At 61.8% G+C, this 57671-nt stretch carries 53 protein-coding genes and 1 tRNA gene (2 of these 54 cut by a window edge); 33 read left to right on the top strand and 21 right to left on the bottom strand.

Annotation, left to right across the window (positions count from 1 at the left end; all coding sequences use genetic code 11):
• From O0880_RS19400 to O0880_RS19455, 12 genes are all read left to right on the top strand, one after another.
• Positions 1–720, top strand: partial view of a M20/M25/M40 family metallo-hydrolase gene (locus tag O0880_RS19400; protein WP_289888211.1) — the 3' portion only. The gene continues 516 nt to the left of window position 1, outside the view; only the last 720 of its 1236 coding nucleotides appear in the window; the start codon falls outside the window, past its left edge; it ends in the stop codon at positions 718–720.
• A gap of 74 nt (positions 721–794) precedes the next feature.
• Positions 795–1721 (top strand): LysR family transcriptional regulator, encoded by a 927-nt coding sequence (locus O0880_RS19405; protein ID WP_071325197.1) that lies wholly within the window; start codon positions 795–797, stop codon positions 1719–1721.
• 144 nt (positions 1722–1865) lie between these two features.
• The gene (locus tag O0880_RS19410; protein ID WP_289888213.1) at positions 1866–2540 is read left to right on the top strand and encodes a DUF4286 family protein; all 675 of its coding nucleotides are present in this window, start codon (positions 1866–1868) and stop codon (positions 2538–2540) included.
• 108 nt (positions 2541–2648) lie between these two features.
• Complete coding sequence (locus O0880_RS19415; RefSeq protein WP_289888216.1) at positions 2649–3995, top strand: MFS transporter; 1347 nt, start codon at positions 2649–2651, stop codon at positions 3993–3995.
• 4 nt (positions 3996–3999) lie between these two features.
• On the top strand, positions 4000–4677 hold the full coding sequence (locus O0880_RS19420; protein ID WP_289888220.1) for a DUF2848 domain-containing protein: 678 nt from the start codon (positions 4000–4002) through the stop codon (positions 4675–4677).
• A gap of 4 nt (positions 4678–4681) precedes the next feature.
• Entirely contained in the window at positions 4682–6025 is a 1344-nt protein-coding gene (locus O0880_RS19425; RefSeq protein ID WP_289888221.1) for an amidase, read from the top strand.
• 94 nt (positions 6026–6119) lie between these two features.
• A complete protein-coding gene (locus O0880_RS19430) occupies positions 6120–7463 on the top strand; it encodes a paraquat-inducible protein A (protein WP_083412002.1) in 1344 nt (447 codons plus the stop codon).
• The gene (locus O0880_RS19435; RefSeq protein ID WP_289888223.1) at positions 7456–9087 is read left to right on the top strand and encodes an MlaD family protein; all 1632 of its coding nucleotides are present in this window, start codon (positions 7456–7458) and stop codon (positions 9085–9087) included. Before O0880_RS19430 ends, O0880_RS19435 begins: the two co-directional genes overlap by 8 nt.
• 23 nt (positions 9088–9110) lie before the next feature.
• Positions 9111–9680 (top strand): PqiC family protein, encoded by a 570-nt coding sequence (locus O0880_RS19440; RefSeq protein WP_289888224.1) that lies wholly within the window; start codon positions 9111–9113, stop codon positions 9678–9680.
• Positions 9681–9734: 54 nt separating this feature from the next.
• The gene (locus tag O0880_RS19445) at positions 9735–10127 is read left to right on the top strand and encodes a DUF2946 domain-containing protein (RefSeq protein ID WP_071325191.1); all 393 of its coding nucleotides are present in this window, start codon (positions 9735–9737) and stop codon (positions 10125–10127) included.
• Between the two features lie 77 nt (positions 10128–10204).
• Positions 10205–12316, top strand: coding sequence for a TonB-dependent receptor (locus O0880_RS19450; RefSeq protein ID WP_289888227.1), 2112 nt, complete (start codon positions 10205–10207; stop codon positions 12314–12316).
• Between the two features lie 8 nt (positions 12317–12324).
• Positions 12325–13656: a PepSY-associated TM helix domain-containing protein gene (locus O0880_RS19455; protein WP_289888228.1), complete on the top strand. Its 1332-nt coding sequence runs from the start codon at positions 12325–12327 to the stop codon at positions 13654–13656.
• Here O0880_RS19455 and O0880_RS19460 read toward each other — a convergent pair.
• Entirely contained in the window at positions 13628–15031 is a 1404-nt protein-coding gene (locus O0880_RS19460) for a hypothetical protein (RefSeq protein WP_289888229.1), read from the bottom strand. The genes O0880_RS19455 and O0880_RS19460 overlap by 29 nt on opposite strands.
• A complete protein-coding gene (locus tag O0880_RS19465) occupies positions 15028–15249 on the bottom strand; it encodes a hypothetical protein (protein WP_289888230.1) in 222 nt (73 codons plus the stop codon). Before O0880_RS19465 ends, O0880_RS19460 begins: the two co-directional genes overlap by 4 nt.
• 369 nt (positions 15250–15618) lie before the next feature.
• On the opposite strand from O0880_RS19465, the gene O0880_RS19470 reads away from it, so the two are divergent.
• Positions 15619–16779, top strand: coding sequence for a hypothetical protein (locus tag O0880_RS19470; RefSeq protein WP_289888232.1), 1161 nt, complete (start codon positions 15619–15621; stop codon positions 16777–16779).
• Positions 16780–16855: 76 nt separating this feature from the next.
• Complete coding sequence (locus O0880_RS19475) at positions 16856–17242, top strand: hypothetical protein (RefSeq protein WP_289888233.1); 387 nt, start codon at positions 16856–16858, stop codon at positions 17240–17242.
• Between the two features lie 12 nt (positions 17243–17254).
• On the opposite strand, the gene O0880_RS19480 is transcribed toward O0880_RS19475, so the two are convergent.
• Entirely contained in the window at positions 17255–18169 is a 915-nt protein-coding gene (locus O0880_RS19480) for a LysR family transcriptional regulator (protein ID WP_289888236.1), read from the bottom strand.
• A 102-nt stretch (positions 18170–18271) separates the two neighbouring features.
• On the opposite strand from O0880_RS19480, the gene O0880_RS19485 reads away from it, so the two are divergent.
• From O0880_RS19485 to O0880_RS19500, 4 genes are all read left to right on the top strand, one after another.
• Positions 18272–19381 carry a muconate/chloromuconate family cycloisomerase gene (locus tag O0880_RS19485; protein ID WP_289888237.1) on the top strand — a complete coding sequence of 370 codons (1110 nt, stop codon included), beginning with the start codon at positions 18272–18274 and terminating at the stop codon, positions 19379–19381.
• A gap of 10 nt (positions 19382–19391) precedes the next feature.
• Positions 19392–19682, top strand: a complete 291-nt coding sequence (gene catC / locus O0880_RS19490; RefSeq protein WP_071325184.1) for a muconolactone Delta-isomerase — start codon at positions 19392–19394, stop codon at positions 19680–19682.
• A 33-nt stretch (positions 19683–19715) separates the two neighbouring features.
• Positions 19716–20507, top strand: coding sequence for a 3-oxoadipate enol-lactonase (gene pcaD / locus O0880_RS19495; protein ID WP_289888239.1), 792 nt, complete (start codon positions 19716–19718; stop codon positions 20505–20507).
• Between the two features lie 131 nt (positions 20508–20638).
• Positions 20639–22042: a sodium:solute symporter family protein gene (locus O0880_RS19500; RefSeq protein WP_289888241.1), complete on the top strand. Its 1404-nt coding sequence runs from the start codon at positions 20639–20641 to the stop codon at positions 22040–22042.
• A 13-nt stretch (positions 22043–22055) separates the two neighbouring features.
• Here O0880_RS19500 and O0880_RS19505 read toward each other — a convergent pair whose 3' ends face one another.
• The 9 genes from O0880_RS19505 to tssF form a co-directional block, all read right to left on the bottom strand.
• Positions 22056–23450, bottom strand: a complete 1395-nt coding sequence (locus O0880_RS19505; RefSeq protein WP_071326683.1) for a GntP family permease — start codon at positions 23448–23450, stop codon at positions 22056–22058.
• Positions 23451–23590: 140 nt separating this feature from the next.
• Entirely contained in the window at positions 23591–23869 is a 279-nt protein-coding gene (locus O0880_RS19510; RefSeq protein ID WP_152256561.1) for a PAAR domain-containing protein, read from the bottom strand.
• Between the two features lie 18 nt (positions 23870–23887).
• Positions 23888–24817 carry a tetratricopeptide repeat protein gene (locus O0880_RS19515; protein ID WP_289888244.1) on the bottom strand — a complete coding sequence of 310 codons (930 nt, stop codon included), beginning with the start codon at positions 24815–24817 and terminating at the stop codon, positions 23888–23890.
• 133 nt (positions 24818–24950) lie between these two features.
• On the bottom strand, positions 24951–25244 hold the full coding sequence (locus O0880_RS19520) for a DUF6396 domain-containing protein (protein WP_289888246.1): 294 nt from the start codon (positions 25242–25244) through the stop codon (positions 24951–24953).
• Between the two features lie 30 nt (positions 25245–25274).
• Positions 25275–25883 (bottom strand): hypothetical protein, encoded by a 609-nt coding sequence (locus O0880_RS19525; protein WP_289888247.1) that lies wholly within the window; start codon positions 25881–25883, stop codon positions 25275–25277.
• A 101-nt stretch (positions 25884–25984) separates the two neighbouring features.
• Positions 25985–27925, bottom strand: a complete 1941-nt coding sequence (locus O0880_RS19530; RefSeq protein ID WP_289888249.1) for a phospholipase D-like domain-containing protein — start codon at positions 27923–27925, stop codon at positions 25985–25987.
• A 31-nt stretch (positions 27926–27956) separates the two neighbouring features.
• A complete protein-coding gene (gene tssI, locus O0880_RS19535) occupies positions 27957–30788 on the bottom strand; it encodes a type VI secretion system Vgr family protein (protein WP_289888251.1) in 2832 nt (943 codons plus the stop codon).
• On the bottom strand, positions 30785–31870 hold the full coding sequence (gene tssG / locus O0880_RS19540) for a type VI secretion system baseplate subunit TssG (protein WP_289888252.1): 1086 nt from the start codon (positions 31868–31870) through the stop codon (positions 30785–30787). The genes tssI and tssG overlap by 4 nt, the downstream gene beginning before the upstream one ends.
• Positions 31834–33660: a type VI secretion system baseplate subunit TssF gene (gene tssF / locus O0880_RS19545; protein ID WP_289888253.1), complete on the bottom strand. Its 1827-nt coding sequence runs from the start codon at positions 33658–33660 to the stop codon at positions 31834–31836. Before tssF ends, tssG begins: the two co-directional genes overlap by 37 nt.
• Before the next feature lie 241 nt (positions 33661–33901).
• Here tssF and tssK point away from each other — a divergent pair, with 241 nt between their 5' ends.
• The 3 genes from tssK (at position 33902) to O0880_RS19560 (ending at position 38349) form a co-directional block, all read left to right on the top strand.
• A complete protein-coding gene (gene tssK, locus O0880_RS19550; protein ID WP_289888255.1) occupies positions 33902–35254 on the top strand; it encodes a type VI secretion system baseplate subunit TssK in 1353 nt (450 codons plus the stop codon).
• 96 nt (positions 35255–35350) lie between these two features.
• Entirely contained in the window at positions 35351–37318 is a 1968-nt protein-coding gene (locus tag O0880_RS19555; RefSeq protein ID WP_289888257.1) for a phospholipase D-like domain-containing protein, read from the top strand.
• 2 nt (positions 37319–37320) lie between these two features.
• Positions 37321–38349 carry a tetratricopeptide repeat protein gene (locus tag O0880_RS19560; protein WP_289888258.1) on the top strand — a complete coding sequence of 343 codons (1029 nt, stop codon included), beginning with the start codon at positions 37321–37323 and terminating at the stop codon, positions 38347–38349.
• A gap of 405 nt (positions 38350–38754) precedes the next feature.
• Here O0880_RS19560 and O0880_RS19565 read toward each other — a convergent pair.
• Both O0880_RS19565 and O0880_RS19570 read right to left on the bottom strand, forming a co-directional pair.
• Positions 38755–38831, bottom strand: a tRNA-Pro gene (locus O0880_RS19565).
• A gap of 54 nt (positions 38832–38885) precedes the next feature.
• Positions 38886–40979: an AsmA family protein gene (locus O0880_RS19570; protein ID WP_289888259.1), complete on the bottom strand. Its 2094-nt coding sequence runs from the start codon at positions 40977–40979 to the stop codon at positions 38886–38888.
• Positions 40980–41115: 136 nt separating this feature from the next.
• Between O0880_RS19570 and O0880_RS19575 the strand changes: the two genes are divergently transcribed.
• The 3 genes from O0880_RS19575 to arsH are packed head-to-tail and all read left to right on the top strand — an operon-like array spanning position 41116 to position 42647.
• Positions 41116–41472, top strand: coding sequence for a helix-turn-helix transcriptional regulator (locus tag O0880_RS19575; protein WP_198043796.1), 357 nt, complete (start codon positions 41116–41118; stop codon positions 41470–41472).
• A 14-nt stretch (positions 41473–41486) separates the two neighbouring features.
• The gene (gene arsC, locus O0880_RS19580) at positions 41487–41909 is read left to right on the top strand and encodes an arsenate reductase (glutaredoxin) (protein ID WP_071325176.1); all 423 of its coding nucleotides are present in this window, start codon (positions 41487–41489) and stop codon (positions 41907–41909) included.
• Between the two features lie 9 nt (positions 41910–41918).
• A complete protein-coding gene (gene arsH / locus O0880_RS19585) occupies positions 41919–42647 on the top strand; it encodes an arsenical resistance protein ArsH (RefSeq protein ID WP_071325175.1) in 729 nt (242 codons plus the stop codon).
• A gap of 86 nt (positions 42648–42733) precedes the next feature.
• Here arsH and ispB read toward each other — a convergent pair whose 3' ends face one another.
• Positions 42734–43723, bottom strand: coding sequence for an octaprenyl diphosphate synthase (ispB, locus tag O0880_RS19590; RefSeq protein ID WP_071325174.1), 990 nt, complete (start codon positions 43721–43723; stop codon positions 42734–42736).
• A gap of 304 nt (positions 43724–44027) precedes the next feature.
• Here ispB and rplU point away from each other — a divergent pair, with 304 nt between their 5' ends.
• The 5 genes from rplU (at position 44028) to proB (ending at position 47439) form a co-directional block, all read left to right on the top strand.
• The gene (gene rplU / locus O0880_RS19595; protein ID WP_038500602.1) at positions 44028–44339 is read left to right on the top strand and encodes a 50S ribosomal protein L21; all 312 of its coding nucleotides are present in this window, start codon (positions 44028–44030) and stop codon (positions 44337–44339) included.
• A gap of 40 nt (positions 44340–44379) precedes the next feature.
• Positions 44380–44652, top strand: a complete 273-nt coding sequence (rpmA, locus tag O0880_RS19600; protein ID WP_070219281.1) for a 50S ribosomal protein L27 — start codon at positions 44380–44382, stop codon at positions 44650–44652.
• Positions 44653–44761: 109 nt separating this feature from the next.
• The gene (obgE, locus tag O0880_RS19605; protein WP_071325171.1) at positions 44762–45871 is read left to right on the top strand and encodes a GTPase ObgE; all 1110 of its coding nucleotides are present in this window, start codon (positions 44762–44764) and stop codon (positions 45869–45871) included.
• A gap of 11 nt (positions 45872–45882) precedes the next feature.
• Positions 45883–46293: a hypothetical protein gene (locus tag O0880_RS19610; RefSeq protein WP_071325170.1), complete on the top strand. Its 411-nt coding sequence runs from the start codon at positions 45883–45885 to the stop codon at positions 46291–46293.
• 27 nt (positions 46294–46320) lie between these two features.
• Entirely contained in the window at positions 46321–47439 is a 1119-nt protein-coding gene (gene proB, locus O0880_RS19615; protein WP_071325169.1) for a glutamate 5-kinase, read from the top strand.
• A gap of 58 nt (positions 47440–47497) precedes the next feature.
• Here proB and nth read toward each other — a convergent pair whose 3' ends face one another.
• Together nth and rsxB are read right to left on the bottom strand one after the other, a co-directional pair.
• On the bottom strand, positions 47498–48145 hold the full coding sequence (gene nth, locus O0880_RS19620; RefSeq protein WP_289888264.1) for an endonuclease III: 648 nt from the start codon (positions 48143–48145) through the stop codon (positions 47498–47500).
• Positions 48142–48873: an electron transport complex subunit RsxB gene (gene rsxB / locus O0880_RS19625; protein WP_289888265.1), complete on the bottom strand. Its 732-nt coding sequence runs from the start codon at positions 48871–48873 to the stop codon at positions 48142–48144. Before rsxB ends, nth begins: the two co-directional genes overlap by 4 nt.
• A gap of 274 nt (positions 48874–49147) precedes the next feature.
• Here rsxB and O0880_RS19630 point away from each other — a divergent pair, with 274 nt between their 5' ends.
• From O0880_RS19630 to O0880_RS19640, 3 genes are all read left to right on the top strand, one after another.
• A complete protein-coding gene (locus tag O0880_RS19630) occupies positions 49148–49969 on the top strand; it encodes an ABC transporter substrate-binding protein (protein ID WP_289888266.1) in 822 nt (273 codons plus the stop codon).
• A gap of 122 nt (positions 49970–50091) precedes the next feature.
• A complete protein-coding gene (locus tag O0880_RS19635) occupies positions 50092–52656 on the top strand; it encodes a TonB-dependent receptor (protein WP_289888267.1) in 2565 nt (854 codons plus the stop codon).
• Between the two features lie 124 nt (positions 52657–52780).
• Positions 52781–53470 (top strand): DOPA 4,5-dioxygenase family protein, encoded by a 690-nt coding sequence (locus O0880_RS19640; RefSeq protein ID WP_289888268.1) that lies wholly within the window; start codon positions 52781–52783, stop codon positions 53468–53470.
• A gap of 54 nt (positions 53471–53524) precedes the next feature.
• On the opposite strand, the gene phaZ is transcribed toward O0880_RS19640, so the two are convergent.
• The 4 genes from phaZ to O0880_RS19660 form a co-directional block, all read right to left on the bottom strand.
• Positions 53525–54745, bottom strand: a complete 1221-nt coding sequence (phaZ, locus tag O0880_RS19645; RefSeq protein ID WP_071325164.1) for a polyhydroxyalkanoate depolymerase — start codon at positions 54743–54745, stop codon at positions 53525–53527.
• A gap of 274 nt (positions 54746–55019) precedes the next feature.
• Complete coding sequence (gene fdxA / locus O0880_RS19650; protein WP_010395176.1) at positions 55020–55343, bottom strand: ferredoxin FdxA; 324 nt, start codon at positions 55341–55343, stop codon at positions 55020–55022.
• Between the two features lie 331 nt (positions 55344–55674).
• On the bottom strand, positions 55675–55962 hold the full coding sequence (locus O0880_RS19655; protein ID WP_071325163.1) for a protealysin inhibitor emfourin: 288 nt from the start codon (positions 55960–55962) through the stop codon (positions 55675–55677).
• A gap of 94 nt (positions 55963–56056) precedes the next feature.
• Positions 56057–57454, bottom strand: coding sequence for a hypothetical protein (locus O0880_RS19660; RefSeq protein ID WP_289888275.1), 1398 nt, complete (start codon positions 57452–57454; stop codon positions 56057–56059).
• A 199-nt stretch (positions 57455–57653) separates the two neighbouring features.
• Between O0880_RS19660 and O0880_RS19665 the strand changes: the two genes are divergently transcribed.
• Positions 57654–57671: the beginning of a polyhydroxyalkanoic acid system family protein gene (locus O0880_RS19665; protein WP_071325161.1), read on the top strand. 267 nt of this gene lie beyond the right edge of the window; the window shows 18 of its 285 coding nt (coding positions 1–18); the start codon lies at positions 57654–57656; its stop codon lies beyond the right edge, outside the window.

Here is a 57671-nt window from a genome sequence, read left to right on the forward strand (position 1 = left end):
GAGCAGCAGCTGACCAAGCCCGATTTCGTCATCGCGGCCGGTTTCAGCTACGGCATCGTCACCGCGCACAATGCCTGCCTGCAGCTGGAAATCACCGTGCACGGCAAGGCCGGCCACGGTTCCATGCCGGAGACGGGCCATGACGCGCTGCAGGCGGCCAGCAAGATCCTCAACGCCATTTATGGCCAGCTGCCGGAGCTGAAAAAGATCAAATCCAGGGTGGCGGGCATCGACTCGCCCACCATGCTGGTGGGACGCATCGACGGCGGCACGAATACCAATGTGGTGCCGGGCAAGGTGGTCATGAAGATGGACCGCCGCATGATCCCGGAAGAAGACCCGGTGGCGGTGGAGGCGCAGGTGCGCGCGCTGATCGAAGACGCCGTGCGCGGCGAGCCGGGCATCCGCATCGAGATCCGCCGCCTGCTGCTGTCGCATGCGCTACGTCCCTTGCCCGGCTCCGAGCAGCTGGTGGGCAGCCTGCAAAGGAATGCGCAAGCCATTCTCGGCGAAACCATTCCCGCCGTCGGCACGCCGCTGTATGCGGATGCGCGCCTGTATGGCGAGCGGGGCATACCGGCCGTGCTGTATGGCGCCGGCCCGCGCACGGTGCCCGAATCGAATGCGAAGAAGGCCGACGAGCGCCTGGCGCTGGACGACTTGCGCAAGGCCAGCAAGATCGTTGCCCTGACCTTGCTCGACTTCCTGGCGCAGAAATAGGGCCGGGGACTTTGGCTTACAATGGGGAGGATACTCACACTGTGAAGAAGAGCCCCATTGATTGAAGAGCCAAATTGAATACCCGTTTTCTCGAAGCGTTCGTCTGGGCCGCGCGGCTGGGCAGCTTCCGCACGGCCGCCGACAAGCTGCACATCACGCAGGCGGCCATCTCCAACCGCATTGCCTCGCTGGAGCAGGATTTCGGCACGCGGCTGTTCGACCGCGACGCGCGTGAAATCCGCCTGACCTTCGCCGGGCGCAACCTGCTCGTCTATGCCGAGCGCATGCTGGAACTGTGCCGCGACATGTATGCGGCCAATTCCTCGCCCGCGCTGATCACGGGCGAAGTGCGCATCGGCGTCATTGAAACCATCGTGCATACCTGGCTGATCCCGTTCCTGCAGCGCGTGCAGGAGCGCTATCCCGGCATCGAGATCCAGCTGACGTCCGAATCGACGCGCCGCCTGCACGAACAGCTGCAGCAGGGCGAACTCGATATCGCGCTGCAGACTGACATGCTGACGGGAGACCATATCCGCAGCACGGGCAGCGGCGCCATCGCCATGGGCTGGGCGGGCCGAAAGGCCGACTGGCCGGACACGGGTACGCCGTTCACGGTGGCGCAACTGGCGCAGCACCCGATCATCACCATGAACCGCGGTTCGCAGCCGCATTCCGCGTTAAAAGCGCTGTGCCAGGACGAGGGCGTGCAGCTGGGGCGGGTCCACTGCGTCAGCTCGATTTCCGCCATCGTGCGCCTGGTGAAGGCGGGCTTCGGCATCGCCGTGCTGCCGCTGGCGCCCCTGCGCGAGGAAATCGAGCAGGGCAACATCGCCCTGATCCCCTGCGCCAGCGCCCTGGCGCCGCAGCGTATCGTCATCAGCTACAGCGAGGACATCACCACGGAAGCGATTCAATTGGTGGCCATGCTGGCGTGCGAGGAGGCGGCCAGGTTCACGCTGGGCCTGGGCGAGGAATATGGCGCCGGCGCGCGGACGTGACAATTAACGTGACAATTAAGTTGCTGTAATCGCCGCGACCCACAAGAAAAACTTATCAGTCGCGTTCAGAATAACCCGTTTGCCAAGCCGTTGCAGGCCACCTATTCTGGGTTTGCATCCACTTACTACGCAAACGGAACCATCATGACGACGTCCACCACCACCTTGCCCGGCATCCTGTTTGTCTGGACCAGCGCCGACCCGGAACACGAACTCGATTTCAACCGCTGGTACGACCGCGAACACGTGGAAGAGCGCGTGCGCATTCCCGGTTTTGTCAGCGGCACGCGCTACCAGAGCGTGCGCGGTCCCCGCAAGTACCTGGGCCTGTACCGCACCGTCTCGCTGGACGCGTTTCAGACTGCCGATTATTTCAAGGCCTTCGACCAGCAGACGCCATGGTCGGTGACGAATCTGCAGCGCATGGTCGACCCGATGCGCCGGGTCTGCGCCATCGAGGCGGAAACGGGCATGGGTACGGGCGCCTGGCTGGCCGTGCTGCGCCTTGGTGCGCCAGCCATCGGCCAGGACGCGCAGGCGGTGGCCGGCATGGCCGCGCTGGGCGCGACATTGCTGCAGATCGACGGCGTGATCGCCACGCGGCTGCTGACGCCCGATGCCAGCCTGTCCGGCCCCCTGCCGGCAGAGCGGAAGGAAGGCCGCGTGCTCGACCCGATCTTCCTGATCGACGCGTCGTCGGAGGCGGCAGCCCTGGCGGCCGTTGATGCGGCCAGCGCAGGGCTGGGACTGAATCCGGCGGATGCGGCCATCCTGCAGCTGTCCTGGCAATTGCGCGAAGCCGACCTGCACGCTGCCTGACACGGGCCCGCGCATCTTGCCGGCACTGATAACACGAGACACGGGCCACGGCGCAGGGCAAAGCATCCTGCGCCGGGCCTGCAATAAAACTGACGAGAGAGGTAGGCAATGACCACACACACCACCACGCACACCGCGGCGCAGGGCAGCAAGCATGCCGGCGCGCATGCCGCTGCAGCGGGCGAGAAACCCAAGACGGGCCGCCTGGCCACGGCCAGCATGGTCGGCACGACCCTGGAATGGTATGACTTCACCGTCTACAACACCATGGCCGCGCTGATCTTCAACCACCTGTTCTTTCCCTCGTTCGATCCGCTGACGGGCACCATCCTGGCCTTTTCCACGTATGCGGTCGGCTATATCTCGCGTCCCATCGGCGGCGTAATCTTCGGCCATCTGGGCGACAAGCTGGGACGGCGCTGGGTGCTGGTGGTGACCCTGATGCTGATGGGCGTGACGACAGGGCTGATGGGACTCTTGCCCACCTATGCGACGGCCGGCATCTGGAGCCCGATCCTGCTGGTGGCGCTGCGCTTCGTGCAGGGCATCGCGCTGGGCGGCGAATGGGCCGGCGCCGTGCTGATCTCCGTCGAACACGGGGCAGCGGACAAGCGGGGCCGCAATGCCTCGTGGACGCAGGTGGGACCGTCGTTTGGCACCTTGCTGGCAACCGGCTGCATCGGCCTGATCACCTATCTGCTGCCGCATGAAGCGTTCATGGACTGGGGCTGGCGCATGCCGTTCATCGCCAGCCTGCTGCTGGTGGCCTTCGGCATGTGGATACGCAGCGGCATCGATGAAACCCCGCTGTTCAAGGAGCTCGACCAGCAGGACGCGAAGGCGGAAGCGCCGATCGGCGACGTGCTGCGCATCTACTGGCGCCGTTTGCTGATCGCCGGCGGCGTGCGCATCGGTTCGGACGTGCTGTACGCGCTGGTGGTGGTGTTCACCCTGACGTACGTGACGACGGTGCTGCACCTGTCGTCGACCCTGGCCCTCACCGCCATCATGATCGGCACGGCCTGCAATGCGCTGGCGGTGCCTGTCTTTGGCGCGCTGTCGGACAGGATCGGTCGCCGTCCCGTGTATGCGCTGGGCGCCGTGCTCGGTCTCGTGTGGGCGTTTGCCTTCTTCACCCTGCTCGATACGGCCAGCCCGGGGGCCATCGTCACGGCCGTCGTCGTGGGCCTGGTCATCCACGCCATCATGTACGGCCCGCAAGCGGCCTTCGTCATCGAGCAGTTTCCCACCAAGGTGCGCTATGCGGGTTCCTCGCTGGCCTATACCCTGGCCGGCGTCATCGGCGGCGGCTTCGCGCCCCTCGTCATCGCCAGCCTGTACCGCTCGTACAACAGCACCATGGCCGTCTCGCTGTACGTGGCGGCGGCCTTGCTGATCACCGGCGCGGCAGTTTTCGCGGCGCGCGAAACGGGCCGCGGCCCTCTTGAGGAATAAAATCATGACAACATTGAGTTTTCAACTGGCCGGCCACGGCCCCGTCACCTTCGACATCGATCAACTGATCATCGCCGGCTGGACGGGGCGCGACACGGCCATGGTCGAGCACCATATCGCCGAACTGGAAGCCATCGGCGTGGCGCGGCCGAAAAGCGTGCCGACGTTTTACCGGGTCGCGGCGGCGCTGCTGTCCAGCGATGCCGGCATCGAAGTGCCGGGCAGCGATTCCTCGGGCGAAGCGGAATTCGTGCTGTTTTCCACCGCTTATGGCTTGCTGGTGGGGATAGGTTCCGACCACACGGAGCGCAAGGTGGAAAGCTACGGCGTGACGGTGTCGAAGCAGATGTGCGGCAAGCCCGTGGGCGACACCCTGTGGCGCTATGCGGACGTGGCAGGGCATTGGGACCAGCTGCAGATGCGCTCCTGGCGCGAGCGCGATGGCGTGCCGGCGCTGTACCAGGATGGCCCAGTGACGCGCATGCTGTCGCCGGAAGACCTGATCCTGCGTTACACGGGGCAAGGCAGCCTGCCGCTGGGCAGCGCCATGTTCTGCGGCACGCAGCCGATCATCGGCGAGATGGGCCACGGCGACGCCTTCGAGCTGGAGCTGTATGATCCAGCCTTGCAGCGCCGCCTGCAGCACCGCTATGCCGTGCAAACCCTGCCCGTGGAAGGATAAGACAATGAGCAAGACCATCCGTGAACTGGCGGCCGACCTGGCTGCCGGTCGCATCACCAGCGTGGAACTGACGCAGCGCATGCTGGCGCGCGCCGAGGCGCACCGCGCGCAGGGCGGCCATGCGTATGTCAGCCTCGATGGCGAGCAGGCGCTGGCCGAGGCGCGTGCCAGCGATGCGGCGCGCGCCGCTGGCCTGGTGCGTTCGCCGCTGGCCGGCGTGCCCATCTCGATCAAGGACCTGTTCGACGTGCGGGGGCAGACCAGCAGCGCCGCCTCGCAGGCGCTGGCCGATGCGCCACCGGCCGACGCCGATGCGCCAGCCGTGGCGCGCCTGCGCGCGGCAGGTGCCATCCTGCTGGGACGTACCAACATGAGCGAATTCGCCTTTTCCGGCCTGGGCCTGAATCCCCATTACGGCACGCCGCGCCATCCGCACGACCGCGCGCGCGTGGCCGGCGGCTCCACCTCGGGCGGCGCCGTCACGGTGGCGCTGGAAATGGCGGCAGGGGCCCTGGGCACGGACACGGGCGGCTCGATCCGCATCCCGTCCGCCTTTTGCGGCTTGACGGGTTTCAAGCCGACGGCGGCGACCGTGCCGCTGGCCGGCACGGTGCCCCTGTCGCGTTCGCTCGATTCGGCCGGTCCCATCGCGCGCAGCGTCGATTGCTGCGCGATTTTGTACGCGGCGCTGTCGGGCCAGGAGATCGCCGATGGCGCGCCCGCACTGAAGGGACTGCGCTTCGGCTTTACCCTGGACTACGTGGGTGCCAATGTCGAACCGCAGGTGCAGCAGGCGTTTGAGCGCGCGCTGGATGCATTGCGCGCGGCAGGCGCGCAGGTAGAACAGTTCGATTTCCCCGAACTGCTGGAGCTGCCGACGATCAATGGCGGCGGAGGACTGGTGGCGGCCGAAGCCTGGCACTGGCACCGCGCGCTGCTTGAGGCGCAAGGCGCGCAGTATGACCAGCGCGTGGCGGCGCGCATCCGCCGCGGCCAGCAGCAGGGAGTGGCAGACTACATCGACTTGCTCGATGCGCGCGCGCGCCTGATCGCCATCGCCAGACGGCGCCTGGCGCCCTATGACGCCTGGCTGATGCCCAGCGTGGCCATCGTGGCGCCGGAAGTGGCGCCGCTCGAAGCCGATGACGCCACCTTCTTCGCCACGAATGGCCTGGTGCTGCGCAACGCCAGCGCGATCAACTTCCTCGATGGCTGCGCGCTGTCGCTGCCGTGTCACGAGGAAGGCACGCTGCCCGTGGGGCTGGGCATCTGCGGCCTGGCTGGCGCGGATGAACGGGTGCTGCAGATTGGCCGCGCGGTCGAGGCATTGTTGAGGGGGCACCAATAAATAGTGCTGCAGTGCAGGAAAATGCCAACTATGTAATATGATAGCTGGCATTGACATGAGATAGTCGCGCTCGCGCGCCGGCAAACTTCACACTGTGCACCGATACGACCTGATTAGCTGTCATGACTGCGGCGTGCTGTACCGCAAACGTCCGCTGCGTCCACGCGAAAAGGCGCGCTGCATCCGTTGCCGCTCGGTGCTGTACCGGGGCGCCCATGCGCGGGGCGCGCCGGCCGAATTGACCAAGGTGGTGGCGCTGACCCTGGGCGCCGCCCTGGTCTTCCTGATCGCCCAGTTCTTTTCCATCGTCGAACTCGACGTCAACGGCCTGACTTCCAGCGCCACCTTGCTCGGTTCCATCCGCGTGCTGTGGTCCGAACAGATGCACATCGTGGCGACGATGGTCTTCCTGTTTACCATCCTCTTTCCCGCCATCGAACTCGGCTCCCTGCTGTATGTGGCGCTGGGCCTGCGCCTGGGCGTGAGGGTTCCCGGCTTCAACCGCGTGCTGCGCGCCGTGCAGACGGCGCGCGAGTGGGGCATGACGGAAGTGCTGATGATCGGCATCCTGATCACCGTCGTCAAGATGACGAGCCTGGCCACCGTGGTGCCGCAACCTGGCCTGTTCGCGTTTGGCGCGCTGACGCTGATGCTGGCCATCGTCGTTTCGTTCGACCCGAAGGCGCTGTGGAACCTGGGCGACGACCTGACGCGGCAAGCACTGCCCGGCATCCGCTACAAGGCCTTTGCGCCCGGCGAGAAGGTCGTGCCCTGCCATGCGTGCGGCCTGGTGGCGCCGCCTTTGGTCAAGGGCAAACACCTGGAGTGCGCGCGCTGCGGCTCGGCCCTGCACGTGCGCAAGCCAAACAGCATCAGCCGCACCTGGGCCCTGCTGATCGCCGCCATGATCCTGTACATTCCCGCCAATCTGCTGCCCGTGATGGTCACGCAATCGCTGTTTGGCGCACAGGACGATACCATCATGAGCGGCGTCGTTCTCTTCTGGACCAGCGGCTCGAAAGGCCTGGCCATCATCATTTTCATTGCCAGCGTGGTCGTGCCGATGTTGAAACTGGGCGTGCTGGCGCTGCTGGCCTGGACGGCGCAGCGGCGCTCGCGCTGGCGGCCGCGCCAGCGCACCATCCTGTACCGCATGGTTGAATTCATCGGCCGCTGGTCCATGCTCGATATCTTTGTCGTCACCCTGACGGTGGCGCTGGTGCGCTTCAAGTCGCTGGCCGTGATCACGGCCGGCCCTGGCGCGCTGGCCTTTGGCGCGGTGGTGGTGCTGACCATGCTGGCGGCGATGCAGTTCGACCCGCGCCTGATCTGGGACCCCGTCGATGACAGGGCGGCCGAGGATGAAGAGCGTGCCAGGCTTGCGCCAAATAGCAAAAATACCGGAAACAATACAGTGATTGGAGAACAGCATGTCTGACAAAGAAGCGGGCGACCTTGCCGAAACCGGTGCGCGGCCACTGCCCGAACCCGATGTGGATCCGGCCAGCCGCTGGCTGCCGTCGCTGGTGTGGCTCATTCCGTTGCTGGCCGCGCTGATCGGCGCGGGCCTGGCCGCCAAGTCCATCCTCGACCAGGGCCCCACGGTGACGGTCAGCTTCACCAGCGCCGAAGGCCTGGAGCCGGGCAAGACCAAGGTCAAGTACAAGGATGTCGACATCGGCCAGGTGCGCGCCATTACCCTCGATGACGACCTGACCAAGGTGCAGGTGACGATCGACATGAGCAAGGAAGCGCGCCGCTTCGCCACGGCCGATTCGCGCTTCTGGGTGGTGCGCCCGCAGATCGGCGCCAGCGGCGTGACGGGCCTGGGCACCTTGCTGTCGGGCGCGTATATCGGCGTCGACACGGGCAAGTCGGAAGCGAAGAAAGACAGATTCGTCGGCATGGAAAATCCGCCTGCCGTGGCCGGCGACCAGAAGGGCAAGCTGTACACCCTGCATGCGGACAGCCTCGGTTCCGTCGACGTGGGCTCGCCCCTGTTCTTCCACCGCCTGCGCGTGGGCAAGGTGGTCAGCTTCGCGCTGGACAAGGACGGCAACGGCATCACCATGTCGGTCTTCGTCAATGCCCCGTACGATCAATTCGTCGGCAAGAATGCGCGCTGGTGGCATGCCAGCGGCGTCGACGTGCGCCTCGATTCCAACGGCTTCAAATTGAACACGCAATCCCTGGCCGCCATGCTGGTGGGCGGCATCGCCTTCGAGGCGGAAAACGGCCGCAAGCCGGAAGAGCCGGCGCCGGCCGGCACCAGCTACCGCCTGGCGGCCGACGAGGCCAGCGCCATGCGCGAACCCGATGGCGAGGCCATTACCACCGTGTTCTATTTCGACCAGTCCCTGCGCGGCTTGCAGCCCGGCGCCACGGTGGACTTCCGCGGCATCGTGCTGGGCGAAGTGCGTTCGGTCGGCATCGAATTCGATCCCGTGAAGAAGAACTTCCGCATGCCGGTGACGGTCAACCTGTATCCGGCGCGCCTGGGCATGCGCTTCAAGGCGGCCGTCGACGATGCGGAAGGCTCGGCCGGCCACCAGCTGATGGAGCGCATGGTCAGCCGCGGCCTGCGCGCCCAGCTGCGCACGGGCAACCTGCTGACCAGCCAGCTGTATATCGCGCTGGACTTCTTCCCGAAAGCGCCGAAGGTGGCGCTGGACCTGAACAAATATCCGCTGGAAGTGCCGACCGTGCCGAATACCCTGGATGAATTGCAGACGCAGATCGCCAGCATCGCGCGCAAACTGGACCAGGTGCCGTACGCCGAGATCGGCAACAACCTGAACGCCACCATCAAGCAGGCCAACACCCTGTTCAGGCAGCTCGATGGCCAGGTGGTGCCGGAAATGCGCGACACCCTGACGGCGGCGAAGCAGACCTTCGGCACGGCCGAGCAGGTGCTGCAAAAGGATTCGCCGCTGCAGTCCGACGTGCGCCAGGCCTTGCAGCAGCTGACGCAGACCCTGCAATCGCTGAATGCCCTGTCGGATTACCTGGAACGTCATCCCGAGTCCCTGATCCGCGGTAAAAAAGGAGATGAGAAAAAATGAAGCAGCCAATTCTTGCGCTTTTGATGACAGCCATCCTGCTGGGTGGTTGTTCCACGCCGCAGCCCGAGCATTTCTATACCCTGAGCGGCGGCGCCGACGCGCAGCCGGCCAAGCCCGTGAAATACTATGTCGAGGTGCTGGCCGTCAGCGTGCCGCAGCAGGTGAGCCGCAACCAGTTCGTCGTGACGGCGCCCTCGGGCCGCATCGAATTGCTCGAGCAGCAGCGCTGGGCCGGGCCGCTGGCCGGCGAAATCGGCCAGTCCCTGTCGACGGCCGTGACGAACGAGCTGGGCGCCATCGACGTGTTCCGCACGCCACACCCGGACAACCTGCCCGTGTACCGCATCAGCACCAATGTGCAGCGCTTCGAGTCGGTGATGGGGCAGTACGCGCTGATCGACGCCGTGTGGAGCGTGCGCCAGCTGGCTGGCAACAAGGTAGTGACTTGCCGCACGGTGGCGAATGAAAAAGTGGCTGCCGGCTACGATGAACTGGTGACGGGCCACCGCCGCGCCGTGGCGCGTATCGCCACCGACATGGCGGGCGTGGTGCGCGCCCTGGAGGCCGGCAACGCCGCCTGTCCCGCCACCTGAGCCGATTTTCGCCTTTCCTGCCCGGCCGGCCGCTGCTAGAATGTGGCCATGGGAATGACCGCACTCACACGTCGCTGCGCCGCCTGGATCGCCTGTTTCGCGCTCCTGCTGGCGGCGCTCGCGCCGTCGATATCCCAGGCCGTCGCCAACGCCAAGCAGGAATCGGGCTCCGGCTGGGCTGAAATCTGTTCGGTGGCCGGCATCCGTTTCGTCCAGGTCGCCGACGATGGCGCCGCCGATGGCAAGTCCGGCGGCAAGGCCATGCAGATGGAGCATTGCGCCTTCTGTGCCACGCATGCCGGTTCCGTCGGCTTGCCGCCCAGCCCCGTGCTGCCGCTGCCTGTCGCCGGCGGCACGGCCATCCTGCCTGCGCTGTACTACCAGTCTCCCGCACCGCTGTTCATCTGGTCCACCGCGCAATCGCGCGCACCGCCCGCTCTCGTCTAGGTTTTTGCATTTTCAATGTTTGCGTTGTCCGCCTTCCGGCGTGATGCGCCGCATCCGCATACTTAAACGAGAATTACATGAACAAACAAATGTTGGTGCTGGCCGCGGCCATCACCGTGGCTTATCCCTGCGCGCAGGCGCAATCCGATCACGTCATCGACACCGTCGTCGTCTCCGGCTCGCGCGCACAGGCGTGGCTGTCCGAAACGCCGCAGGCCATCGGCGTCGTCAATGAAAAGACGCTGCAGCGCGACAAGCCCAAGACCATGGGCGATATCCTCAACCGCATCGCCGGCGTGTACTGGAATGACCTGGGCAACGAGCAGCACAGCATGAGCATCCGCCAGCCCATCGGCACGAATGCCGTCTACCAGTACCTGGAGGATGGCATTCCCATCCGCCCGCTGGGCGTCTTCAACCACAATTCGCTCAACGAGATGAACATGGCGGGCGCCAGCGGCGTCGAAGTGGTCAAAGGGGCCGCTTCTTCGCTGTATGGCAGCAATGCCGTGGGCGGCGCCGTGAATTTCCTCACGGCCGGCGCCAGCGCGACGCCGACGGCCAGCGCCAGCGTGCGGCGCGACGGCGTGGCCGGCTTTACGCGCTACGACACGGCCGCCAGCGACACCTGGGGGCCGCTGGGACTGCGCTTTTCCCACTACAGCTCGCGCCGTTCGCGCGACAACTGGCAGGAATACAGCTATGGCGACAAGGACTCGTTCTCGCTGCGCGCCGACTATGCGCTCAGTCCCACTTCCCAGCTGCGCGCCACGCTCGTGCACACGGACCTCGACGCGGCCATGACGGGCAGCCTGTTTGAAAACGATTACCGCCATGATCCGGGCAAGAGCCTGAACACGTTTACCTACCGCAAGGACAAGACCACGCGCATGAATGTGGCGTGGGAAGGGGCGACGACGGCCGGCGGCACGACCACCGTCACCGCCTTCACGCGCAAGAACGACCATGGGCAGTTGCCGGCCTATTCCATCGGCAGCTGCGCCGGCAGCCTGTGCAAGGGCGTCATCAACAACAACCACGTCGATTCGCTGGGCCTGGACGTCAAGCACCAGCAGAATTTTGCGTGGCTGAATTCGCGCCTGATCGCCGGCGTGTACGTGGACAAGAGCGACAATCCCTTTGTCAGCGATAACCTGGCCATCGTGCGCGACGCGGCCACGGGCCGCTACCTGCGCTATACGCTGGCCAATGCGGGCAATCCGCAGGGCGTGCGCGACTACCAGACGGATATCCTCAACACGGCGTTCTTCGCGCAGTGGGAATTCACGCCGCTGGCGGGCACGCGCGTGGTGCTGGGCGGCCGTTCGGATGCCATCCGCTACGACTACCATAACAATCTGGCGCCGGGCGGCAGCGTCAATTACGGCGCGCCCGACGAAACGCGGCGGTTTTCGCATGTCAGCCCGAAGCTGGGCGCCACCTACGCCATCGGGCATGCGGGCAGCGTGTACGCGAATGTGAGCCAGGGCTTCACGCCGCCCGAGGTCAGCCAGCTGTATGGCAAGACGGGCATCGCCGATCTGCAGCCTTCCGTGTACAACAACTATGAGCTGGGCCTGCGCTGGGCCTTTTTGCAGGGCCGGCTGAAGCTCGATACGGCCGTGTACCGCCTCGATGGCCGCGACACCATCGTCAGCTATACGCTGTCGCCGGGCAATAGCGAAAACCGCAATGCGGGCCGCACCCGCAGCGAAGGCCTCGAGTTGGGCTTGAACTACGCCAGCGGCCCGTTCGACGCGCGCTTCGCCACGGCCGTCGCGCGCCACCGCTACCTGCGTTACCAGGTGTCCGGCACGCTCGACTACAGCGGCCGCGACATGCCGCAGGCGCCGCGCGACATCACCTCGTTCGAAGCCGGCTACGCGCCCGTGGCTGGTGCCAGGGTGGCGCTGGAAGTGCTGCACCAGGGCCGCTACTGGATGAACAACGCGAATACGGTGGAGTACAAAGGCCACGCCTTGCTCAACCTGCGCGCCAGCTATCGCCTGTCGCGCGGCTGGGAGGCGTGGGCGCAGGTGCGCAACCTGATGGACAAGCGCTATGCCGATTCGGCCAGCAGCAGCTATTCGGGCGTCGGCAGCTATGCGGCCAATACCCAGAACCAGTACACGCCGGGCGCGCCGCGCAGCGTGATGCTGGGCCTGACCTATAACTACCACGTAGAGTGAGGTTGCCGATGAACCAGACGACTTCCCTCCTGGCGCGCCGCAAGAGCCTGTACTGGCGCATCCATTTCTGGGCCGCCCTGATCGCCTCGCCATTCGCCTTGCTGGCCACCTTGACGGGCATCCTGTACGTGTTCACGCCGCAGGTCGAGGACAGGCTGTACGCGCACCTCGAGCATGTGGCGCCGCAGGGCGCCATGCGTCCCCTCGATGCCGCCGTGGCCGCGGCGGAAACGGCCGCTCCCCGTGGCTGGGCCGTGCAGCACGTCGTGCCGCCTTTCCATCTCGATGACACGGTGCAGGTGGCGTTCGCGCCACCGGGCGGAGCGCCCGATGAACATGCCGGCCATGGCATGCCGGCGAAGGCCCGGCCTGCCTTCGGCCTGCCCGCGCAAGCCGTCATCGTGTATGTGAACCCCTACGATGCCTCCGTGCTGGGGACGCTGGCCAGCAGCGAACGTTTCGGCAACTGGGCGAAGAAACTGCATTCGCGCCTGCTGCAAGGCGATGGCTGGCGCTGGATGATCGAGCTGGCGGCCAGCTGGCTGGTGGTGATGCTGGCGACGGGCGTGGTGCTATGGTGGCCGCGCGGCGCGCAAACGGGCCTGCCCAGGAAGGGCGCCACGGGGCGGAATGGCTGGCGCCAGTGGCATGCCTTTCTCGGCGTGGCGCTGGGGCTGGTGAGCGTCGTGATCCTGGCCACGGGGCTGACGTGGAGCCAGCAGGCGGGCGGACGCATCCGCGTGCTGCGCGACATCAGCGGCCAGGCGCCGCCGCCCGTGCCGCGCGGCCTGCATTCGCGCGAGGATGGCGCGCCGCTGGACTGGCAGGATGCGTGGCAGGTGGCGCGCAGCCACGCGCCCGCCATCGCCCTGCAATTGACGGCGCCGGCCAGCCAGGAGGATGTGTGGCGCGCCACGATGGCCGACCGCAGCCGGCCCACGCTGCGCTTCGACCTGCAATTCGATGCCTACAGCGGCAAGCCCCTGTATTACGCGGGCTGGGATGCGCAGACGGCGTTCGGCAAGGCGACGGCCATCGGCATCCCCTTCCATCGCGGGGAATTCGGCTGGTGGAACCAGGCCTTGCTGCTGCTGTTTGGCGCCAGCGTGCTGTTCTCGCTGGTGTCGGGCTGGGTGATGTTCTTCAAGCGTCGCGCTCCCGGCAGCCTGGGCTTGCCGAAGCTGCTGCCGGGCGCCTGGACCTCGCCGTCGCCGCTGGCCTGGCTGGCGGCGGCCGGCATGTGCGCGCTGATGCCGCTGCTGCTCGTCTCCGGTTCGCTGCTGATGCTGCTGGAGCTGATACTGGCGCAGGCTAGCCGCCGACGATGGGCTGGGCGATGATCCATAGACTGAGCAGGGTGTAGGCCACCATCAGGGCCAGCATCGGATACTGGCTGCGCAGGGCGGCGCGGCGGCCGGCGAACAGGCGCAGCGCGCACACGTGCGCCAGCCAGACGGCCGCCACGTGGCCGGCAACGATGGCGAACAGCGACACGTACCACACCGCCTTGGCGTCGACGATGCCCAGGCGGATGAAGTACAGCCGCGTGCCGAACAGGTCCCAGCCCAGGCCCAGCGGATCCGATGCGAGCGGGATCAGGTACTGGCCCGCCATCGCCAGGAAGGACAAATAATGGGCGAAGTGGTAGGCGATGGCGATGGGCACCAGTGTCAGCACGAAGCGGCCGGCCACCTGCATCAGGGGCACGGGCGGACGGCCATCGCTGGCGCCGCAGCGGGCGATCAGCAGGCAAAACAGCAGGAAGACGGCGAGGAACAGGGCCGGCATCAGCAGCAGCGCGGCCGTGGTGATCCAGCCGATCGCCCCCGGCGACAGAGCGAGGACGGCATCGACGATGTCGTACCACGTTTGCGTTTCCATCATGCCGTCGAAGCTGACGGCGGCGAGCATCAGGATCACCAGCACCAGGCGCGCGCGGTGCACGGGTTCCGCCACGAGCAGGCCCGCCGCATACGGCCGGACGTACCAGGCGCCGTCGCGCAGGGTGTTCGGCGCGAAGCGCGCCAGCAAGCCAAAGACGACGTGGAAGACTTCCGCATTGCGCAGCCAGGTGGCGCGGCCGAACAGCGCCATGCCCGCCCACGTGAAGGCCGAATACAGCAGCATGGCCCAGGCCAGGCTGGCCGGCTGTTCGCTGCCTTCCCAGTTCAGCTCCATCCAGATGAAGCAGAAGAACAGGAGCGTGGCCGGCCAGCTGTCGAGCCATGCGGGCCAGCCGAATGGCGCGCGCCGGCGCGGGCAAAGCCGCTGCGCCGCGCGCGCCACGCTGTCGAGCGGATTGACGAGCGCCCACAGGTCGCCGACCAGCGCCGAGACATAGGCCATGCCCACCCACCAGACGGCCCACACCATCGCCGGCGCGATGTTCTTTACCGGATTCTGCACGCCCACCAGTCCCGCCACGATCACCAGCACGTACAGGGCCAGCACCAGCAGGCGCAGGAAGAAGGCGAGGGCGCGCGCGCCGGGTATGCGGCGCAGGAGCAGCCGCGCATGGTCGCCCTGGCAAGGCGCGGCGGGTGCATTGCCGCGCCACAGCGCGAGGAAGGCAAACGACAGCGCCACCGTCAGGCCCGCGCCCGTCAGGTACAGCCATAGCGGCAGCGGCAGGTCGTAGCGCTGGCCGAAGCCATGGGCGAGGCTGAGGCATGGCGTGGCAAGCAGGCCGGCAGCGGGCAACAGGCGCCGCGTCATGGCGGCAGCACTTCCAGGTACATCAGCGGCGCTTCGCGGTGATGCTTGTGCTGCTTGCCCTGCGTTTGGGCGCCATAGCCGTGCGCGGAAACGGGGAAGCGGCCCGGCACCGTGGCGTCGACGCGCATGGCTTTCATCTCGCCTGGTTTCACCGTCAGCAGCTGGTCATAACCGTGCAGATGGATATCGACTATTTCGTCGGTAGTCCAATCCAGCATGATTGTGCCGTACTGCCTGACCCGTATCGTCGGCGGTTTTGCCGCGATCTTGCGCTGCACAATGGCCATGGAAACGTGCTGTTCCCGCACCTGCCGTTTTACCGCAGAAGCGCTCTGCGACTGGCTTTGCGGGGAGATGACGAGCATCAGGAAGGCCAGCGCGCAGCATGCGGCAAGATGGGGGCGGAGGATTTTTTTCATTCTTAAATTTTAGGAAATATTTCCATCATTGGCCATCTGAAAAAAAACGCCAGTTTGAAAAAGTGCCGCCGTAGAATGATCGGCGCGGACCGGCGGCAAGCATCGCCTGTCGGCGGATCCGACGACACTTGGAAAAAGGCAGGGGAGACGATGACGAATAAAAAACGGATGTTTGCACTGGCAGTGGCGGCCCTGGCCGCGCTGCCCGCATCGGCCGAAATCCTGGCCATGGTCAATTACGAAAGCAAGTCGCCCGAGTCCCTGAGGGCGCTGAAAAGCCCGGTGGCGCCGCCCTCGCGCAAGGAGGGCATCGCCATCATCGACGTTGATCCCGAGTCGAAAAACTTCGGCAAGATCGTACGCGACATTCCCCTGCCGTCGGACCTGGTGGCGCACCACATTTTCTACAACCACGACATGAGCAAGGCCTACATCACGGCGCTGGGCAAGACGCAGCTGCGCGTGATGGACATGCGCCACAAGGACTTGCCGATCAAGGTGATCGAGGTGCCGACTTGCCAGGTGGGCGAGGACATCGTTTTTTCGGATGACCGCAAGCGCTGGTATTTAAGCTGCATGGGCTCGCAGGCCATGCTGGAGGGCGACGCCGTGCACGACAAGCCCGTGCGCACCGTCAAATTGCCGGCGCCGTATCCGCATGGCCTGGCCATCCACGACGGCATCGACCGGGCCCTGTTGACGAGCACAATCCGCCCCACGGACCTGGGCGACGCCGGTGAGGTGATCAGCGTGGTGGAAACGAGCACGGGCAAGGTGCTGGGCACGCACAAGCTGTCGAAGAAGCCGTCGCCATCGGGCGAGGCGCCGGTGGAAATCCTGTTCGTCCCGGGCAGCAATCCGCCCGTCGCCTACATCGCCAACATGTATGGCGGTACCGTGTGGACGGCCACGTGGAATGCGCAGACGAAGGATTTCGAGACGGCCCAGGTGCATGACTTTGCCGAACAAAAGGCGGGCGTGCCGCTGGAGCTGTATTTCAACAAGGGCGCCACGCGGCTGTATCTGACCACCGCCAAGCCGGGCCACCTGCATATCTTCGATCTGACGGGCGGCGTTGCCACGCCGCGGCTGCTGAAATCGATTCCCGCCGCCGAGGGCGCGCACCACGTGGCGTTCACCAGGGACGGCCGCTACGCCTTCGTGCAAAATGCGCTGCTCAATCTGCCGGGCATGAGCGATGGCTCGATCACCGTCATCGACCTGAAGAAGGAAGCCGTGGTGGGCAAGGTCGATACCCTGAAGGACAAGGGACTCAATCCGAACAGCATCGTGCTGCTGCCGAAGTGGAATGACTTCATGGGGCACTGAAGGGCGGATTGGCGCTAGAATGGAAGGGCGCGGCCCGGCTCGTTGCCAGGGGCTGCCCCTTTGCATTGGCCTACCCATGTTATTCATCGATTTTCCCGCCTTGTCCGCCCTGGCCGCCGCGTCGGCCACCATCACGCAGCCGTGCAGCTGCTGCACCGTGCCGCTGGCCGCCTGGCAGCGCCTGCCCACGTCGCTGGAACTGGAGCGGTTTGAAGAAATCGGCACCCTGCGCGAAGACGCCTATGAGGAGCCGACATTTGCCGAGTACCACCCGCACGGCACGCGCTACGACAGCGAGGACGCGCCCATCGCGCCACGCTACTATCCCGCCAACCTGAGCCAGGTGGTGCGCTGCCTGAATTGCGGCCGCCACTATCTGCGCTACAACGAGGCGGGCGGCTATTTCACGGAGCTGCGCATCCGCGCGCTGCGCCCCGCCTTGCTGGTCGACGCCCCGCTGTAGGCTGTTTCGGCGCTACAGGCTTTCCTTGGCGTGCGCGATGCCGTGTTCATCGTAGATCGAATACACGGCGGCGAGGATGTTTTCCAGCTCGGGCGAGCGGTCCATGTGGCGCACGCTGAAGAAGATGGGGGAAAACGCGTGCGTGTCGTCGAGCTTGCGGTAGACGACGTTGCGGTGATGCATGGCCTGCACGCTTTCGGGCACGATGGAAATCCCCTGGCCGGCCGCCACCAGTCCCATCGATATTTGCAGCTCGCGCACTTCGGTGACGGGGCCGGGCGTGACATTGCCTTCGCTGAACATGGCCAGCACCTGGTCGGCAAAGCTGGGCCGCGGCGCCTTCGGATAGACGAGCAGGGTGTCGTGTATCAGCTCGGTCAACCGCAATCCCCCTTCGCCCTGGACCAGCCGGTGGCCGGGCGGCAGGGCCACCACCAGCCGCTCTTCGCGCAGCAGGATGCGGCGGATGCTGGGATCCTCGCTTTTCAGGCGCCCGAAACCGACGTCGATGCGCCCTTCCTTCAGCGCCTTCAACTGTTCCACCGTCGTCATTTCGTGCAGGGTCACGTCCACCTCGGGATGGCGCTCGCAATAGCGGTGCACGATGTCGGGCAATTCCCCATACAGGGTCGAGGCCACGAAGCCGATCGACAGGGTGCGATCGAGCTTGCCGATGCGCTGCGTCATGGCCTTCAGGTCGCGCACCTGGTCGAGCAGGGGCCGCGCGTGGGCGAGGAAAAACTCGCCCGCTTCCGTCAGCCGCAAGGGCCGCGAACCTTTCTCGATCAGCGCCACGCCCAGGGTTTCCTCCAGCTGCTGCATTTGCCGGCTCAGAGGCGGCTGGGCCATATGCAGGCGCTCGGCGGCCCGCGTGAAGTTCCTCTCCTCTGCTACCGCGACGAAGTAGCGCAAGTGCCGTAATTCCATCTTCATACCTTTCAGGTATAGGTTCGATACCAACTTGGTGTTGGACGTGGCGACAATGGGGGAATATCGTGTCGTCACTGCTCAGGATTATACGGAATAAATATGATTCAAAATATCGAGACCTACCTGGTCGATGTGCCGACCATTCGTCCGCACCGGCTCTCCGTCGCTACCATGCATACGCAAACGCTGGTGCTGGTGCGGCTGCGCTGCGCCGATGGCATCGTCGGCTGGGGCGAGGCCACCACCATAGGCGGCTTGAGCTACGGCGGCGAAAGCCCGGAAAGCATCAAGACGAATATCGATACCTATATCGCGCCGCTGCTGGTCGGCATGGAAGCGAGCGAGGTGGCCAAGGCCATGGCCCGCGTACGCAAGGTGATCCAGGGCAACCGCTTCGCCAAGTGCGCGATCGAGACGGCCCTGCTGGATGCGCAGGCGCGCCGCCTGAACGTGCCGCTGTCGGAATTGCTGGGCGGCCGCGTGCGCGATGCGCTGCCCGTGGCCTGGGTGCTGGCCAGCGGCGACACCGTGCGCGACATCGCCGAAGCGGAAAAAATGCTCGACCTGCGCCGTCACCGCATCTTCAAGCTGAAGATCGGCTTGCGCGACGTGATGGATGACGTGGCCCATGTGCTGGAGATCAAGCGGGCACTCGGCGAGCGCGCCAGCGTGCGGGTCGACGTCAACCAGGCGTGGAGCGAGACGGACGCCGTGCGCGGCATCGCCGCGCTGGAAGCGGGCGGCATCGACCTGATCGAGCAGCCCGTCAAGGCCGGCAACCGCGCCGCGCTGGCGCGCCTGACGCAGCGCTTCGACGTGGCCATCATGGCCGACGAAGCCTTGCACGGCCCCGCCGATGCGCTGGCGCTGGCCCAGGCCGACGCCGCCGACGTGTATGCCGTCAAGATCACCCAGTCCGGCGGCCTGCTGCCCGCACTGGAAGTGGCCACCGTGGCGCGCCTGGCTGGCGTCGGCCTGTACGGCGGCACCATGCTCGAAGGCGGCATCGGCACGGCCGCCACGGCCCACGTCTGCGCCACGTTTGCAGAACTGGCCTGGGGCACGGAACTGTTTGGCCCTCTGCTGCTGACGCAGGAAGTCTTGTGCGAACCGCTCGTGTACCGCGACTTCATGCTGCAAGTGCCGACGGGGCCGGGCCTGGGCGTCGATATCGATATGGACAGGCTGCGCGCCATGCAGCGTCAATAAAGGAGAAACCATGTTATTCCATGTACGCATGAACGTGAACCTGCCCGTGAGCATGCCGGCCGAACAGGCGGCGCTGCTGAAGCAGACGGAAAAGGAACTGGCGCAGCGCCTGCAGCACGAGGGCAAGTGGCGCCACCTGTGGCGCATCGCCGGCCAGTACGCCAACATCAGCGTCTTCGACGTGGACAGCGTGGATGAGCTGCACAACTTGCTGACCTCGCTTCCACTGTTTCCCTATATGCAGATCGAGGTGATGCCGCTATGCCGCCATCCTTCCTCGGTTCGCGGCGACGATTCCTGATGCGCACCCTGGCATGATCAAAGGAAACATTCTATGACGCACACTGTCGTGAATACGCTCAGCGCGGATGCTACGCGCCTGCATTACCGCACCGATGGACAGCGCGGCAATCCCTGCCTGGTCCTGTCGAACTCGCTCGGCACGGACCTGTCCATGTGGGATGCCCAGGCGGCGGCGCTGGCTTCCCGGTTTTTCGTCGTGCGCTATGACGCGCGCGGCCATGGCCAGTCCGCCGGCGGCGGCGCGCCGTTCGGTATCGACAAGCTGGGCCTGGACGTGGTGGCGCTGCTCGACCACCTGGAGATCGCGCGCGCCGCGTTCTGCGGCATCTCGATGGGCGGCCTGACGGGCCAGTGGCTGGGCATCCACCATCCGCAGCGCCTGCATAAACTGGTCCTGGCGAATACGGCGGCGCGCATCGGCACGGCCGACGCTTGGCTGGCGCGGGCGCAGCAAGTGCGGCGCGATGGCATGGGCGCCGTGGCCGATGGCGCCGCCGCGCGCTGGTTCACGCCGCCGTTCATCGGGCGCGAAACGGATACGGTGGCGCGCATGGTGGCCACCCTGCGCGGGCAGGATGCCGGCGGCTATGCGGCGTGCTGCGAAGCGCTGGCCCGGGCCGACCTGCGCGCAGCCGTCGCCACGCTCGGCGTGCCGACCCTGATCATCGCCGGCGAGCACGATCCCGTGACCACCGTCGATGACGGGCGCTGGCTGCAGCAGCAGGTCGCCGGCGCCCGCCTGGCAAGCCTGCCCGCCTCGCATATATCAAACGTCGAGGCGGCGGACCTGTTCACGGCCCAGCTGCGCGCATTCTTGTTGTAAGGCTTGCCGTACCATATCGGTACGGCAAGAATTTGCTTTGCCCCTGAGCACCGCCGCCGGCAGCTCCGGTATGCGGCAGGGGAGGCTTTCTTGAAAAATAATAATAAGAAAAGCAGACTTGGAGTAGACGGATGGAAAACAGATTGATCATCATCGCGGCAGTCACGGTGAGTTATTTCGCCCTCATGTCGTACATTACTTATAGCGTGCGCAAGCATGCCAACAACAGCGAAGGCATGACGGCCGGCGGCCGCAATTATCCGGCCTTCCTGATCGGCGCATTGCTGCTGTCGGAATTCATCGGCAGTTCCGTCAGCATCGGCACGGCGCAAAAGGGTTATGAACTGGGCATTTCCGCCGCCTGGAACCTGGTGGCGCTGTCGCTGGGCTTCCTGCTGCTGGCGATCGTGCTGGTCCGGAAATACAAGGAGAGCGGGCAATCGACGATTTCCGGCATCCTGGCGCAGACCTACGGCGAGCCCGTGCGTTATGCGGCCTCCATCCTCACCATCGTCGCGCTGGGCATCGTGGCCGTCGCCCTGTACGCGAGCGGCGGCGCCGTGCTGGCCGCCGTGTTGCATATCAATAAAACCGTGGCCATCCTGCTGGTGGGCGCCATCACCGTGATCTATGTCAGCCTGGGCGGCATGCGTTCGGTCGTGTACACCAATTTCGCCCATTCCATCGTCAAATACCTGGGCGTGATCCTGGCGCTCGCGTATGCGCTGGAAGCGACGGGCGGCATCGGCGCGCTGCAGGCGCAGCTGCCGGCCAAGATGTTCAACTGGGTCGAGATCGGCTGGGGCCAGATCATCGCCTGGATGATAGGCGGCATCGGTTCCATCTTTGCCACGCAATACGTGATCCAGGCCCTGGTCAGCACGGACAACCCGGCCGTGGCCAAGCGCGCCTGCTATTACGTGTCGTCGCTGATGATCCCGTTCGGCCTGATGGCCGCGCTGATCGGCATGTGCAGCGCCGTGCTGTATCCGGGCATGAAGTCGATCGACGCCTTCCCGACCCTGATCGCCCACATGCCGGCCTTTTCCGCCAGCATCATGATCGTCGGCCTGGCCGGCGCGCTGTTCGGCGGCATTTCCGCCACCACGCTGGCATCGGCCACGCTGGCCATGAAGGATTTTTATGACCCGTGGTACAACAAGGCGAAAAATGACGCGAAATCGATGCTGTTCCTGCGCATCGCCATCGTCGTGGCCGGCCTGCTGCCGCTGGTGCTGGCCCTGTATGCGGAAAAACTGCTGATGATCGCCTTCCTCGGCAAGGCCCTGCGCGCCACCCTGGCCGTGCTGGTGCTGATGGCTTTCTATGCGCCGAAGTTCGGCACGCCGCGCGGCGCCTTTGTCGGCGTGATCGTCTCGGTGGTGGCCACCATCGGCTGGTTCCTGGCGGGCAATCCGTACGGCGTCGACAGCTCCTACCTGGCGCTGGCTGGCCCGCTGCTGACCATGGGCATCAGCCACCTGTTCAAGTCGCCGCAGGCCGTGGCCAAGCCGGCCTCGTCTTCGCGGCCGTAGCTGGCCCCAGCCCTTACACCAGTCCCGTCAGGTAGTACACGGCGATGACGAGGAACACGGCCACCGTCTTGATGACGGTGATGCCGAAAATGTCGCGGTAGGATTGGCGGTGCGTGAGGCCCGTGACGGCCAGCAGGGTAATCACGGCGCCGTTGTGCGGCAAGGTGTCCATGCCGCCGCTGGCCATCGCCACCACGCGGTGCAGCACTTCGAGCGGGATGTGGGCTTGCTGCGCCGCCTGGATGAAACTGTCCGACATGGCGGCCAATGCGATGCTCATGCCGCCCGACGCGGAGCCGGTGATGCCGGCCAGGGTCGTCACGGAGACGGCCGCGTTGACGAGCGGATCGGGCACGCTGCGCAAGGTGTTGCTGACGGCAAGGAAACCGGGCAGTGCCGCGATGACGCCGCCAAAGCCATATTCGGACGCCGTATTCATGGCCGCCAGCAGCGCGCCGCCCACGGCCGCCTTGGTGCCTTCGGCAAAGGCGGCGCGGATGCGTCCGAAGGCCGTCACGCAGACGAGCAAGATACCCAGCAGCAAGGCGCCTTCCACGGCCCAGATGCCGGTGACGGAAGCGATTGCCGTCGTCACGGGCGCGTGCAAGCCCGGCAGCGCTTCGGCGCCGAGCACGTAGCTGTCGCCATACCAGTGGGGAATCAGCTTGGTCAGCGCAAAGTTGGCCACACCCACCAGTACCAAGGGTGCCACCGACAGCAGGGGATGGGGCAGGTCGCCCGAGCCGGCCTTGGCCTGTTCCGCCTCGACGCCATAGCCTTCGCCCGTCGCCATGACGGAACGCCGCCGCCATTCGAGGAAGGCGAGTCCCATGGCCACCGTCAGCACCGAGCCTATCGTGCCCAGCCACGGCGCGGCCCAGCCCGTGGTATTGAAGAAGGTGGTGGGGATGATGTTCTGGATTTGCGGCGTGCCCGGCAGGGTGTCCATGGTAAACGAGAACGCGCCGAGAGCGATGGCGCCCGGCATCAGGCGCTTGGGAATATTGCTTTGGCGATACAGCTCGGCCGCGAACGGATAGACGGCGAACACCACGACGAACAGCGACACGCCGCCATAAGTCAGCGCGGCGCACACGGCGACGATGACGGCATTCGCGCGCGAACTGCCGATATAGCGGATGGCCGCCACGACGATGGACTGGGAAAAGCCGGACAGTTCGATCAGCTTGCCGAACACGGCACCCAGCAGGAACACGGGGAAGTACAGCTTGATGAAGCCCACCATCTTTTCCATGAAGATGCCGCTGAAGACGGCCGGCACGGCCGACGGATCGGTCAGCAGCACGGCGCCGAGCGCGGCGACGGGCGCAAACAGGATCACGCTGTAGCCGCGGTAGGCGGCCAGCATGAGGAAGGCCAGAGCGGCCAGGACTATCAGGAAAGACATGTCGAGCGGATCCTTGCGCAAAGTAGGTATTTAATTAATTGCTCAATTAATATCATGCTTTTCAACAAGGCGCCAACACGCAGGTCAAGGATTGCCCGGCGCAGGCAGATGCGCTGGTGGGTAAAGATGGCAATGGCCAGCTATCCCACTGTCGCGTTGACCCTGCCGATGAGCGAGCATCCGCACGCCGTCTTGCAGCCATGTACGGCCACCGGAATCCCTCCTGCGGTCAGGGTCTCGTGGGCGGTCACAATTTTATTGACGCCATGCGGTGCGCCACCGGGATAGCGTTGTGGACACATGACGTCGTCGCCCAGCCGCGCAATTGCCTTGCCACCGATATCGTGCGTGGGTGAGCCACTGATGACTTTCCCGCCATGGTCGGTGGCGTCGCCGACGGTGATGATTTTCAGGGTCATGGGCTTCTCCTGGTTGGCTCAGTACGTGGGTTTGTCGTAGGACACTGGCTCGACTGCGTCCTCCACACCGGACCAGGGCGGCAATTTCGCAGGAGGCAACGGAAGCACTTGGTCGAGCCGGCTCAGTTTCAGGTCGGGATTGATTCCCAATGCGTCGTAGATGGCGCTGTAGCGCCTTTTACGTTCCGGGTCGACTCCAATACCCAAAGTCCGTAAAAGGTCTTTTTCCTCGTCAGAGTCTTTTCCCCAATAGCCATGGTGGAACATAACCTCGAGGTCTCGCGCACACTCTATGCTCCCAAATTTCACGCCTTCCTGATATATACGTATCGACTCTTGATATCGCTTATTTACTCCGGCATCTAGAGCCAGCGAATAGGCAGCCGGACCGTGCTCCTGTTGATATGCACATTGCAGCATAGTTGCCTCATCCTTAGGACGCCCCGCCTCACCATATGCCCTAGCCAACGCCATCTGTGCCTCCGGGCTGCCGAGCTGGGCCGCCCTCAGGTAGTATGCCCAAGCCAAATCGGCATCGTAGTGCGCGCCGCCATAGCCATGCTCGTGAGCGACACCGAGGTCATACAGCCCCCACGGTTGCATTTCCTTGGCAGCCATACGGGCGATTTCGACACTTTTCTCAGGGTTTGCATCAAGAACATGATTGGATTCGAGAACACCGAGTCCGTGCAGATAAAAATGCGCCATCAGTGCACGCGCTCCCCAGTCGCCCAACTCGGCGGCCTTTTTCACATCGGTGAGTACGCGCGTGGCCTCCTCTCGCGTGAATTGCCACGCTATCTTGCTGCGCCAGAGCTTGCGAGCCTCGATATAGAGCCGGTATGCTGCCGGGTCGCGGCTTGCCGGCATGTGGTCCTTCCAGCGGGCGCATGTGGGCAGCGGGGCGGATAAGCTAAATTTGGTAAATCCATACGGTAAGGTATGCAAGGCTCTCTCCTGCAAGTAGCTTGAGAGGAAAAAAGCCGCAGTGACGAGCGACGCCAGCAGGACTAGGCAATATAGCCATCGTCGACGAGGGCCGTTTGCAACTGCATGAGATGTGGCGGACATTCAGGTTAGTTCAATACGTGGGTTTGTCGGAGGACTCTGGCTCGACCGCGTCCTCTACACCAGACCAGGGTGGCAATTTCGCAGGAGGTAACGGAAGCACTTGGTCGAGCCTGTTTAGTTTCATGTCAGGATTGATTTTCAATGCTTCGAAAATGGCCCTGTATCGGCTGCCTCGTTCTGGGTCCGGAGCGATCCCAAGCAACTTGAGATTAATCTTCTCCTCCTCACTGGAACTGGGCCAGCTACCATCACCATCGAATAACAGCCACAGAGATGATGCGCATTCTTGACTTCCAAACTTCACTCCCTGCTGATAAATCTTAAAGGCCGATAGTTACTCTTTTTGGATTCTAGCTTTGAGACCTAACCGATAGGCTGCGGGACCATGGCCTTGTTGGAAGGCACATTGCAACATGATTTCTTCATCATTTAACCTACCTTCTCCAGCATAGGCGTCAGCCAAAGCCATCTGAGCTTCCGGGCTACCAAGCTGTGCAGCTCTAAGGTAATATGTCCAAGCTAAATCGACATCGTATGGTGCCCCTCCATAACCATGCTCGTGAGCGACACCGAGGTCGTATAGTCCCCAAGGTTGCATTACCTTGGCTGCCAGGCGGGCGATTTCGACACTCTTATCGGGGGTAGCATCAAGAACATGATTGGATTCGAGAACACCGAGTCCTCGCAGATAAAAATGTGCCATCAGCGCGCGTGCTCCCCAGTCGCCCAATTCGGCTGCTTTTTTTACGTCGGTAAGTATGCGTGAGGTCTCCTCTCGTGTTAATTGCCACGCCATCTTGCTACGCCACACCTTGCGGGCCTCAATATAGAGCTGGTAGGCTACCGGATCGCGGTTTGCAGGCATGTGTTCCTTCCAGTGGCCACATGCGGGTGGCGGGTCAGACAAGCTGAACTTTTTGAATCCATAGGGCAGGGCATGCAAAGCTTGCTCCTTGATATAGTTATTGAGAAGAAATGAGCCAGTAGCCAGCCCCACTAGTAGAGCAGAGGCATATATCCAACGGGTCCGAGCGTTGCTCATGGTTATATGACAGGTGAGCCAGGTTTGCGGTCGACATAGAAGGGAAGCAACTGGTCTGATATTTTGACTCCCGATGATTTGAATCCAAAATTGCTGGATGCTTTCTCTTGCCATTGCGCAAACGCAACCGCCATATCCCCAAACTGCGCCGGCCCCGCCAACCCAGAGCACTGGCTGAACAAATCACAGCGCAATTGAAACGCTACCTCTTTCGCCTCACTCAACACGTTAAGCTCGCTATCTAGAGCCATACTGCGGAGATTCAGGTTGGCAGAGCCTATCGTGAACGCGGCGTCATCCACAATCGTCACCTTGGCGTGGATGTAGATTTCTTCATAGTCCGTCGCTTGCAGCCTGTCTTTGTCTCTGGCGCAAGTCCAAAGCGACCCCATAAAAACGTAGATGCCACGCTCGGCCAGTTCTTCTGCGGTAATCGGCGGTTTGGTCTTTTTCTCCCGCGCCAGCTTCAAAGCCTCTTCGTGCTCCACCTTCATTGTCTCGCTCCTGCCCACCTTGCTGACTACATCGTAGGTCGGCACGTCCATGCCATCATTTTCCGGGGTGGAGGTCAGGATGAATACATATATCGGCTTCAGGTAGCCGGCCGAACGCAGGCGGCCCACGCATTCGATAAGATGCTCCGCCCAGGGCGTGTACTGAAGGTACTGGTTTTGTATGAAGATATAGCGAAGAGTCTGCCGGGTCAGGTTGGCGTAGCATTCCTTAATGGTCTTCTCTGTATGCTGCGGCTCGGTGCGCAGCAGTTGTACATTGTGTAAGCCATTTTGTAGTTTGAATGCGCTCAATGGTATTTTCGCGCGCCGCGCGACGAACTCCGGATCCATCTCATCATGAAGCCAGTCTCGAGCTTTCCTAACGATACGCTTGATTGGCGGATTAAAGAACCAAGCCGTGTCCATGAAGAGAGAGGTAGGCCTGGTTGACTTTTCCCACGCTTGGCAGAAATTATGATTGAGGTCGTAGAGAATCGGACCATGCAAGCGACAGGACACATCCTGATACGGTTTCACCACATGGCTATTTTTGTCGATGTATGATTGGACAAGCCGCTCCTTGGCCGCCTGCTGCAGCGAGCTCAATTGGTATCCTGGACCGGCACTGTCATAACACTCGCCTTCTTTCCATGCCGCCTTCTGTAGCGCCACATGCTCCATGTGGTAGATACGCTCGCGCCTGATGTCGCGGAAGTGGTGCTCTGACGTGTCCCAGAAGTCGGTGACGGAATTATGTCCCATCACGTAACCTATCGCATTGACCGGATTTTCATAGTCAATCAACAGCATTTTCTGGTGGTGCGTGGCAAACGTTTGGGTTACCTGCGCCATAAAACCAGTGGGCGCCAGCTCTCCCGACAATGAATTATTTAATAAATTGACGGGAACTTTGCGCACATGAAAATGAATATTCGGTATCGCGTCGTCGCAAACCTGCGCATACCATTCGGTGTTATAGGCTTGGTGCGATTCGCTAAAGTAACCGCCCTGGGCGCATCCGATATTTGGAAATCGCCTTCCGTAGTAGCCAGGATTGTTTTTCATTACCTTTTGCGTCACGGCGCTGTCGTGCCATACCAGCAAACGAACTTTGACCGGATTGTGTTTGTGCGAGGCAATCTTCTTCAGCAAATCTCCATAACGTATCCCATCCTCGGCGCTCTTCCCACGCACGAGCACCATGCCAGGGTCGAATCCCCATGTGATGATGTCGACGCTATGCTTGGCGCTTTCCAAATCCTTCGCTATTTTTCTAAAGACCGTTTCTCCGCAAATTAATGGTTCAATAAAACAGCGATAACGCGGCGGATGGACGGGATATGGAACATGAACAAACCAAGGCTGTGCGAGACATTGGTAGGGCGCGTCGTTGTCGCGATAGGATAGCGTTTGCTTGTAGAGGTCGACGTTGCTGTTCATGGCACTCATGGTGCATTCCTTTAAAAAGTATGCGATGGCGTCATGCTTCGGATGAATCTCCGCCGTCGTCCAATGCCGGATTTGACAGCACACGACTTTGTTCCAGCGTCGCGTAGCCCTCGTTGGCAGCCCCGCCCGAATTGGCGTACCCGTGGTAGCCGATGCCAGCGCTTATTTCCTGTTTCTCGTCATGTGGGTTCGGCGCGATGGTATAGCGGTTGCCGTTGGGGAGCTCCAACTCGTAGGTGGACTGCTTTTCCAGCTCATGCTGGAAAGTCATGTTGCCATCGTCGTCAAAGACCCCGTGTTCCGTCAGCGCGCCATCCTTATAGAGTTTGTAGGGCAAGCGAGAATTGAGGGCGCCGCCTGCCGCCGGATGGCTGTTCAAATGAAACGTACCAGCTCCCGCAAGCTTGGCCTGCGGCGGTTGCACCTGAGCCATCTGCAGGTTTTTCGGTCCAGGCAGGCTGTGCTTGGCTGCATGCGCGACAAAGGTGCCGTTGGTGCCTTGTTCGATGCCGCCGGCGCTGAATTTGGCATAGCTGCCGCCGCCGTTGATCACTACCTCTTCCTTGGCGCTGATGGTGATGCGGTTGGCCGTGTGCGTGATGTTGAGCTTGGCAAGGATGTTGACGCTGTCTGTCAACGCCCGCACATCGATATCGCCGGCTGCCGCGATCAGCCGCATGCCCGCCTTCTGGACGAACAAACGCAGCGCTTGCCGCACGCTGGCGAACAGGCTGCCGCCGCTGGCGATGGAAAGGTCCTGCCCGGTGGTGATGGCCGTATGCTGATCGCTGGCCAGATGGGTGCTGCCCCGGGTAGTGCTTTCGATGCCAGCGGGACTGGCCAGCACCAGATGTGGTGCGGCCAGTTGGGGAAAGCTCCCTTTGGCGCCTGCGCCGCCCTTGATGCTGTCGTTCTGCGCCTTGATGGCGGCCACCGTCCTGGCCTGATCCTCGCCGTCCTGTGCCCCTGATTGCTGTGCCAGCTTGGCCAGCACTTCCTGCTGGGCATGGGCGGTGCTCAAGCGCAATTGTGTTTCACCCATGTCCTTGATGTGCGAGGCGCCGTTGGGCCGCGCTTCGGTAGTGATCAGCATGCCCCGGTTTGCGCGCGCCACGCCCCAGGCATTGGTCGCCAGCTCCCAGCCTTCGCCGCGCGCATCCATGCGGCCGTCGGACGTTTCAATGCGGGTAATACTGCCCAGCGACAGCTGGCTGTGCTCGTGGTCGCTCTTGAGCTGGGCCTGAAGACAGCCCTTGGTGTCGTCCATTACAAGATGGTTGCTGTTGCCGTCGCCGCCGCTTTTCAATTCGCGGCTGCGCATGCCAGCCAGCGCCCGCTGGGCGGGCAAATGCCAGGGTGGCATGTTGTCGCGGTTGTAAACGACGCCGACGACGATGGGGTGGTCCATATTTCCATCGAGGAAATGCACGACCACCTCCTGACCGATGCGTGGCAGGCACATCTGGCCGAAATACTGGCCGGCCATGGGCATCATGACGCGTATCCAGGGCGAGCTGGCCTGGTCAAATGTACCCAGCCGGTCCCAGTGAAATTGCAGTTTGATACGGGCCAGTTCATCGGTATAAATATCCTCGCCGGGGGGGCCGACGACGATGGCCGTCTGCACGCCGGGATGGTGACACGGCACGCTGTTATGCTGACGCCCCGGCCGCCAGCGTATGTCGCGGCATATGCAGGCGAGCGTGTTGATGTACTCCGACTTGCCATCCGGACCGGCGGGATAATTATTGCTCGCGGTATGTTCGACAGATACGATGAGATAGTCGCGCGCACCGATGTCTGCTTGCCTGTCCTTGCCTGGTGCGGGCGCCCTGACTTGCGCACTGAAGTGGCCTTTCAACTTGAACGTGCGGCCGGGTTGCGCGGCGCGGTCGTTGCCGCCCGCTTCGAAATACTGGGTGCGCTGGTCATGCTCTTCCATGCGGCGCTGCGCCAGGGCCTCGCCGTCACGCAGATTCGGATAGCCGTAGGAACCGGTGTTTTCGTAGAGCTCATAGACGTCCACGTCACCTTGCTCGTTTAGGGAACTCCCATTGACCCGTTGCGCACGAGGGCTCTTGTAGTTGAAACTTGCCAGTGTCAGTTTTCCGGAGCCGAGTTCACGCACCGCTTGCCAGTCGTCAATCCCGTCGGCCTCTTCGGCCCCTGCCTGGGCGCGGAACTGCATCAGGTCAGCTGCATCGGCGACATGGGCGTCGTCTATGGGTTCGGCCAGGGTGGAGTTATCGCTGAGAATCAGCGTGTGGCCGTCGACCCGATGTTCGTAGTGGTAATACAGCCCGGCATCTTCCCAGCGGCGGTGCAGATGGTTGTAGTCCGTCTCGTTATGCTGGTTGGCGCAGCTGAGTTTCCTGTCGTCGTAGCCGGGACCCAGTCTGGTCTTCCAGTCACGCTGGCGATAGTGCCCGAGAGTGGCTTCAGTCAATTCGATGATGCTGCGGTGGTGAAAGGAGACGTTGTCCTTGCGCAGCCTGGCGAAGGCCAGCCAGGGCGACAGCACCATCTCGTAGTAGGCAAAGCCGCCATCGGTGCGCATAAAGCGGAAAGCCCCGACATAACCGTTCAGATAGCGCAGGCTGCCGTTTTCGCGCACCAGTGAAATGGTGACCATCCTTCCCATCATGCTTTTGAGGGAGATACCCGTGTCGTCCGACAAGACTTCGGCCTGAATACGGAAATCGCGCGACAACTCTTCCCGCATCCACATCTTGTTGATCAGCATGACGGTGTTTGCAGGCCCATCCTTCTGCGGGAAGTCCATCCGCATCAGTCGATTGGCCTGCGATTGGGCGCCGAATACGGACAGCGCCGCGATGCCATCGTCCATCGTGTTGCGTATCATGCAGCCTCCTTGAAACGTAGCAAATAGCCGGCGGTGTTTCTGGAAACGTTGCCATCTTGTCGCAGCAGAAAGGCGTCCCAATTCAGGCGTCGCCCCGCACCGGGTTCGCTCGTCAGGATGAGGCGCTGCAGGCACGGCGGTTTGAATAAAATCCGTACCTCGAACTGCAAATTTGGCAATGCGAACATTTTGACCCTTTGCGCCAGCGCTACGGCGGCGCTGCCGCGTGGGAGAAAACGCTCGGCGTCGGCCTTGTCGAGTGGGCCGATGTTCAGCCTGACGCGCAGGTCCCTCCTGCGTAACCGCCCGCCCAGCACTGCGCCGTATCCCAGCTTGGCAACTCCGGCACCGAGCTTGCTGCGTTTGTTTTTCGGGATGAGGTCCCAGGCTTCGACGAAAGGTTCAAGCTCGACAGGTACCCCGAAGTGATGCGTCAACACGCGTGAGACCGAGCTTGCCGCCACTGGCCTGGTGCGCAGCAAGACGGCATGGAACCCCGCCATCTCGTAAGCTGCATCGTCAGTGCCGTCAGGTAGCGCGCCATGGTGGATACCCGCCAGGGCTGTCAACAGCGGCAACTGGCCATCTTTTCCACCCATGTCGAACTGGTGCTCCAGACGATACTTGCCCCAGGCTTGAAAAAACATAGCCATCATGCGCTGGGACAACAAGTCGATAAACGCACGGGCGCTATCATCCCCTTTCCAGCGTTGCGCGGCGACCATTCGCTCCGTGCGATGTAAAGGCATGCCAGCGTTCAGACCAAAGAGCCCCAGGAACGCGGGCGTCAGAAGTATCTTCGCGCCCGGCACCTTCCGCATGGCCTGCAGCAGCTCGATATCGGTCTCGTACCTTGCCGGTTCTGTCCTCAGTGCCTCGATTGGGCTGGCAGGAAAACTCAGCGACAGGCTGTTCTGAAAACGCAGCACATGAGACAGCGCCTGCTCGTCATCGCAACACAGGCCGGTCTGACGCAGCCAGCGTACCAGGATGCGCATGGCCTGGACAAACTGGAACTGCTGGGGTTGATCCATCAGATGCTGGATTACGCTAACTTCAGGTAGCCGCTTCTTGGCTTGCATCGGATCAGTTCCTTATCTGATTGTTTGGATAGAATGACCAATTCGATGAAGCTGTTAACCTGCACATACAGGCCCAGGAACTGGTCGATGACTTCCACGAACAGCAGCAAGCCGCTACCCACAAAAGCTTCTTCGTCGACTGTCATGCGTATTTCGGTTCCGTGCACCAGCGCGGCGCCATGCTTGTGTCGCATCCACGTCACCGCCGCCACCTGTTTCAGGTCGGTGATGCCCTCTATCTGACGCCGTGAAATCGGCGACTGTGGCAGGTCGTACAGGGCCAGAATTTCACGCAAGGCTGGCAGTCCGCCCTGCGACAGTGCATGGTGGTTTACTGTCAGATGGGAAATCAAACGCCATTGCTGGCTTCCTTTGGGAAAGCGGCAGGTGCGGGTCGGCCGGCGCAGAAGGCGAACCGAGTAGCTGTCGGCATCGCGCAGGGGCGTCAGGTCGCCGCCGGCCTGGCCGTATTTCAGCGAGTTGGGCAAGTCACTGTTGGTGCAGCTTAGCGCAATTGACAGGCTCGTCTTTTCGACCTCCATGGGATTGAAGTCGCCGTCAATCAGGGTGATGCGCTTTTCATGGCCGGGGCTGAGGGCAGCCAATTCGGCATCGTGGCGCAGCATCCAGTAATGCCCATTCTTTGCGGTCGCCTCCTCGCCGTGGCGCAGCGAATAAAACGGCCGGAATTCCGTCACCACTTCCTTCTGCCCGCGCCGGCGCACCATCTTGACCGAGTCTATCGAGTACACTTCAAACGATTTCGCGTGTGCGGCGTCCGCCATCACCGCATAATCGGCGGTCAACTGTGTCACGGATATCGGTTGTCCCGGACGCTGGAACAGGTTGACCACCGGACTGCAACCGAGCAGCAAATTCGTCTCCGACAAGCTGGCCAGCATACGGGTGCGGGCGGAATCTGGCCGTAGTCCGGCCAAGGCTACATGGAGCGTAAAGCGGCGACACTCCTGTGGCAGCAGGGGCCGCAATGCCGCCAGGTCGATGTCGAAGAAATTGAACTTTTCCGGAAAAACAAAGTACTCGCTGAGCACCCGGTATGCCACGTGCGAGCGGGCGTCGAACGGGATGAGCGCCTCGTCCTCGGCGAAACCGACCGGCGCAAGTGGCACGGCCGCCAACGGCGTCCAGTGCCCCGGCTCGGCTTCAACATAGGCGCACACGGCGTGCGTGAAGAGTGCGTCGCGCAGGGCCGCGCAAAACGAGGGCTCGCCATCGATGAAGATGCGCAAGAAGGGGAGCTTGGCCGGCACGGCGCCCTCGAGGACGATGCTCAGTGCAGCGCTGGCAGATGCAGGCAGGGCGAGGCTGGACGGGGCGCGTATCACTGCGTCGAAGCGGGCGGCGGCCAGCGTCACCGGCGAGAGCGCAATGGGATAGGCGGTCTTGAAACTGCAGCGTACGCCGTCAACGGCGCCAGAGTCCATCTCGGTACCGCGCGGAATGGCCAGTACCGGTGCTTCGCCCGCCGACTTGATGGAAGGGTAAGTGGCGCACACTATCGCGCAGGAGGGAAATGGTCTGAGGTAGTGCGGAAACAGCGCCTCGAGCAGCGCCTCGGTCAACTCCGGATAGCTGTCGTCCAGCCGTTTCGCCACCCGTGCGGAAAGCAGCGCGACGGACTGTATCAGTTGTTCGATATGCGGGTCAGGGCAGGTATCGTCGCTGAGCTGCAGGGCGCTACCCACCCTCGGATAGCGCTCGTGAAATTCGCGGCCGAGGCGGCGCAGATACATCAGCTCACGCTCGAAGTACGGCAACAAATCCTCCATCACGCTCCCTCATCAGGCTGTTATTGAGCGCCACGGACCAAAGCCGTGTGCAGATGATTAAGTATCAATCAAGTGATGGCGAATATATTGCGGTTGCGCAATGCTGGCGACAGTGGCGGGCTTTGTGCGCTGCCATCGTGGTAATGCTCGGACCTGGCACCTTTTTTTGCGAAAACTCAATGAGTTTCCTCAATGCAGCGTCAAACTCTATTGGCGAGCAATGTATCCCAAGGGAGAGAGCATGAGCATCTCATCAAAAGTTTTGTGGGCCGAAGGCCTTACGCTTGATGCACAGCATTTTCAGCAGTTGGACTTGTATCACGAAACCCGGTTGCGGCATATCGCCTCGGCCATCAATCCCTATGCCTGGGGCGTTCAGCTTGCACGGTGGAGCATTGAAGGCGTGACCAACAACATGCTGTATGCGCAGGCATTGACCCTGATTTTCAAGGATGGGGAAATCTACCAGGCACCGCTGTCCGACGAATTACCCTTGGCGATAGATTTGAGCAAGCTGCCCGCAGATGAGCAAAGCTTTGTTTTTTACGCGGCTCTGCCGGTCATCAATGCACATGGCGGCAATTTGGCCAGTAGCGAGGCGCGGCACGCAGATACCCGTTACTCGTCATTCGACGCACAAACGCTGGACCTCTACACCGATGCGCTCAGCTCCAACGTTTCTTACATGAGAAAAAAACTGCGTTTGCTGGCGCATCTCGAGATGCGCGACGCCTACGACTGTATCCCGGTAGTGAAGGTGCGCCGCAAAGAGGACAGCACCTTTGAAATCGACCCGACCTTCATGGCGCCGAGTCTGTCGGCCGACGTTGATCCCGTGATGCGGGAAATGCTGCGAAGCTTGCTCGTCAAGTTGACCGCCAAAGCCGAGGCACTCTACCGTTTGCAACGGCAACCGCGTGGAAACGCCATTGAGGCTCACAGTGGTGACGTTTCCTCATTCTGGATGCTCAGCACTGTGAGCGCCGCGAACGCATCCCTTGCCCATTGCACCAGATCGGGACACTGCCATCCAGAGCGTCTGTTCGACAAGCTGATGGTAATCGCAGGCGGTTTGATGGCGTTTTCCCGAAAATATTCGGTAGCAGATTTGCCCATCTATGACCATGAGAATCCAGCTCCCGGATTCGATGCGCTGAACGCCATCATTTGTGAATTGCTCGATACGGTGGTTTCGTCGAGATATGTCGTCATTCCCCTGACTTTCGACAAGGAACAAGGCCCGTACCATCAGGGGAAAATTGATGCCACGCTGATGGACCGGAAAGCTGGCTTATATCTTGCCGTCACCGCCAATATGCCTGCACTCAATCTGGTCGCTGAGGTACCGCGTCAGTTAAAAATTGCATCGCCGCACGATATCGAGGCGCTGATTCGCAGTGCCTTGCCCGGACTGCAGTTGGTGCACATGGCTCAGGTGCCGATGGAGGTGCCGGTTCGTCCGAATGCCTATTACTTCTCGATTGATTATCGTAGTGAACTTTACGAGGCGATGATGAAGGCCCAGGCGATAGCCATTTATGCGCCTGGCACCTTCACGGAACTGCGGATGGAGTTGTTCGCCATTACCGATTAGGCGGTCAAATTTTGGGGATACGCACAAGATATCGACGAGTCTGGATATATCTGTGTCCTTGTTTGGAACGTTCGTGATTTTGGCGATATCCGAAGCATGAGGCCATCACTTTCCCAAGGAGTGCACCATGAGTGGCATGAACAGCAACTAGGGCTCTACGAACAAACGCTGTCCTATCGCGATAACGATGTTCCCCGCCAATGCCTTGCACAGCCCTGGTTTGTTCATGTTCCCTATCCCATCCATCCACCGCGTTATCGCTGTTTTATCGAACCATTGATTTGCGGAGAAGATGTCTTTCGAAAAATAGCCAAGGATTTGCAGCGCGCCAGGCATAGCGTCGACATCATCACATGGGGATTCGATCCCGGCATGGTACTGGTGCGTGGCAAAAGTGCCGAGGATGGCGTGCGTTATGGAGACCTGTTGAAAATAATTGCCTCGCGCAAAACTGATCCGGTCAAAGTTCGTTTACTGATATGGCATGACAGCGTCGCAACGCAAGTGATCATGAGGAACAATCCAGGTTACTACGGTGGACGATTTCCCCACATCGGATGCGGAAAAAGCGGTTACTTCAGTGAATCCCATCAAGCCTATAACGCTGAATGGTATGCGCAGGTGGGCAGCGGCGAAGTACCGAACATCCACATTCACGTTCGCAGCGTTCCAATAAGCCTACTAGAACAATCATTGACGGGAGAAGTGGCCTCCAATGGCTTTATGGCACAGGTTACCAAAAGGTTTGCCACACATCACCAGAAAATGCTGTTGATTGACTATGAAACTCCCGTCAATGCGACAGGTTATGTGATGGGACATAATTCGGTCACCGATTTCTGGGATACGGCAGAGCACCACTTCCGCGACATCAGGCGGGAACGCATCTACCACATGGAGCATGTGAAACTGCAAAATGCTGCCTGGAAAGAGGGTGAATGCTATGACGGGGCCAGCTCGGGATATCGATTGAACTCAGGACAGCAGGCGGCCAAAGAGCGCCTCGTACAGTCATACATCGAAAAAAACAGCCATGTGGTGAAACCATATCAGGATGTATCTTGCCGCCTGCATGGCCCGATTTTATATGACCTCAATCATAATTTTTGCCAGGCCTGGGAAAAGTCCACCAGACCTCCCTCGCTCTTCATGGACACAGCGTGGCTTCTTGTTCCGCCAGTCTGGTTCGCCAAGCAGATCGGGAACTGGATTCATAACAAGATGGATGCAGACTTCATTGCGCGGCGCGCGAAGATACCATGGAGCGCGTTCAAACTCCAAAACGGGCAGCATAATGTACAACTGCTGCGCACCGAGCCGCAGCATGCCGAGAAGAGCATCAAGGAATGCTACGCCAACCTGACTCGGCAAATGCTTCGCTACATCTTCATACAGAACCAGTACATTCAGTACACGCCTTGGGCGGAGCATCTTATCGAGTGCGTTGGTCGCCTGCGTTCGGCCGGCTACATGAAGCCGATTCATGTATTCATCCTGACTTCCACGCCGGAAGACAAGGGAATGGACTATCCGACTTACGACGTGGCCAGCCGGGTGGGCAGGAGCGAGGCGATGAAGGTAGAGCATGAAGATGCCATGGAACTGGCTCGACAGGGGAGGGGGGATCAGCCCATTACTCCGGCTAAGCTTCAAAAGCAGGGAATCAATGTCTTCATGGGTTCCCTGTGGACGTGCGCACAAGGCGAAGAGAGGTTGCGAGCGGAGGATTACGAGGAAATCTACATCCATGCCAAGGTAGCGGTCGTCGATGACGCCGCGTTCACCATCGGCTCGGCCAACCTGAATCTGCGCAGCATGGCGCTTGACAGCGAACTCAACGTGTTGAGTGAGGCGAAGGACGTGGCGTTTCAATTGCGCTGTGATTTGTTCAGCCAGTGCTCCGGGATAGCGGGACCGGCGCAGTTTGGGGATATGCAGGAAACGTTCAAGCAATGGACAAAAATTGCTTCCAATAATTTTTTTTCAAGAACATCGGGAACGAGATTAAAGAGTCAGTTGAGTCCCTTCTATGTCGACCGCAAGCCTGGTTCACCTGTCATATAGCCATGAGCAACGCGCGGACACGGTGGATATATGCCTTTGCTCTACTAGCGGGACTGGTTATTGGCGCATTTTCTCTCAATAACTATATCAAGGAGAAAAATTTGCATACCCTGCCCTATGGATTCCATAAGTTCAGTCTGTCTGATCCGCTTCCTGCGTGTGCTCGTTGGAAGGAACATATGCCGGCAACCCGCGACCCGGTAGCCTACCAGCTCTACATCGAGGCTCGCAAGGTATGGCGCAGCAAGATAGAGTGGCAACTCACGCACGAGGAGGCGACGCGAATTCTCACCGATGTGAGAAAAGCCGCCGACTTGGGGGACTGGGGTGCCCGCGCACTGATGGCCCATTTTTTTCTCGAAGGCCTGGGGCCGCTTGCATCGAATGAGGTGCTCAAGCCTGACGCGTATAAAGCGGTTGAAATCGCCCGCGTGGCGGCCAAGGCGATGCAACCTTGGGGCCTGTATGACCTCGGCGTAGCACATGAGCACGGCTATGGAGGGGCACACTACGATGTCGATTTGGCTTGGGCATACTATCTGAGGGCGGCCCAGCTCGGTAGTCCGGAGGCACAGATTGCGCTGGCTCAAGCATATAGCGAAGCAGGTCGCCAGGACGATGCGGTAATTATGCTGCAATGTGCATATCAACAGGGACACGCTGCTGCTGCCTATAACTTAGGTATTCAAGCAGAAGTTAAAAAACGTTATAAAGAGGCACTAGACTTATACCAAAATGGTACAAAATTTGGAAGTCGGGACTGTGCCGCCGCACTGGAGTTAATTTTTACGGATGGACATGGGCCTAACGCTGATGACGAAGACAAGGCTGGTTTTAAACTGCTCGGCATTAAGGCTGATGCGTCGAGAAAAGATCGGTACAACGCTATTTACGACGCGTTGCAAATCAATCCCGACCTGAAGCTGAGTAGGCTAGACCTGGTACTCCCCTTGCCTCCGGCAGAGTTACCTCCCTGGTCCGGTATCCAGGATGCGGTCGAGCCAGAGTCCCACGACAAGCCTGCGTACTGAGGGACACCCATGCCCGTCCAGTATCTCGCAACAGCAAACAGCACTTGTCGACGCAGGATATATTTCGTTGTCCTGCTCGTGGCGCTAGTCACTTGGCTTTTTATGCGCAACTATTTGCAGGAACTCCCCTTGCTTGCTCTGCCATAGGGATTTAGAAATTTTGGCTTGAACGATCCGCTGCCAGCGGATGCTCGTTGGAGGGATCATATGTCGACAACCCGCGATCCGGCAGCAAATCCAACCATGTTCTTGATGCCGCCCCTGACAGGAGCGTCGCAATCGCTCGTGTGGTGGCCAAGGCGATGCAACCCTTGGGGCTGTATGACCTCGGCGTCGCGCATGAGCACGCTTATGGAGGTGCGTACTAAACGATAAATTAACGTGGACTTACTACCTTGGGGTAGCTGGTCGGGGTGAGAGGATTCGAACCTCCGGCCTCTGCGTCCCGAACGCAGCGCTCTACCAGGCTGAGCCACACCCCGCATAGTCGTATTACAGCAGATGGCGGGGCGGCTTTCAAGCGGTTGCGTCAAGGTCTATTTCTTTTCCTGCTGGGCTTTCCTGATGTCCGCTGCGCTGACCTTTTTCGCCGGTGCATTCGTCGTCGGCGCGGTGGGATTTTTTCGCGTGGCGTTCGCCTGGGCCATGACGGCGGCGCAGTCCGTGTCGGGCGCCTTGTCGACGTTGACTAACGGCAACAGGGCGGCCAGCGGCGTGACGACGGTGGCCAGGGCGACGGCGGCGCCCGCCTTCAGGGCCAGCGGGCCTTTTTGCGGGCCCACGTCCGGGTTCTTGAACGTGCCTTTCGCGTACAGCGGCGTGCGCAGGGTGATGATGCGGGCGCCCTTGGTGCGCGGGCGCACGTCGAGGTCCAGGGTTTCCTGCGCCAGGTTGACGTTGCCCGTCACATTCACGACGGCCGTATCCGTGTCGAGCACGAAACGGCGCACGTTCGCCAGGCCGTTCGTGACGGCGAAATCGCTGGCCAGGCAGTTCAGGTGCACCTGCTTGTCGCCGAAGATCTTCACGAAGACGGCATTGGCCAGGTTCAGGCCGGCCAGTTCCAGCATGAACTGGCTGACGGAGCCTTCGCTGACGGTGGCCGCCAGTTCGCCATTCGCGCTGGCCAGCATGGCCGAGATGGAATTGCCGTGGCCGGTGAGCGCCGCGTCGCCATACACTTCACCGTAGCTGGCCTGCATCGATTGCAGCTTGGGAAACAGTTCGCGTATCTTGAGGTGGCGCGCGGCCACCTTGGCTTGCGCGGCGATGGTTTTCTGGCGGCCGTCGAGCGAAATATTCGAGGTGATGTCGCCGCCGGCCATGCCGAAGTTGAGCGGCGTCAAGCTCAGCACCTTGTCCTTCATGTGGATGTCGGCGACGATGTCGGTCAGGGGAATGTCGTGCGTGCGCACCAGCTTCTTGCCCGTGAATTTCACGTCGGCATCGAGCGCATCCCATTTGGCCGTATTGAACTGTTCCACCGGCAAGGCCTTGCTGTCCGGCTGCACGGGGGCCTTGCCGCGCGCCTGTTTCTGCGCGTTGCTGTCGGCGCCGATGGTGGGGCCCAGGTCTTCCAGGCGCAGTTGCTGCGACGTCACTTCGCCGCGCAGCAAGGGACGTGGCTGGCGCGGCAGGTATTGCAGGGTGCCGGCCAGATCGCTCTTGCCCACCGTGCCCTTGAAGTTTTGATAGGTCCAGTTCCAGATATCGCCTTCCTTCTTGCCCAGCAGCCGTCCCCTGGTGGTGTAGTCCGGGGTTTCCGGCAGCAGCACGCCTGTCAGCGGGTAGAGATCGGCCATGCTGGCGCCGGCAAGGCTCAGCTGCAAGTCGATGCCGGACAGCGAACGCGGGTCTGTCAGCGTGCCATCGATGCTGGCCTTGTTCTTGCCCAGCACGGCCTGGGCCTGTACGGGATAGACAGTGTTGTTATCGGTCAATGACAGCACGGCGCCCGCCTTGCCGCCGCCCGTGACGGGCGCCTTGCGGTAGCTGCCGCCCAGAATGAAGGCGATGCCGTACTTTTCCACGGGCGCGCTTCCTGGCGCGTCACCCGGCGTGGCGTCGGGCGCCGTCGAACTGACCTTGGCGCGCAGGTCCAGTGCGATGCCTTCGTCGAGGTAGCGGATGGCGCCGTCGCCAAAGGCCATGCGCTGGATTTCCACCTCCCATTGCGACGGGCCATTATCCTTGAAGGTCCAGCTATTGCTGCCATCGGCACGCCGCTGCAGGGCGATCTGCGGCGCGTCCAGCGCCAGGTCCGTCAGTACCACCTTGTGCTGCAGCAGCGGCAGCGGATGGATGGCCACGTCGATGCGCTTGGCGCTGGCCAGTTGCGGGCCGGCCGTGACCCAGTCCGGGTTGCTCATGCGCACGTCCTGGGCGCTGATGACGGGACGTGGCACGTAGCGGCGCCAGCCCGGTTCCGTCTTCAAGCCCTGTTTCCATTGCACCTGCAAGTCGCCGGCGATGACGAATTCACGCCCCGTGCTGTCCGATACTTTCTGGTTGATGTAGGGGCGGGCGCGGTTCCAGTCGAAGGTCAGCACGACGATCACGAGCAGGGCCGCCAGTGCCAGCAGGGTGGCCAGGCTCCAGCCGAGGATTTTGAGCGGGGTTGAGCGTGTCATAGTAAGCCGATCACATTGATTTTTTCATCAATGTAGACCGATTGCCGATGCCGGTCGGTGCGCTGGGTTACGTAAGCATCTGCCGTAAAAATCGCCATGGCTGGCATTGATTCCATAATTCGAGTATTATTGAATTATGGAAAATGAAAACACAGTCGCGACGCAAGCGACACCGCTGACGAGCACGGCCGCCATCGCGGCGCTGGCCGCGCTGGCGCAGGAATCGCGGCTGGCCGTCTTCCGCCTGCTGGTGCAGACGGGGCCGCAAGGCCTGGCCGCCACGAAAATCGCCGAGGCGCTGGCCATCGCGCCGTCATCGCTGTCGTTTCACTTGAAGGAATTGGCGCATGCCAAGCTGGTGACGGCGAGCAAGGCAGGGCGTTCCATCATCTACACGGCCAATTACGCGGGCATGAACGGGCTATTGGCTTTCCTGACGGAAAACTGCTGCGCGGGCGCGCCCTGCTGCGTGCCGGACACCACCACTTTATAGAAGGACATCACGACATGACGATCACGATTTATCACAATACGGCGTGCGGCACCTCGCGCAACACCCTGGCGCTGATCCGCAATACGGGCGTCGAGCCCGTCATCATCGATTACGTCAAGAACCCGCCGTCGCGCGAGGAGCTGCTGGACCTGATCGCCCGCGCCGGCCTCTCCGTGCGCGCCATCATGCGCGACAAGGGGGCCCTGTACGAGGAACTGGGCCTGGCCAATGCGGATTTGCCCGATGCGGTCCTGCTCGACGCCATGCAAGCCCATCCGATCCTCATCAACCGCCCCATCGTCGTCACGGAACTGGGCGTGCGCCTGTGCCGGCCGTCGGAAAAGGTGCTGGACATCCTGCCGCTGCCGCAGCAGGGGGCATTTGCCAAGGAAGACGGCCAACCCGTGGTGGGCGCCGACGGCAAGCCGGTGGCTTGAGGGGGAAGCATGGAGGATCTGCCGAATATCAGCGCCGCCCACCTGGACGTGCCCAGCCTGGACAAGCTGGCGCCAGCACAGCTGTCGACGCATGCGCCGCGCATCTTGCTACTGTACGGTTCGCTGCGCGAGCGCTCGTACAGCAAGCTGATGACCCTGGAGGCGGAGCGCATCCTGCGCCATTTCGGCGCCGACACGCGCGTGTTCGATCCGCACGGCTTGCCCATGGTCGACAGCGTGTCGCCCGAGCATCCGAAAGTGCAGGAGCTGCGCGAACTGTCGCTGTGGTCGGAAGGGCAGGTGTGGTGCAGTCCCGAACGCCATGGCGCCATGACGGGCGTGTTCAAATCGCAGATCGACTGGCTGCCGCTGGAAACGGGGAGCGTGCGTCCCACGCAGGGACGGACCCTGGCCGTGATGCAGGTATCGGGCGGCTCGCAATCGTTCAACGCCGTCAACGGCTTGCGCGTGCTGGGACGCTGGATGCGCATGGTCACGATTCCGAACCAGTCGTCGGTGGCCAAGGCGTATCAGGAATTCGACGATGACGGCCGCATGAAGCCGTCGCCGTACTACGAACGCCTGGTCGACGTGATGGAGGAATTGTACAAATTTACCTTGCTGGTGCGCGACCGCCGCGATTACCTGGGCAGCCGCTACAGCGAGCGGCTGGAAGCGGAGCCGGCCATCGTGCGCGCATTGGCGGGCGCGGCCATGGAGCATGAGAGCAAGCAGTAAATAGCAGATGGCGAGCCGCAAATAATGACAAGCAATAAAAAACGGCGCCACTGGCGCCGTTTTTTATGGAGGCTGGTCAAACGCGATCAGTGATTGCGGTCCACGGCAAACGAGCACAGTTGCAGCATGGATTGCTTGTAGACACTGTCGGGCCAGCCGGCGATGGCATCGGCGGCGCGCTGGCCGGCGATTTCCGCCTGCTGGCGCGTGTAGTCGAGCGCGCCGCTGCTGGTGATGGCGGCCAGGATGGCGTCGAAATGCTGTTCGTCGCCCTGTTCGATGCAGCTGCGCACCAGTTCACGCTGTTCCGGCGTGCCGTTTTCCATCAGCCAGATCAACGGCATGGTCGGTTTGCCTTCGCGCAAGTCGTCGCCCACGTTCTTGCCGATTTCGGTGGCGTCGCCTGCATAGTCGAGCACGTCGTCGATCAGCTGGAAGGCCGTGCCCAGCGAGCGGCCGTATTCGGCAGCCGCTTCGATGTCGTTTTCGCTGGCGCCGGCGATCAGGGCGCCCAGTTGCGCCGATGCTTCGAACAGTTTCGCCGTCTTCGAGCGGATGACGTTCAGGTAGCTCTCTTGCGTCACGTCGGGATCGTGCATGTTCAGCAACTGCAGCACTTCGCCTTCGGCGATCACGTTGGTGGCGTCGGACAGGATTTGCATGACGCGCATATTATTCAGCGAGACCATCAGCTGGAACGAGCGCGAGTGCAGGAAGTCGCCCACCAGCACCGAGGCCGCATTGCCGAACAGGGCATTGGCCGTCTGGCGCCCGCGGCGCATCGACGATTCATCGACGACGTCATCGTGCAGCAGGGTGGCGGTGTGGATGAATTCGACCACGGCGGCCAGCTCATGGTGCGCCGTGCCGCGATAGGCGTGGGCATTGGCCACCAGCAAGATCAGCACGGGGCGGATGCGTTTGCCACCGGCGCTGATGATGTATTCGGCGATCTGGTTGATCAGAATCACATCGGAATGCAGTTTTTGGCGGATCACCGTATTGACTGCGTCCATATCGGCGGCAATCGTTTGCACGATGGTGTTTTGGTTAACGTGTTTGTTAGCGTCAGACAAGGCGAACCTGCAATAGATTGTGGGTGCCGAGATTATACGACATGGCTTGCACGCGCGTGATGTTTGCCTATGACTGTAGAGCAATTGATTGTGCTTGTTGTCATGGGCGCGGCTTTTCCTGTCCGCCTTGCGCAAGCCTGACATGATGTCCAGGTTGTCGACATACCACGATCATCGGCCTTTGTGAATAGTTTTTGACGCAATTTCACAGGCCATGTATAATTGCAGGTTCCCCCTGTTGTGTACGGCTTGCTTTGCAGAGCGGTGGGACAAATTCTTTCAACATTTGATGAGGTTTCAAATCATGTACGCGGTCATAAAAACCGGTGGCAAACAATACAAAGTTGTCGCTGGCGAAAAACTTAAAGTAGAACAGATACCGGCAGACATTGGTTCCGAAATCACCATCGATCAAGTTCTCGCAGTAGGCGCGGGCGACACCATTAAATTTGGTGCGCCATTGGTCGAAGGTGCAACGGTACTGGTTACGGTTGTGGCGCATGGTCGCCATGATAAGGTCAAAATTTTCAAGATGCGTCGTCGTAAGCACTACCAAAAGCATCAAGGCCATCGCCAGAATTTTACCGAAATCCAAATCGTTTCGATCAACGGCTAATCGCCGCTGTTTGAATTAATCAGCTATCAAGGAGTCTTAAATGGCACATAAAAAAGGCGGCGGCACAACGCGAAACGGCCGTGATTCAGAATCAAAGCGTCTGGGCGTTAAAGTCTACGGCGGCCAAGCTATCAATGCTGGCGGCATCATCATTCGTCAACGCGGCACCCCAGTGCGCGCCGGCGAAGGCGTAGGCATGGGCAAGGACCACACTCTGTTCGCGTTGATCGCTGGCAAAGTGAAGTTCGTTGTCAAAGGTGCTGGCTCGAAGCAATTCGTGACCGTTGTACCAAACGAAGCAGTACCAGCGTAATTCATCGCGGAGCGCATGCTCCGCTGTGATCGCATGATGTAAGGCGCAAGCCTTCAATCGAAAGGCTCTGCCCAAGGTAGAGCCTTTTTAGTTTTATGGCGGCAAAATTATGAAGTTTATCGACGAAGCAAAAATCGAAGTCATCGCGGGCGATGGCGGCAACGGCTGCGCCTCTTTCTGCCGTGAAAAATTCCGGCCTTTCGGCGGTCCCGATGGCGGCGATGGCGGCAAGGGCGGGTCCATCTGGGCCGTCGCCGACCGCAATATCAACACGCTCGTCGATTTCCGTTTCTCCAAAATGCACAAGGCTCGCAATGGCGAGCCTGGCCGTGGCGCAGATTGCTATGGCAAGGGCGCGGATGACATCCACCTGCGCATGCCCGTTGGCACCTTGATCATCGACAACGCGAGCGGCGAAATCCTGGCCGATTTGACCGAACACGGCCAGATCGAACTGCTGGCCAAGGGCGGCGAAGGCGGCTGGGGCAATATCCACTTCAAGTCCTCGACCAACCGCGCGCCGCGCCAAAAAGGCGAAGGCAAGGAAGGCGAACGCCGCGAACTGCGCCTGGAACTGAAAGTGCTGGCCGACGTGGGCCTGCTGGGCATGCCGAACGCCGGCAAGTCGACGTTCATTTCGGCCGTCTCGAACGCGCGCCCGAAAATTGCCGATTATCCCTTCACCACCCTGCACCCGAACCTGGGCGTCGTGCGCGTGTCGCACGAGAAGAGCTTTGTGATCGCCGATATTCCCGGCTTGATCGAAGGCGCTTCCGAAGGCGCGGGCCTGGGCCATCAATTCCTGCGCCACTTGCAGCGTACGGGTCTGCTGTTGCACATCGTCGACCTGGCGCCGTTTGAAACCAATGTCGATCCTGTCAAGGAAGCCAAGGCGCTGGTCAAGGAATTGAAGAAATATGACGAGTCGCTGGTCGACAAGCCGCGCTGGCTGGTGTTGAACAAGCTCGACATGGTGCCGGAAGAAGAGCGCAAGAAGATCGTCAAGGACTTCCTCAAGCGTTTCGCCTGGAAAGGTCCCGTTTTCGAGATTTCCGCGCTGAACCATCAAGGTTGCCCGGAACTGGTGAATGCGATTTACCAGCATCTGGAAGAGAAAAAACACAGCGAAAGCCGTGCCGAAGAAACGCAGATGACCGAAGAAGCACGCGGTATCTCGTCGATCGACCCGGATGATCCGCGTTTCAAGATTCTCGACTAAGCGTTACCCTGATGTCGGTACAGACGGCCGCTGTCGCGCCAGCGCGCAAGCAAGCGTGGCAGCGCCGTGTATTGCATCTGATCGCGTATGCTTACGGGCTGAGCGCGGTCGCCTGCCTGCTGTTCGCCGACGAGATGGCGGCCGGCATGGGCATCTTCCTCAATGGCGTCAACGGCTACAGCCAGTTCTACGCTTCCCATGTCGGTGTCTGGGGCGCTACCGCGCTCCTGGCGCTGTTCGCGGCACGGCAGGGCGAACCGCCCGTCTTCAGCGATATCACTGCAATGTTGGTCCTGGCGCAGCCCGCCGGCCGTTTATTCGCGGCCATCAGCTTCGGCTTGCCCCAGGGTTTTGTGTTGTTCATGTGCGCAATGGAACTGCTGGCGGGGCTGCTCTTGCTGCTGCTGCGTCCTGCGCGCTGACGTTTATTAAGTGAAGAGCGCCGCCCCATGGATTCCGTGATTCAAAAAGCTACCCGCATCATCATCAAAGTCGGCTCCTCGCTGGTCACCAACGACGGCCGCGGACTCGACCATGCCGCCATCGCGCGCTGGGCCGCGCAGATAGCCGGCTTGCGTGCGCTGGGCAAGGAAGTCGTGCTCGTCAGCTCCGGCGCCATCGCCGAAGGCATGCTGCGCCTCGGTTTCGAGCAGCGCCCCACCGATATCCACGAATTGCAGGCGTGTGCCGCCGTGGGTCAGATGGGCCTGGCGCAAATCTATGAAAGCAGCTTCCGCGCCCACCAGCTGGGCACGGCGCAGGTGCTGCTCACGCACGCCGACCTGGCCGACCGCGAACGCTACCTGAACGCCCGCTCCACCCTGACGACGCTGCTGCGCCTGGGCGTGGTGCCGATCATCAATGAAAACGACACGGTCGTCACCGATGAAATCAAGTTCGGCGACAACGACACCCTGGGCGCGCTGGTCGCCAACCTGATCGAGGCCGATGCGCTCGTCATCCTGACGGACCAGCACGGCCTGTTCTCGGCCGACCCGCGCAAGGACCCCAACGCATACCTGATCACGCAGGGCATCGCCGGCGATCCGGCCCTGGAAGCGATGGCCGGCGGCGCCGGCAGCAGCCTGGGGCGCGGCGGCATGCTGACGAAGATCCTCGCCGCCAAGCGCGCCGCCAAGTCCGGCGCCCACACGATTATCGCCTGGGGCCGCGACAGCGACGTGCTTAGCCGTCTCGCCCAGGGCGAGGCGATCGGCACGGAATTGCGGGCGCAAACGGGGCAGTTGACGGCGCGCAAGCAGTGGATGGCCGATCACCTGCATACGGCCGGCGCCGTCGTGCTCGACGCGGGCGCCGTGCAAAAGCTGCGCCAGGAAGGCAAGTCCCTGCTGCCGATCGGCGTGACGGGCGTGAATGGCGAGTTCGGCCGTGGCGCCGTGATCACCTGCGTCGATGCCGCCGGCGTGCCCGTGGCGCGCGGCCTGTCGAACTACACGAGCGGCGAAGCGCGCCGCATCATGCGCAAACCTTCCACGGAAATCGAGGCGATTCTCGGCTACATGGAAGGCCATGAGCTGATTCATCGCGACAATATGGTCTTGCTGTAAGCGCTTACTTGCAGGCAGCACGATGTCAAAACGGCCCTTGCGGGCCGTTTTTTTTGCCTTACACCACGGCCGGCATCGGCGACTTGTCCTTGTAATCGCACAGGTCGGCGATCATGCAGTTCCAGCATTGCGGCTTGCGCGCCGTGCACGTGTAGCGGCCATGCAGGATGAGCCAGTGGTGGGCGTCGTGCAGGAATTCCTTGGGGATGAATTTCAGCAGCTTCTGCTCGACGATATCGACATTCTTGCCCGGCGCGATACCCGTGCGGTTCGAGACGCGGAAGATATGCGTGTCGACGGCCATGGTCGGTTCGCCAAACGCCGTGTTCATCACCACATTGGCCGTCTTGCGGCCCACGCCCGGCAGCGCTTCCAGCGAGGCGCGGTCGCGCGGCACTTCGCCGCCGTGCTGCTCGAGCAGGATCTGGCAAGTGGCGATGACGTTCTTCGCCTTGGTGCGGAACAGGCCGATGGTGCGGATATAGCTTGCCAGCTCGTCGACGCCCAGCGCCAGCATCTGGGCCGGCGTATTGGCGACCGGATACAGCAGCCGCGTGGCCTTGTTGACGGACACGTCCGTCGCCTGCGCCGACAGCAGCACGGCGATCAGCAGTTCGAACGGCGTCGTGTATTCGAGTTCCGTTTTCGGGGAAGGGTTGGCGGCGCGAAAGCGCGTAAAGATTTCCAGGCGTTTGGCAGCGTTCATGCGTCTTTTTTCGGGGTGGTAGGGGCTGGCTGGGAGGTGTCCGTGCTGGCGGCCGCGGCCTTGGCGCGCGCGCGCTCCATGGCGGCGGCGATGATGGCGCGCTTGCGTTCCTTTTCCGCCTGTTCGTCGGGCGTGACGGGGACTTCCTGCGTCACTTCCCGCATCTTGGCGACGGCCTTGGCGGCCAGGCGCGCCTCGTTTTCCTCTGTTTCGCGGCGCAGGCGCTGCGTGCGGAAATCGTGGCGCGCGCGCGCGTCGTCCGCCTCCATCTGGCTCCAGGCATCCCAGCCCGTGGCGTCGCCGCTGACGGGGTACATGACGATGCAGTCGACGGGGCAGGGCGCCACGCACAGGTCGCAGCCCGTGCACAGGCTGCTGACCACCGTATGCATCTGCTTGGCGGCGCCGACGATGGCGTCCACGGGACAGGCCTGGATGCACAGGGTACAGCCGATACACAGCGATTCGTCGATATAGGCGACGGATCGCGGACGTTCGAGGCCGTTGACGGGATTGAGCGGAATGACTTTTTTGCCCAGCAAGCTGGCCAGGCGCACGATGCCTTGCGCGCCGCCGGGCGGGCACTGGTTGATGTCGGCATTGCCGGCGGCGATCGCTTCCGCATACGGGCGGCAGCCGTTGTAGCCGCATTTGGTGCACTGCGTCTGCGGCAGCACATCTTCGATCTGGTCGGCAAGTGAGGGAGGGGCAGGGTGCGGCACGGTCATCTTCCACGGTAAAACGCCATTATCGGCCATCCGGGCCGCGCACAAGGAAAAACCTGTCTTGCGGCAGGGGATAGCGTGCCGGGAGCACGGCTGTTGCAGGCGCGCCGCAATCGTATTTTATTTCCCATGGGAATGTCAAAGTGCAAATAAACAACTTTGAAATTTCTTTTTTTTATGGGAGCATGATTTTTATCAAGAAAGTCATCAAGAAAGCCGACCGCCAGTCCTGTCATCGCACTTGCCCGGCAAGGCGAGCAGGCCATAGGAGCAGAGCATGCGTTTCCTCCGGACAGTTGGTTTACCCTTCTGTTTATTCGTCCTGTCTGCCGTGGCCCATGCCCAGGCGGCCTCTCCCATGGCGGCGCCCGGCGCCTCCGCTTCGCGCATCGTCCGCTTCGCCGCGGAAGACTGGCCACCGTTCATCAGCCGCAGCCTGCCTGCCGATGGCATGTCAGGGGCGATGGTCAGCGCCATCTTCGAGCGCATGGGCTATGTCGCCAAATACGAGTATTTTCCATGGAAGCGCGCCATGCAGTTCGGCCTGGCCAGCCCCCGTTACGCGGGTTTCCTGGCCGTCTGGCGCACGCCCGAACGGGAAAAACTCTGCCACTTCTCGGTTCCGGTTGGCAATACGCAGGGCGTGCTCGCGTATCTGAAGGAAGATGGCGTCCCTGGCGCCAGCCTGGCCGAGCTGGGCAAGCTGCGCATCGGCACCGTGGCCGGCTACTCGAACGGCGAGCAGTTCGATGGCATGGTGGCGCGCGGCGAGCTGAGGACGGAAGAAGGCTTGAACGATGCCACCAACCTCAAGAAACTCTTGATCAAGCGCTATCGCGTGATCGTCATCGAGCGCCATGTCTTGCAGCATTTGCTGATGGGCCGCAATTTCAGCAAGGCCGAGCGCGAACGCATCGGCACCATCGAGTCCGTCTTCAAGGAGCGTCCCGTGCACGTGTGCTTCCAGCGCGATGCGGAAGGCGCGGCGTGGCAAAAGCGTTTCAACGAGGCGGCGCGCGACGTCGACACGGCCCGCCTCGAACGCGATTACTGGAAGCGCCTCGACCAGAGCCTGGCCACGGCGCCATCGTCTCCCTGACGCGCCGCTGTTGCACGTTGCCAAAACGAAATATCTAAATACGAAACCATTCGTTCTTGTTTGTTTGTCCATCCTTTAGTCTGCAACCACTGTGTTGACGACTCTTGAAAGGATGTTTTCGTATGCTGCAACTGAATGACAGGCAAGGCTCCACCCCGCGCTTGCGGCAATTGGCGCAAGCCGTGCCGGCTGCCATGCTCGTGCTGACCGCGTCCGGCGTGGCCCATGCGCAAACGGCGCCGGCAGGCGACGGCGTGCTGGGCGCCAGCCCGCTGGAAGCCGTGATCGTCACGGGCGCGCGCGGCACGGGCCGCACGGTGGCCAACAGCGCCGCGCCCATCGACGTGATCAGCGCGCAGCAACTGCTGGCGACCGGCAAGCTGAACCTGCTCGATGCGCTGGACACGGCCTTGCCGTCGTTCAATTTGCCAGCCCGCGTGCAGCCCGACCTGGGCAGCATCGTGCGCGCGGGGCAGTTGCGCAACCTGGACCCATCGCACACGCTGGTGCTGGTCAATGGCAAGCGCCGGCATACGACGGCCATCGTCAATGAGGACGGCTTTCCCGGTTCCGTCGCCACCGACCTGGCCCTGATTCCCACGGGCGCCATTGCCCGCGTGGAAATCCTGCGCGATGGCGCCTCGGCCATCTACGGTTCCGATGCCATCGCCGGCGTCATCAACATCATCCTGAAGTCGGATGACAAGCTCAGCGCCAGCACGCAACTCGGTTCCACCTACGCGGGCGATGGCACGAACGGTTACGTGCGCGTCGATGGCGGCACGCGATTGGGCGAACGCGGCTTTGCCCACTTCGGCGCCGAAGTCCAGCGCCAGGGCATTGCCGTGCGTAACTTCGGCTTGAACCCCGGCTACCTGTCGTATCCGGCCGTGCGCAACAGCGACGGCCAGCTGGTGAAGCTGGGACCGAACAACAGCTTGCCGGCCGGCGCCTCGCCGAACCCGGCCGAAGCGACGCGCAACAGCAATCCGTGGCGCAACACGGGCGTGCCGCAAAGCACGACCGCCTCGCTCAGCGCCAACCTCGGCTATGACGTGTCGCCCGACGTGCAACTGTACGGCTTCGGCACGTATGCGCACCGCGACGCCCGTTCGGCGCAGAATTTCCGCTTGCCCAATACCATCTTCAATAACAACCGTGGCTTGCTGTCCGTGTATCCGGATGGTTTCACGCCGTATGAAACGACGAGTGAAAACGATTTTTCGCTGACGGGCGGCATCAAGGGCGAGACGGGCGGCTGGGCCTGGGACTTGAGCACGACGTATGGCCGCGACGATATCGACGTGGGCGTGGAGCACTCGGCCAACTATTCGCTCACTTACCCTGGCGGCAAGACGGATTTTGATATTGGAAACCAGCGCTACAGGCGCTCGACGACGAATGCGGACCTGCGCCGTCCCGTGCAGCTGGGATGGGCCGAGCCGGCCGATTTCAGCGTCGGTCTTGAATACTCGCATGAAACGCAGCAGCGCAGCCCGGGCGAGCCTGCGTCCTACCAAGGCAGCGGCTCGTCGGCACTGGCCGGCTACCTGCCCGTCGACGCATCCGACACGGCGCGTCACAGCTATGCCGCATATATCGGCCTGGGCGCGAAACTGACGCCGCAGTTGCTGCTCGACACGGCCCTGCGCGCCGAGAAATATTCGGACTTCGGCAGCAAGACGACGGGGCGCTTGTCCGCGCGCTATGACGTCACGCCCGCCGTGGCCGTGCGCGGCACCGTCAGCAATGGCTTCCACGCGCCGAGCCTGGTGACGCAATCGTACTCGAACACGTCCGACCATGCGGGCGTGCCCTATACCCTGGCGCAACCGAATTCGGCTGCGGCGCGGGCCCTCGGCGCGCAACCTTTAAAGCCGGAAAAATCGACGAATCTGTCGGCTGGCCTGACGTTCCATCCTACGTCGACCTTGCGCCTGGCCGTTGACGCGTATCAAATCAAGGTCAGCGACCGCCTGGGCGTGTCGTCGAACATCGGCATCGACCGCAGTTCGGGCGTGGCGCTGGACGGCAGTGGCCGGCCCTTGACGGCGGCACAGGCGAGCGTGATTGAAAACCTGCTGCGCTCGGCGGGGCTGACGGTGGGCAATGGCCTTGTCGCCCATTACTTTGCGAATGTGGGCGACACGCGCACGCGCGGCATCGACTTCACGGCCGAGGACGTGCTGCGCGTGGCCGACGGCAAGCTGCGCTGGACGGCGGCGGCCAATTTCAACCGCACTAGCCTGGTGGGCAAGGCGGAGCTGCCGGCCGTGCTGCAAGGCTTGCCGAACATCGGCACCCTGAGCAAGTCGGCCGAGTACGACTTGCTGTACCGGGCGCCGCGCGACAAGGAAATTGTCACGCTGGCGTATGAAAAAGCGGGCTGGACGGTGAACGTGCGCGAGACGCGCTACGGCAAGCTCAAGCGCCTGAACGCCATCACGGGTGGTGACTACCAGCTGAAGGCCGGCTTCGTGACGGACATCAGCGTCGGCTATGACGTCAGCAAGCGCATCAACGTGACGGTGGGCGCCAACAATGTGTTCGACCAGAAGCCGAGCCAGGTGCCGCGCGAGGCGCGCAGCGCGTCAAACCTGGCGCAGTACACGGGCGCGTATGACAACTCGGGGCCGCTGGGCGTGTTGGGCGGCTACTACTACGCGCGCGCCACCGTGTCCTTTTAATCGTGCTCAAAAAAGGCCATGGCGGCGTTGCCTTGCCGTACGTTCGTACTGTCTTCGGCCTTATGCCTGGCCCTGGCCTTTTCCTTGAGCACGCTTTATTACTCATCTAAATTAGGAACTTACCATGTCTGACAACAATCAACACGTGGCCATCGACCTGGAATGGGCGAATCTGCTGTCGCCGCAGCGCCGCACGGTCTTGCGGGGCGGCGGGCTGGTGGCGGCGCTGGCCGCTTCGGGCCTGGCCGGTACCGCCCTGGCGCAGGATGGTGCCGTCAAGCGCGTGCAAGACGTCAAACCAGCGGTGCCGGGCAAGAGTCCGTGGGGCGAGCATACGGAGACGGCGCCCACGCCCCGTCCCGTCAGCGTGCGGCCCGGCGAGGAAACCTTGCCGGGCAAGCCGCGCGCCTACACGGATATCGAGAGTTATCACGCGCACATCTATTTTGACGAAGACAGCTACCAGAAGGCGGCGCTGATACGCAAGTGGGCTGCCGAGCGCTTCCAGATCGAACTGGGCGACTGGAACCTGGAACCGCGCGGCCCGCACGTGACGCCGTCGTTCTATTTCGGTTTCACCAATGATCTGTTGCCCGTGATCGTGCCGTGGCTGCAGCTGAATAGCCTGGGCCTGACGATCTTGATCCATCCGAATACGGAAGATCCACGCGCCGATCACCTGTATTACGCGCTGTGGGTAAACCGTTCGCAACCGGTGAATGGCTATGCGATGAAGAAGCCGGGGCCGGGCGAGCCGAGAGTCGAGCAGATCTTTGTCAATACGCGCCCGACGGTGAAAATCGAACGCGCATGAAAAAACGGCACGCCAGCGATGCTTGGCGTGCCGTTTTGGCGGGAATAATGCGGATCAGGAATGCTTCTGGATGAATTCGCCGATTTTCGGGCAAATGATTTCGCGCCAGCGGCGGCCCGAGAAGATGCCGTAATGGCCACATTTTGGTGCCACGAAGTCTTGCTGCATGTCGGCAGGTATGCCGGAACACAAGTCGTGCGCCGCCTGCGTCTGGCCGGCGCCGGAAATGTCGTCCAGTTCGCCTTCCACCGTGAACAGCGCCACATTCGTGATGTCTTGCGGACGCACGAGCTGGCCGCCGACCTTCCACGTGCCCATCGGCAGGCTGAATTCCTGGAAGACGGTCTTGATCGTCTCCAGGTAGTACTCGGCCGGCATGTCGAGTACGGCGTTGTACTCGTTGTAGAACTGGCGATGGCCTTCCGCCGGCTCGTCGTCGCCCGTCACCAGGTGCATGTAGAACTCGCGGTGGCTTTGTGCGTGGCGGCCCGGATTCATGGCGATGAAGCCGGCATGCTGCAGGAAGCCCGGATATACCTTGCGGCCAAAGCCCGGGTAGTTCGGCGGCACCGCATAGATCACGGTGTTTTCAAACCACGAGAATTTCTTTTCCGTCGCCAGGTTGTTCACTTGCGTGGGCGAACGGCGCGGGTCGATCGGACCGCCCATCATGGTCATGGTTTTCGGCATGTGCGGGTCTTTCGCCGTCGCCATCAGCGAGATGGCGGCCAGCACGGGCACGGTCGGTTGACAGACGGAAATCACATGCAAATCAGGCGCCAGCAGGCGGATGAACTCTTGCACATAATAAATGTAGTCGTCCAGGTGGAACGGGCCTTCCGTCAGCGGTACCATGCGCGCGTCCGTCCAGTCGGTGATGTAGACATCGTGCTCGGCCAGCAAGCCGCGCACGGTATCGCGCAGCAGGGTCGAGTGGTGACCGGACAGGGGGGCAACCAGCAAAACTTTGGGCTGTTGCAAGCCAGTGGCTTCTTTTTTGAAGTGAATCAGGCGGCAAAACGGTTTTGTCACGACAACGTGTTCGAGGATGTCGACGCTCTCGCCTTTGACGAGAACGGATTGGATATCGAATTGTGGTTTTTCGTAGTCTTTGCCAAGGCGGTACATCAGCTCGTAGCCGGCTGCGATGCGTTGCGAAAACGGGGTGTGGGCCAGTGGAGAAACCGGGTTGGTAAATAACTTGGAGGACATGTCTGCCCATTGCATCACCGGAGTGAGGAAGGAGCGTTGCAGTTCGTGCAGTTGGTAAAGCATATAGAGTCCTTGTTTGATTCCAAGCGCCAATATCGGCTCAAATATCATAATCCAATTTTACGATGTTTGTTGAGGACAAAATGTGCTTTACCGCGCACAGGGCCACAGTTTGCGCATAGTTGTGACGGCGCGCCACAGTTGTGTGGTTGCACAGGCAATCATGTTTTAAAAGTAAAAAAGCAGCGTTTCCGCTGCTTTTTTTGTGTCGATGGCCCGCTTGCGCCGCTGTCGGGGCGTGCCCCGGTGCGCATTGTTGGCCGAATCTGCCGTGTGCTTAGCGCACCAGCATGTCGAGCTTGTCCTTGACGTCCTTGTATTGCTCGGCTTCCGGCAATGCCGCCTTGGTCTTGGTGATCGAAGGCCAGTTACGGGCCAGATCGACGTTGATCTTGATGAAGGCTTGCTGGTCGCCCGGCACATCCTCTTCCGCGAAAATCGCGTTCACCGGGCACTCTGCCACGCAGACTGCGCAGTCAATACATTCGTCCGGATCGATTGCCAGGAAGTTCGGGCCTTCCCGGAAACAATCTACCGGGCAGACATCGACGCAGTCGGTATAGCGACAGGCGATGCAGGATTCGGTGACAACGTGGGTCATAACAGTCCTATCAATATGGGGGAGGTGCTGTAGCGCCTGCAGGAACCTCGGCGGCGCATACTAAAGCAAAGCATTGTATTTTAAGGCAATTCGCTATTTCTCACAAATCCCGCTTATATACAATACATATAAGCAAATTCATTTTTTGGCGGCGCCGTTGCTGCGCAGAGAGGGCAGTTCGACGACTATCCATGACGTTGGCATGGAGAACGCGGCAAGAAAGCGACAGTCGCCTGCCGTGTGGCAATGCAGGGCAGGTGGCGTAGCGCCGTGGCATGTGGTGTTTTTGCTTTACTCAAATCAAGAGCGGTACAACTAAATGGCAGAAAACTCATGCGCTGGCGCGTATCTGCGCCACCAGTTGTTGCCAGCGCGCATTTTCAGCGCTGCCATCCTCGGCAAACGTGATCGTACGGCGCGCGGCGGGCGCGTCGACCGTGATGCTCCACTGGGGAATGTCGGCGCCGACCTGCACGCCTGCAGCTTGATCTTGGGTGAAAAAACCGCTGCTGGCCAGCGCCGCCTCCAGGTTGCGGCCGGCGGGATGGGCTTGCGTATCGATTTCATAATGTTCGCTCAGGCCGGCAAAGCCGCCGCTGCTGCGGGCTGAAATTTTCATGCTCCTCCCTGCTGTGGATGGTGGTGGTGTGGCTGTCATCTGCGCTGCGTGTCGCGTCTGGCGGGGTGCCGGTTACGGTGACTAGCGGGGGCCATTATCGGGGGCCATAACTGCGGCACCAGGCTGCCAGCGCCTCGCGTTCCGCTTCGAGCAATTGGTCCGATTCGCTGTATTCCGCATGGTTCATGGTACCGCAGCAGGCGCGCCGGTCCTGCACGGCGCCATCTTCGTCGACGACATCGGCGGCAAACGGCATCTGGACGTCCGTCGTCATGGCGCCGGCCTTCAGTACTTCGCGCACGGTAAAACTGTTGCGGATGAAGTCCAGGTAGGCGCCATTGCCGTCGGCCTGGGCAATCGTCAGCATGTGGTTGGCCACGTCGGCGTAGGTGGCTGCCTGGTCGGGCGATGCCACCAGGGCGCGCAGGACGAGGCTGCGCAGGTAATCGCCGCAGCGGTGCAGCACGGCCGCGTCGTCTTCCAGCTGGGGCTGGCGTTCGTGGGCAAAGATGTCGGCCAGGATGTCGTAGATGGCGCCCGTAAACACTTGCGAGATGGCGTGTACTTCCGTGCCCGCTTCGGACAGCTTGATGTCGTTGTCGGCATTGCGCAAGCCGTTCGGGCGCCCCAGCGCCAGGCCGAACTGCTCGGCCAGGTCGGCCAGGAAGGTCTTGTCGTGCAGGTCGGACTTGGTCTGGGCAATCACGGCTTCCACCTGGTCCAGCTGCGACAGGGCCAGGAAGATGGCCGTCAGGTCGCCGAACGATTCGTGCAAGCCGCCCGTCTGCGGTGGATTGTTGCTGAGCAGCCAATTCGGCTTCAAGCCATCGAGCACGGCGTGACCCGTTTCATGCGAGACGATGTCGAGCGAGCGGCAGGTGTAGACGCGCTCGGTGGCGCCGCTGGGGATGAAGTCGCCGAACTTGAGGGCCTTGTCGCTGCGGCTGTAATACGCGTTCATGACATTGGGCAAGCCGTGCGGAAACACGCGCAGGGGCGCCGTGTTGCTGGCGCTATTCCATTGCCATGGCAGCGGCGGCGCCGTGTCGTTGCTGGCCAGCGCGCGCTGGTACATGGTGAGCGTCATGCGCACGATGGCATAAGTGTGGACGGCGTCGAACTGGTCGGTATTGGGCGAGACGATGAAGTCGCCGAAGGCATTCGGGCTGACCTGGGCGATGCCCGGTTCGCCAAACGTGATGCGCGCGTCGCGCGGGCCCTGCAGGATCAGGCCGGGCAGGAAGGCCTTGCGCGTGCCCAGCTCGCTGACGGACGGATCCTGCTTCCAGATCAGCACGCGCGAACCGATGGGCACGGCCTCAAGCTTGCGCGTGGCGGGATCGAGCACGCGGGGCGGACCCGGCTGCAGGGTGAGCTGCGCATTCTTGCGGTGCTGGCGGTAGGGCGCCGACGGCGTGGGGACATAGCCGACGGGCAGGGACACGCATTGGGTCAGCACGGCTTCGACCGGCACGATGACTTTCTGGTCCATGATAGCTCTCCAAGACACGCGCAGCTGGAACAGGAATAGTCGGCCCGCATCGCTTGCTACGGTTTGATGCAGCGCAAGCGATGCCGAGGAAAATGCAGGTTTTTTCGGTGTGCCGGCGCTGGCCGCGGCCGCGCCTGCCGCAGCGCGGCTGGTATGATGCTGGCCGTATTGCCCCCGTTTTTAATAAAAGGATCGTTTGATGGCGGATATAAATATA

Source organism: Janthinobacterium sp. SUN118 (assembly GCF_030397695.1).
GTDB lineage: Bacteria > Pseudomonadota > Gammaproteobacteria > Burkholderiales > Burkholderiaceae_D > Janthinobacterium.

What these genes read in the sequence shown, in the direction of transcription:
- O0880_RS19450 (WP_289888227.1), top strand. Translation starts at nt 10,205, where the DNA reads ATGAACAAACAAATGTTGGTGCTGGCCGCGGCCATCACCGTGGCTTAT.
- O0880_RS19420 (WP_289888220.1), top strand. Translation starts at nt 4,000, where the DNA reads ATGACAACATTGAGTTTTCAACTGGCCGGCCACGGCCCCGTCACCTTC.
- O0880_RS19425 (WP_289888221.1), top strand. Translation starts at nt 4,682, where the DNA reads ATGAGCAAGACCATCCGTGAACTGGCGGCCGACCTGGCTGCCGGTCGC.
- proB (WP_071325169.1), top strand. Translation starts at nt 46,321, where the DNA reads ATGGATTCCGTGATTCAAAAAGCTACCCGCATCATCATCAAAGTCGGC.
- O0880_RS19460 (WP_289888229.1), bottom strand. Translation starts at nt 15,031, where the DNA reads ATGACGCGGCGCCTGTTGCCCGCTGCCGGCCTGCTTGCCACGCCATGC.
- O0880_RS19505 (WP_071326683.1), bottom strand. Translation starts at nt 23,450, where the DNA reads ATGTCTTTCCTGATAGTCCTGGCCGCTCTGGCCTTCCTCATGCTGGCC.
- O0880_RS19415 (WP_289888216.1), top strand. Translation starts at nt 2,649, where the DNA reads ATGACCACACACACCACCACGCACACCGCGGCGCAGGGCAGCAAGCAT.
- O0880_RS19510 (WP_152256561.1), bottom strand. Translation starts at nt 23,869, where the DNA reads ATGACCCTGAAAATCATCACCGTCGGCGACGCCACCGACCATGGCGGG.
- catC (WP_071325184.1), top strand. Translation starts at nt 19,392, where the DNA reads ATGTTATTCCATGTACGCATGAACGTGAACCTGCCCGTGAGCATGCCG.
- rplU (WP_038500602.1), top strand. Translation starts at nt 44,028, where the DNA reads ATGTACGCGGTCATAAAAACCGGTGGCAAACAATACAAAGTTGTCGCT.
- O0880_RS19465 (WP_289888230.1), bottom strand. Translation starts at nt 15,249, where the DNA reads ATGCTGGATTGGACTACCGACGAAATAGTCGATATCCATCTGCACGGT.
- O0880_RS19655 (WP_071325163.1), bottom strand. Translation starts at nt 55,962, where the DNA reads ATGAAAATTTCAGCCCGCAGCAGCGGCGGCTTTGCCGGCCTGAGCGAA.
- O0880_RS19640 (WP_289888268.1), top strand. Translation starts at nt 52,781, where the DNA reads ATGTCTGACAACAATCAACACGTGGCCATCGACCTGGAATGGGCGAAT.
- O0880_RS19610 (WP_071325170.1), top strand. Translation starts at nt 45,883, where the DNA reads ATGTCGGTACAGACGGCCGCTGTCGCGCCAGCGCGCAAGCAAGCGTGG.
- rsxB (WP_289888265.1), bottom strand. Translation starts at nt 48,873, where the DNA reads ATGACCGTGCCGCACCCTGCCCCTCCCTCACTTGCCGACCAGATCGAA.
- O0880_RS19500 (WP_289888241.1), top strand. Translation starts at nt 20,639, where the DNA reads ATGGAAAACAGATTGATCATCATCGCGGCAGTCACGGTGAGTTATTTC.
- phaZ (WP_071325164.1), bottom strand. Translation starts at nt 54,745, where the DNA reads ATGCTTTACCAACTGCACGAACTGCAACGCTCCTTCCTCACTCCGGTG.
- O0880_RS19445 (WP_071325191.1), top strand. Translation starts at nt 9,735, where the DNA reads ATGACCGCACTCACACGTCGCTGCGCCGCCTGGATCGCCTGTTTCGCG.
- tssK (WP_289888255.1), top strand. Translation starts at nt 33,902, where the DNA reads ATGAGCATCTCATCAAAAGTTTTGTGGGCCGAAGGCCTTACGCTTGAT.
- obgE (WP_071325171.1), top strand. Translation starts at nt 44,762, where the DNA reads ATGAAGTTTATCGACGAAGCAAAAATCGAAGTCATCGCGGGCGATGGC.
- arsH (WP_071325175.1), top strand. Translation starts at nt 41,919, where the DNA reads ATGGAGGATCTGCCGAATATCAGCGCCGCCCACCTGGACGTGCCCAGC.
- O0880_RS19560 (WP_289888258.1), top strand. Translation starts at nt 37,321, where the DNA reads ATGAGCAACGCGCGGACACGGTGGATATATGCCTTTGCTCTACTAGCG.
- O0880_RS19435 (WP_289888223.1), top strand. Translation starts at nt 7,456, where the DNA reads ATGTCTGACAAAGAAGCGGGCGACCTTGCCGAAACCGGTGCGCGGCCA.
- tssI (WP_289888251.1), bottom strand. Translation starts at nt 30,788, where the DNA reads ATGATACGCAACACGATGGACGATGGCATCGCGGCGCTGTCCGTATTC.
- O0880_RS19530 (WP_289888249.1), bottom strand. Translation starts at nt 27,925, where the DNA reads ATGAGTGCCATGAACAGCAACGTCGACCTCTACAAGCAAACGCTATCC.
- O0880_RS19410 (WP_289888213.1), top strand. Translation starts at nt 1,866, where the DNA reads ATGACGACGTCCACCACCACCTTGCCCGGCATCCTGTTTGTCTGGACC.
- fdxA (WP_010395176.1), bottom strand. Translation starts at nt 55,343, where the DNA reads ATGACCCACGTTGTCACCGAATCCTGCATCGCCTGTCGCTATACCGAC.
- arsC (WP_071325176.1), top strand. Translation starts at nt 41,487, where the DNA reads ATGACGATCACGATTTATCACAATACGGCGTGCGGCACCTCGCGCAAC.
- pcaD (WP_289888239.1), top strand. Translation starts at nt 19,716, where the DNA reads ATGACGCACACTGTCGTGAATACGCTCAGCGCGGATGCTACGCGCCTG.
- nth (WP_289888264.1), bottom strand. Translation starts at nt 48,145, where the DNA reads ATGAACGCTGCCAAACGCCTGGAAATCTTTACGCGCTTTCGCGCCGCC.
- O0880_RS19555 (WP_289888257.1), top strand. Translation starts at nt 35,351, where the DNA reads ATGAGGCCATCACTTTCCCAAGGAGTGCACCATGAGTGGCATGAACAG.
- O0880_RS19660 (WP_289888275.1), bottom strand. Translation starts at nt 57,454, where the DNA reads ATGGACCAGAAAGTCATCGTGCCGGTCGAAGCCGTGCTGACCCAATGC.
- rpmA (WP_070219281.1), top strand. Translation starts at nt 44,380, where the DNA reads ATGGCACATAAAAAAGGCGGCGGCACAACGCGAAACGGCCGTGATTCA.
- O0880_RS19480 (WP_289888236.1), bottom strand. Translation starts at nt 18,169, where the DNA reads ATGGAATTACGGCACTTGCGCTACTTCGTCGCGGTAGCAGAGGAGAGG.
- O0880_RS19635 (WP_289888267.1), top strand. Translation starts at nt 50,092, where the DNA reads ATGCTGCAACTGAATGACAGGCAAGGCTCCACCCCGCGCTTGCGGCAA.
- tssF (WP_289888253.1), bottom strand. Translation starts at nt 33,660, where the DNA reads ATGGAGGATTTGTTGCCGTACTTCGAGCGTGAGCTGATGTATCTGCGC.
- O0880_RS19455 (WP_289888228.1), top strand. Translation starts at nt 12,325, where the DNA reads ATGAACCAGACGACTTCCCTCCTGGCGCGCCGCAAGAGCCTGTACTGG.
- O0880_RS19630 (WP_289888266.1), top strand. Translation starts at nt 49,148, where the DNA reads ATGCGTTTCCTCCGGACAGTTGGTTTACCCTTCTGTTTATTCGTCCTG.
- O0880_RS19485 (WP_289888237.1), top strand. Translation starts at nt 18,272, where the DNA reads ATGATTCAAAATATCGAGACCTACCTGGTCGATGTGCCGACCATTCGT.
- O0880_RS19570 (WP_289888259.1), bottom strand. Translation starts at nt 40,979, where the DNA reads ATGACACGCTCAACCCCGCTCAAAATCCTCGGCTGGAGCCTGGCCACC.
- O0880_RS19575 (WP_198043796.1), top strand. Translation starts at nt 41,116, where the DNA reads ATGGAAAATGAAAACACAGTCGCGACGCAAGCGACACCGCTGACGAGC.
- O0880_RS19440 (WP_289888224.1), top strand. Translation starts at nt 9,111, where the DNA reads ATGACAGCCATCCTGCTGGGTGGTTGTTCCACGCCGCAGCCCGAGCAT.
- O0880_RS19475 (WP_289888233.1), top strand. Translation starts at nt 16,856, where the DNA reads ATGTTATTCATCGATTTTCCCGCCTTGTCCGCCCTGGCCGCCGCGTCG.
- tssG (WP_289888252.1), bottom strand. Translation starts at nt 31,870, where the DNA reads ATGCAAGCCAAGAAGCGGCTACCTGAAGTTAGCGTAATCCAGCATCTG.
- O0880_RS19470 (WP_289888232.1), top strand. Translation starts at nt 15,619, where the DNA reads ATGTTTGCACTGGCAGTGGCGGCCCTGGCCGCGCTGCCCGCATCGGCC.